Raw genomic sequence first — 57,671 nt, 5'->3', positions numbered from 1 at the left:
GGTGGATGATTTAGTTAAGAACACACGAAGCGTCAAATGGCCTCTTTACGGCTGTTGTTCTCTTTGTAATTAACCGTGCTCTTATTGCACGGTTTTTTTGTTTTTCGGCACCTGTTCTCATTTCGGGGCCTTAGGACGATAGAGGGCATCAGTATAAAAAGAAGGGCAAGGACTGCCATAGTGGCATTCTTTGCCCTTCTTTGCGTTATGGAGAATTAAGTCCAAACCAATAGAGATTTGAAGGAGGATTTGCTGTGAATTTACAAAGTCTAAACACGCTGGAATACGAAATCATTAAAACAGAGCTTGGGCGCCACGCAGTATCTTATGTAGGAAAAAAAGCTGTAGAAGAGCTTATGCCAATGACCTATTTGCCGACGATTCAAAGAGCAATGGAGGAAACTTCTGAAGCTAAAGAACTGCTGGAACGAGGATCGAGTGTACCCATTCCTTCACTAGAAGGCATTGAGTGGATCATGTCATTAATGGGGACTGGATATTTGTACAGTGAGCAAGATTTCACTGCGGTTGCTACATTTCTTAAGAGCTGTAGTCAACTGCGCAAATATATGGCCTCTAAAGAACAGAGCGCTCCGCGGATTGCTGCATATGCATCCTCGTTGATGGAGTTAAATCACGTGAGGGAGGCTATTGATCGTTGTATCCGTTTTGGTGCGATTGATGATGGAGCAAGCAAGGGGTTAGAGCGAGTTCGAAAACGGATTGTAGTGGCTAAAGAACGTCTTCATAAAAAAATCGACGGAATTATGTCACGCCATCAATCGATTTTGCAGGAGAATATTTATAGTCAGCGAGGTGGCCGTTACGTTATCCCCGTAAAACGGGAATATCATAAACAAATAAAAGGATCGGTGCTTGATCAATCCACAAGTGGACAGACGGTGTTTATTGAACCAGACGAGATCGCTGCTCTCCAAATTGAACTTGATTTACTTTTGGGTGAAGAGGCGCGAGAAGAAGCCGTAATCCTCAGCATGCTGACTAGCTTGGTAGAACAGGAACAGGCTGCCCTGCACCTTAATATTGAGGCTACGGGCACGTATGATTTTATTTTTGCTAAAGCTAAATATGCACGAACGCTGGGGGCATCTTCTGTTACGCTGAATGCGAAAGGCTTTCTAAAGATGAATGGAGGCAGGCATCCCATGCTGAAGGGGATGATTCCGATCAATCTGGAGGTAGGTAAGGGGTATAAATCCCTCATCATTACAGGCCCAAATACAGGTGGTAAAACTGTGGTCCTTAAGACACTAGGGCTGCTGACGATCATGGCTCAATCAGGGCTGTTGATTCCGGTCGAGGAGGGCAGCGAATTCACTATTTTTACGGATGTAATCAGTGTAATTGGCGACGGACAAAGTCTGGCACAATCCCTCAGCACATTCTCGGCGCAAATGAAGAGTATTGAGGGAATGCTGAGAGATGCATCTAAGGGGGTGCTGCTGCTCATTGACGAGCTGGCGGCTGGTACGGATCCCGGGGAGGGCATTGCGCTCTCTATCGCGATTCTGGAAGAGCTGAGCCGTAAAGGGGCGAATATTATTGTTACTACACATTTTAATGAGCTAAAAGCCTTTGCAGCCGCAACGACGGGCTTTCAAAATGCGCGAATGGAATTTGATAAAGAAACGCTACAGCCGTTGTATCGATTGACGATTGGAGAAGCGGGGGAAAGTTACGCTCTGCAGATCGCTAAAAAGCTGGGGATACAGGATAACGTTATTAAGAGATCATGGGAAATCGTAGAGGCGCAGCAACAAAGGCTACAGAAAGGCAGCGGAGAGGCATGGGGAAGTTTTTTCAGCAAAGATGGAGAACAGGAATATGCTGCACTTCCAGTAGAGGAATATGGCAACGCAGAAGAAAAGGCTGCTCCATCTGACCGCAGCAAGGAGAAGTTGATTCAATTTGAAATTGGAGATGCAGTTGTGGTAACGTCACTCGGCCGGACAGGGATCGTTTATGAGAAGAGAGATCATTTAGGAATGGTTGGGGTGATGATCCAGAAGCAAAAAATGAAAATTAACCATAAGCGGTTGAAGCCCTATCTTTCAAAAGAAGAGCTATACCCGGAGGAATATGACTTTGATATTATTTTTGAGAGTAAGGATACACGTAAAAAGCGTAAGTTGATGCAGCGTAAACATGTTGAGGGTTTAACGATTACACACAGAGATGAAGAATAGATTCAATGAAGATCTGTCCACGAGACAGGTCTTTTTTATAGATATAACGAAATAAGTGAATTTCAAGCAGGAGTAAAGGCCTAGGGCTTAGAAGTTATTGTAACCACCATAAAACTTTGTTACAGTAAAAATATTTATGTTCCATAACTTAAATGTAGATATACGTTCAACTAGAGAAGGGAAGAAACACATGAATAATAAGAAAATATGCAGGTTGTTGTTAACGCTGCTCGTGATGGCAACTCTATTGTCAGCATGTAGTAGAACAACTTCTAGCAGTAATCCATTATCTTCGCGCCATAATATAGTAGACGATAAGCCACAAGCTGGTGGAGTAGTTACCTACGGATTCTCTTCACCATTTACGGGTTTGTTTGAGCCTGCTTTTTATGAAGGTGAAGATGATTTTCATGTGCTGGAATTTATTACTGAGCCGATGTTTCAGGTAAATGATGAACTAGTGACGGTTCCTAATATCGCCTCTTGGCAGGAATCTGATGATCATAAAGTATTTACCTTTAAAATTAAACCGGGAATCCGTTGGCATAACGGTGATGAATTAACGGTAGAGGATTGGAAATTCGCAATTGAAACTATTGCTAGTCCAGATTATACGGGCTCGCATTATTATAGTGTTGAAATGATTCAGGGTGCAGAGGCCTATCATGAGGGAGAAGCGAAGGGCATATCCGGATTGAAGGTTATAGATCCTTATACTTTGAAAATAACTGTAACTGCTGCACGGGTAAACACCATCGATAGTCTGTGGCCCTATCCGATGAATAAAAAATACTATACTGGAATTGCTGTTAAAGATATGCCTGAAAGTGACCAGATGCGAAAATCTCCTATAGGTATTGGCCCTTTTGAGGTTGAACATATTCAGCCTGGCCAGAGGGTAGAAATGAAACGTTTTGATCAATATTACAAGGGCAAAGCGCTATTGGATGGGATAGTGTATAAGGCATTTGACGATAAGGAAGTGGCTGAACGCTTTCAAACAGGAGAGATTGACATAGAGTCAGCCCCTCGGGATGCTTATGATGATCTAAAAGAACTGGATAACATTAACATCCTGCAAACTGCTGAGCTAGGCTATGAATATATAGGTTTTAAATTCGGGCATTGGGATACGGAAACCGAGACCATCGTAATGGATAACCCTAAATTTGAAGACAAAAGATTACGGCAAGCTATGTATTATGCTTTAGATCGTGAAGGGATCATCAAAGCATATTCCCACGGTCTAGCTGAGGCTGTAGAGACTCCAATATCTAGCACTAGCTGGGCGAAGATCCCTGATACTGAGATTAATGCTTATCTATATAATCCTACAAAGGCCAAGGAACTGCTGGATGCTGCTGGGTTCTTGGATCTAGACGGTGATGGATTACGGGAAGACCCAAAGGGCCAGAAGCTGATGATCCATTTTGATTCTATGCTAGGCAGTCAAACAGCAGAGCTACGTACTAATGCCATTTTAAGAAATTGGCGTGATGTTGGACTCGATGTACAGCTGAACGGTGGAGCCTTAAAGGAATTCCATGCTTTCTACGATGCAGTGGAAGCCGATGATCCGTCTATCGAACTATTTTACGGAGTATGGGGGTTAGCGAGTGATCCCGATCCAACAGGTCTATGGAGAGAAAATGATCTATGGAACTATCCCCGTTGGTCTTCCGAGCGGAATGAAGAGCTGATTCGTGAAGGCGTAAGTATGAAGGCATACGATATGGATTATCGTAAAGAAATATACTATGAGTGGCAGAAGCTGGTTAATGAAGAGGTGCCTATGATCTTTTTTGCCGAACGAAAAGCGATAGTTCCAGTAAATAAGCGCCTACAGGGCGTTCGCGTGAATTCAATGAGTACGATTATTGACCCTTATAAATGGTGGATTAAGGAAGAGGACGAAAAATAAAATAATAATTTTTTGTGAAAAGTGAAATCAAATTGTAGTTTCATTCGTCATATATAGTATGGAGGATGACGACGATGAAGAGACGGATAGTAGTGGGGGCAATTGCAGCTGTATTAGTCGTTGTCTTAATTGCGGTATGGAGGCCAACTGGGCTTGGTTTTAAACCGAATATTGACGCGGAATCAGCAGTGCTTCTAGATATGGATACCGGAGATATATGGGTGGATATTAATGGTGATGTACCCATGCCACCGGCCAGTGTATCTAAATTAATGACAGAAATGATTGTGCTGGATCAAATCTCCTCTGGAATGATTAGATGGGAGGATAGGGTCCCAATTAGTGCCTATGCAAGTAAAATGGGCGGCACAAGTCTCTCATTGAAGCGGGGAGAATTCTATACTATAAGAGAATTATTCGAAGGAGTCACTATTTATTCTGCCAACGATGCTACTGTTGCATTGGCTGAGTATATGGCTGGTTCAGAAGCCTCTTTTGTGCTCATGATGAACGACAAGGCACATAGTCTAGGCTTATCTTCTCGTACAATATTTACTAATGCAACCGGCCTATCAGGTAAGGATCTTGGTTTCACTGATCCGAATATGCATATCAGCGGTGAGACTATGATGACAGCTCGTGATACCGCTAAATTGGCTGCCGCACTAATCTATCATCATCCGGATATTCTCAATATTTCCAGCCGTACACAAATGCATTTGAAGAATAAGGGGCTATATGTAAGTAATAGCAATTTCATGTTGCCAGCTATGGGTGGCATTTACGCTTATGAGGGTACAGATGGTTTAAAGACTGGACATAATAACCGGGCAGGATACTGTATTGCAGGCTCGGCTCAGCGGGATGGGCATAGGCTTATTGCAGTCGTTATGGGGGCAAAGACTTATGAGAGCCGATTTGAAGGGGCAGCAAAATTATTTGATTACGGATTTTTCCGTGGTTTACAATCCGGAGATCGGGTTAAACATATGATGAATCCGCTCAGAATTAGGAACTAAAGTCGGAGCGCCATACCAGTATTTATTACTTGGTTTGGTGCTTTTTCCCTATTCATGTCGTTATTTGTGGTTTCTTTTTATCCATTTAGTGATTACAATAGAAATATTGTTTTAGTCCACATTATTTTAGAACCGCAAAAAACTTTTTTTTCTATAATTTTGAATGACCTGAATTTCTTGAAAGGGGGGACAATAAGATAATGGAATAAGGGTCAGTTGATCGCCGTGAGAAATAAAGTCATGACTGCCTGATAAAGATTCAGGAAGCATTATATATATGGCAAGCAATTATTCTACAATAAAGAAGGAATCAAAAATGAAGGAATCAAAGATGAAAAAAATAAAGAAAAGATATATCGCCCTCATTGTTCTTGTTGTTATTATAGCGGGAGGCTTTCTGTTTCGTAATTCCCTGGCTGTATTAGCCTTTGACCTCTTTTTGTCTGATCGGGTTGAAACTAAGCTAAAGGAAGAATCTTACCAGCCGCTTAAGGATGATAATAAGGTTAAGCCAGAACCGGTTGTGTACAAGAGCGATCCGTTCTCAATTATGCTCTTAGGTACCGATCAACGTGATAATGAAACGGCACGTTCAGATACCATGATGTACGCTGTTGTTCGGCCTGAGGACTATAAGATCCTGCTCATTTCTATTCCGCGTGATACGTATACGGAAATTATAGGTCATAAGGATAATAAAAAGGATAAGATTACACATGCCTATGCTTTTGGGGGGCAACAGATGGCCAAGGATTCTCTAGAAGCTCTGCTTGGTCATGATATTCAATATTATGCGACAATAAATTTCCAAGGACTCAAGGATGCTGTAGATGCTATTGGAGGCGTTCCGCTGCCGATTAAGAAAGACATTGTGAACAAGGGTAAGGATCATGAAAAGTTTACAATTGAAGCTGGAAAGTCGCTTTATAACGGACAAGAAGCACTGAACTATACGCGTTATCGTGAGGATAGTGACTTTAATCGTACCAAACGCCAACAGGTTTTTATTGATGTTGTAGCGAATAAAATGTTATCGATCAGTCAAATTGGCAACATTCCGAAGTTGCTGGATATTATGGGAGATAATTTCAAAACCGATATAGAGCCTTCGATGATCATTAGTCTAGCCAAAAAATTCATGGGCGGAAAAGGCATGGATATCTCAAGCTTCACAGTTATGGGTGAAGGTAAACGTATGGATGGTGTTTACTATGATATCGTTGATGAAGAGGATTTGAGTGAAGCTAAGGCGATGATCGACAACTGGATGAGTGCAGCAACACCTGTAGATCAACTAATTGAGCCGGGAAAAGCAAGCAATGCACTGGAGCCTAAATCAACAGCAGTTACGCAATAATTCTAAAGTGGAGTTCAAACTCATATAATTAATTGCAGCAGCCATTCACATTCTTATGGCTGCTGCTTACTGTCTTCATGCTATAATGTATTGGAACGATTATTAAGCTGCCACGTATTAATAATTTTGCATGGTAGTAAAAGGAAGTTAAAGAACCGTAATTCCTTCGGAACTCTTTGAGGAGGATCAAGAGATGAATATTGCATTTTTTTTACTTCCGAAACAGGAAGTCGCTTGCGTAACGATCGATTCAACGCTACGCCAAACGTTGGAGAGGATGGAGTATCACCGTTATACTGCTGTCCCTATTCTGAACCGAAATGGAGAATACGCTGGTACGGTTACAGAGGGTGATCTGCTCTGGTATATGAAGGAATCCGAGGGCAAGGTTACTTTCGAGAACGCTTCAAAATTCTTGCTTAAAGATTTGCCGTTGAGGATGAATAACAGACCTGTCTCGATTGATGCGGATATGGAAGATCTGATTAATTTGGCTAAGGTACAGAACTTTGTTCCTGTAGTCGATGATATGAACCGGTTTATTGGCATCGTTCGCCGGAGTCAAGTCATAGAATATTGTGAGAAATTTGTATCAAAACAATCTCAAGAGTCATTATAGCCCAATTTATTCGCGGTAATAGAAGCAATCGGAACAAGGCCTGTATTTCCGGCGATAACGGAAAGCAGGTCTTTTTTAAAAATGTAAGAAGTACTAGTTCATCCCTTGTTGAAGCATACTTAAGGTGCGTGGGGCGCCCTTGTGTGACACGGAATTTTTTATGCTATAATGGAGAATAAAGCTTTTTGCCGGAGGTAGAGAGACGTGTCCAATGTGCCGAAGGATCTGGATGTCGCTAAACGCGCCAAGGTAATTGAATGGTTAAAAACAGAAGTGATTGACCAAGTTTCACGGTTATTTAAAGCGTTATGGGAAGGCAGTACTACCCGTGTGGGCGACAGCCTGGCTAGTTTGATTATGAGCTCTTATATTTTGGGCCGCAGACTAGGGATTCCCTATCGTCAATTAGATGACTTGCTACTCGAGAAGCTCAGAAAGCATAAGCAGGAAGGGCATCAACTGGAAGAATGGTATCAAGATATATCTGCTTTAGAAGAACATATGCGTAAGAGGTGAATACTGTTGAAATTTCGCTGGTCATCTGTGGCTTGGAGCGTAGTATATTTACTTTTGCTGCTTAGTTTAACGACTCCACTGCTCATCATCACTACCCTATTTATGATTGTTCCGGCAGTAGTGTTATTCACTACGCTGAACACCAAACAATTCGTTATACACGTATTGCCGGTGTTGCTGATTGTTGGTCTGATTACACCTATTTATGTGCTGATCGCGGCGTATTTCTTAATACCTGCTCTGGTAATGGGACGTTGGTATAAAAGACATGCTTCAGCAGTATCTACCGTGATTGCAGGTACGGTTACGATTCTTGGAGAATTCCTGTTACTTTTATTACTCGGTACGGCGTTATTTAACTTTGATTTGTCTAACTATGTGAACGATGTGCTGCAGATGGTTAACTCGCCTCTGTCTGATCTTGGTACTGCTAATCCACTGTTTACTGATCTTGGCTTTACGACTGAGGATGTAAACAAGCTAAGTCATATGACGGTTCAAATGATCCCAATGACTCTAATCGTAAGCTCTTTTATGATAGCTGTCATTACGCATTCTATTGTTCGTCCGATTCTGAACAGTATGAATTATGCAGTGCCTAAGATGAAGCCTGCTCGTGAATGGAGACTTTCGAGATCGTTTATTTGGTATTATTTGATTGGTGTGGTTCTTCAGCTCTTCTTCTCAGGATCAGAGAATAATTACATCCTCATGATTTCTGCCAATCTACTGCCGTTGCTACGAATTGGCTTTATGATTCAGGCGATTGGATTTTTCTTCTTCCTGGCGCATGAACGCAAATGGAACAAGATGGTTGCCATTCTGCTAGCAATACCGGTCATTTTGCTGCCGCCGCTACGCATTATCGGTATTATTGATCTTGCTTTCCCACTGCGGGAGTATGTGACGAAATCGAAACGATAGGGTGAGAGTTCATGCCTAAATTTCTGCAAAGACGCTGGCACGGCTATCATACCGTATGGGCGTTCATGCTGCTGTTGGCCCTTATTATAATTGTTAGTATTTATAACTGGGCTCTTGGGGTCGTTAGCCTGTTTCTGGCAGGTACATTATGCTTCTATATGCTGAAGACGGAAATTTCGTTCCGCCGTAATCTGGTGGAATATATTAACGGATTAACTTTTCGTATTAAGCGAGTGGAGGGAGAAGCAGTGAGTATGCTGCCCCTCGGAATCATTCTGTTTAGCGAAGATCGAACAGTAGAATGGAATAACCGCTATGCTGGTGATATTTTTGCGCGCAAGTCTTTAGTTGGGGAACCGCTACTGGAATTGCTGCCGGATATGCAGTCTTTTTTTACGACGAATGTATCGGGAAAACGGGATGTTCACAAAGATGGCGTATTGCATGACACTCGCATTGAGCTCACTGTGGATGAACGATTTTATCAAGCTGTCATTATTCCAAGTGAACGTATTCTTTACATGTATGATATCACTGAGCTTGTGGTGCTACGTGAGCGTTATGAGGATGAGAAGCTGGCGATTGGCATAGTGATGATGGATAATCTAGATGAATCTGCTCAAGGAATGGATGATCAACAGCGTACTTCTCTGATCGCTAAGGTAGCGAGTGAGATCACCGAATGGAGTAAACAGTTTGATGTTTATCTGCGTCGTCTGTCGTCTGAGCGTTATCTAATGCTACTTAATCATCGTAGTCTGCAAGCACTGGAAGAAAGTCGATTCGTTATTCTCGATGAGATTAGGGAAATGACGGCCGACCTTAAAGTACCCATGACACTGAGTATTGGTATGGCATTTGGAGCGGACTCTGCAAGCGAGCTAGGTGCCTTAGCACAATCCAGTTTGGATATGGCGCTCGGCCGAGGTGGAGATCAGGCTGCTGTAAAAGCAGGTCAGAGGTTGTCTTTCTACGGTGGAAAGAGTAATGCTGCGGAGAAGCGTACACGAGTGCGGGCACGAGTCATTGCGCATGCGCTGCGTGATTTAATGCAGGAGAGCGACCGTGTGCTGATCCTCGGCCACCGCACACCAGATATCGATGCTGTTGGTGCTGCGATTGGCCTTCTGAGAGCCGCACAGATGTATAATGTAGAGGCTAGCATTGTGATGGAGACTCCTAATCCTTCCATAACGAACATGATGGAGCAGATTCGGAAAGATGATGAATTGTTTAAGTCGTTCATCACAACGGAGCAGTCTTTACAAGTGATGACGGAGCATACACTGCTTATTGTTGTAGATACCCATAAGGCATCTATGACAATGGAACCGCGGCTTGTGCAATATGCGAGTAGAATTGTGGTGGTGGATCATCACCGTAGAGGCGAAGAGTTCATCAACGATGCTGTACTTGTCTATTTAGAGCCTTATGCTTCATCAACCTGTGAGCTGGTGACAGAGTTGCTTCAATATATCCATGAGAAGGTAAAGATTAGTCCATTGGATGCTACAATGCTCTTAGCGGGAATTACTGTAGATACGAAGCACTTTGCACTGCATACAGGCTCACGTACATTTGAAGCTGCAGGGTTTCTGCGCCGAAATGGTGCGGATACCGTTCTTATTCAGCGTATGCTGAAGGAGGATTTACAGGAGTATATTTCAAAAGCCGAAATTATCAAACATGCGCGTATGATTTATGATCAAATCGCATTGGTCGTTACGGCACCAGGTATGAAGATTCCACAGCTACTTATCGCTCAGACTGCGGATACATTACTTGGGATGACGAACGTAGTCGCTTCATTTGTCATTAGTGAGCGACCAGACGGCCTGATAAGCATTAGTGCTCGATCACTTGGGCGTATGAATGTACAGGTCGTGATGGAAAAAATGGGTGGCGGTGGGCATCTATCGAACGCCGCGGTACAGCTAGAAGGAACATGTAAAGAAGCAGAAGCCAGACTGCTGCAAGTGCTGGCTGAAATCGAATCGAAAGAGGGTTTATTCGAATGAAGGTCATTTTCATAAAAGATGTTAAGGGTCAAGGTAAAAAAGGTCAGGTTAAAGAGGTATCCGAAGGTTATGCTTCGAACTTCCTATTACCACGTGGATTAGTTCGTCCGGCAACGGAAGGCAATGTGAAGACGCTTGAGAATCAAGCAGCTGCTGAACAACGCCGTAAAGATAACGAAAAAGAAGAAGCTCAGCAACTGGGCAAGAAGATAGATGAGCTTACTCTTACTATGAAAGCAAAAGCAGGTGAAGGCGGCCGTCTATTCGGCGCAATCACGAGCAAACAAATTGCTGAAACGCTAGCTTCCACTCAAAGCATTTCCATCGATAAGCGCAAGATTGAGCTAGGAGAGCCGATTCGTCATTTGGGAGTGTTTCAAGTAAGTATAAAACTACACACTGAAGTAAAGGCTACCCTTAAGGTTCAGGTAACGGAGGAGTAACATGGGTGGAGATCTCTTTTTCGATCGGGTTCCCCCGCAGAATCTTGAGGCGGAGCAAGCGGTAATTGGTGCTGTTCTGTTGCAGGATGAAGCGCTCATTACTGCAATGGAACGGGTGAATACCGAAGACTTCTACGATAAAGCGCATCAAATGATTTTTGAGGCGATGGTGCAGCTCGGAGAAGAGAGCCAGCCGATTGATCTTGTTACGCTTACTTCTAGACTGCAGGACAAGGGAGAGCTCGAAGATATTGGTGGTGTTAGCTACCTAGCTAAGCTGGCGCATGCTGTGCCTACTGCGGCTAACGTAGAATACTACGCGCAGATTATTGAAGAAAAGGCTATGTTACGGCGTTTGATTCGTACAGCGACGCAAATCGTAAGCGAGGGTTACACCGGCGGCGAAGATGTAGCCGATATGCTGAGTGATGCAGAACGGCGAATTCTTGAAATCTCTAACCGGCGCAGCGGCAGTGGATTTATCGCAATCCGCGATGTTTTGATGGAAGTATTTGATAAGGTTGAACTCCTCCATCAGAATAAAGATAAGGGCGGCATGTCAGGTATTCCAACGGGATTTGTGGATTTAGACCATATGACTAATGGATTCCAGCGCAATGATTTGATTATTGTTGCAGCCCGTCCTTCTGTAGGTAAGACAGCATTCGCGCTAAATATTGCTCAGAATGTGGCCGTACGTGCCAAAGAGACGGTTGCCATATTTAGTCTGGAAATGTCTGCGCCGCAGCTAGTACAGCGGATGATTTGTGCCGAAGCTAATCTGGATGCGAATACTATGCGTACCGGTGACTTCAAGAGTGATGATGATTGGTCGAAGCTGACTATGGGCATTCAGTCCCTGTCGGAGGCGGAGATTTATATCGATGATACAGCAGGGATTACTGTAACGGATATTCGTGCGAAATGCCGGAGGCTCAAGAAGGAAAAGGGCCTGGGGATGATCGTCATTGACTACTTGCAGCTCATTCAGGGCCGCGGTAAAGGCGGGGAAAACCGTCAACAGGAAGTATCGGATATATCCCGTACATTGAAGCAGATCGCTCGTGAATTGGACGTGCCGGTTATCGCCCTGTCGCAGCTTAGCCGGGGTGTGGAACAACGTCAGGATAAACGACCGATGATGAGTGACTTGCGTGAATCCGGTTCTATCGAGCAGGATGCCGACATTGTTGCGTTCTTGTATCGTGACGACTATTACAATCAGGACACTGAGAAGAAAAATATTATTGAAATTATTATAGCTAAACAGCGTAATGGTCCCGTTGGGACAGTAGAGCTTGTCTTCCTCAAAAACTTCAACAAGTTCGTTAACTACGAGCGAGCACATGCAGAACCATTTGCTGGGTAACCTGTCATGTATGATATCCGAACGATTGCACATTTCTTTGTGTAATCGTTCGTTTTATTTGACTTTGAAAAAAACGGCTGTTACACTGAGTATTGTCCTTTAGTGGGTAAATCCGCTTGGAGTCCGGAGGGCTACGTACATAAGAATGACGTACAGGGGGCCCATATTATGAAAAATAATGGTGCTTGCTAGCACCTACGGAGGAATGAACATGTCAACGGTAGTCGTCGTGGGAACACAATGGGGAGACGAAGGTAAAGGGAAAATCACTGACTTTCTAGCGGAAAGTGCAGATGTGGTTGCCCGTTATCAAGGGGGCAATAATGCCGGTCACACGATTCTGATTGACGGTGAGAAGTTTAAGCTCAGCTTAATCCCTTCTGGTGTATTTTATAAAGAAAAGACTTGTGTAATTGGTAACGGGATGGTTATTAATCCAGCTGCCTTGATCCAAGAAATTAATTATATTCACGAGAACGGCTTTGACACTAAAAACTTAGTGATCAGCGACCGGGCTCATGTTATTATGCCTTATCACATGGTACTGGATGCTCTGGAAGAAGACCGCAAGGGTCCGAACAAGATTGGTACAACACGCAAAGGCATCGGTCCATGTTACATGGATAAGGCTGCACGTAACGGTATCCGTATTGCTGACCTGATGGACGCTGAGGAATTCGAATTGAGACTTCGTCACTTGATGGAAGAGAAGAACCAAGTGATTACTCAAGTATATGGCGCGGAAGCTCTTGATGTTGAAGAGATTCTGACTCAGTACCTGGAATATGCGGAAGTGCTACGTAATTATGTGACAGATACGTCGGTCATTCTTAATGAAGCTATTGATGCAGACCGCAAAGTATTGTTTGAAGGCGCACAAGGGGTAATGCTTGATATCGATCAAGGTACGTATCCGTTTGTTACTTCTTCTAACCCTTCTGCAGGTGGCGTATGTATAGGATCTGGTGTTGGACCTTCTAAGATTAAACAGGTTATCGGGGTTGCTAAAGCCTACACTACTCGTGTTGGAGATGGCCCGTTCCCTACAGAACTGAACGATGCAACTGGTGATTATATCCGTGAAACAGGTCATGAATATGGAACAGTTACAGGACGTGCTCGCCGTGTAGGCTGGTTTGACAGTGTTGTTGTAAGTCACGCTCGTCGTGTAAGTGGAATCACAGGCTTGTCTCTTAACTCGCTGGATGTGCTGAGTGGACTTGAGACTGTGAAGATCTGCACAGGCTACAAATACCGTGGTGAAATAATCACGCATTACCCAGCTAGCCTTAAGATGCTTGCAGAGTGTGAAGCGGTATATGAGGAGCTTCCAGGTTGGAGCGAAGATATTACTTCTGCAAAAACATTGGATGATCTGCCAGCAAATACACGCAGATATGTTGAACGTGTATCTGAGCTTACAGGGATTCCGATCGCCATCTTCTCAGTAGGCCGTAACCGTGAGCAGACGAATCAAGTAATGCCAATTTATATCTAAATAAATTTAGTCATTTATAAGGGACCTCGCGAGAGGTCTCTTTTTTATGTTTACTTTTATGCGTATGTTTCCCGAAGCCGGTTCTAGTCAATACTGGGAGTATAGAAAAACATGGAAAAAATATACCAGATAGACTTGAACATAGGTGAGAGGAGAGAAGAAATGAAGATCGTGAAGCGTGCACTGGGAGTATGTCTAATTGTAGTACTCGCAAGTACACTTTCAATTCTAACTACGGGCGTGGTTGTAAATGCTTATATTCAGTCGGTTCTGGCGAGCTTCGATATTAAAGTGGATAGTCCAGGCCCAGGTTTAGGTGGGATGGTCAAGAGCATTATTGGCATGGATAGCCAATCGGACTCCAATAAAGCGAATAAAGAAGCGACGACAACAGGCAGCGCGGTAAACAAGGATAAAGATAACAGTAAGGATACACCTGAAAAAGGGGAGCCGGTGGAGGAAAAAGCACCCGAGGATGCTTTACCGGTTATGGGCCAAGCCTCAAATGAGTCTTCTACTAACGAAAGCCAGAGTGGAATTTCAGAGGACCAAAAATTGGTAATGACACCTGAGGCAATAGGTGACTTAAAAGATAATCTCCCTTCGGCGGAGAAGGTAAATATATTCAATATCTTGATGTCCAAACTACCGCAGGATGAGATGCAGAAAATCTCCACGGCGATGGAGGATGGTCTAACGGAGGATGAGGTTAAGGGGCTGCAACAAGTCATTGCCAAATATGTTGATCCCGATGAATACGAGAGTATAATGAAAATGCTTACACCAACTACAGAAACTCTACAGCAGCCATAGTAATTGTCAATTTCTAGACACAAGAAAAAGGCTAAATTTTCATATTTGCGCAAAAAACCCGCGTATTTCGTGGGTTTTTTTATGTGTACAAAGTTGAAATTTTTCGCTCAGCTATGGTACATTAGACAAGGATGTTCAAAGGGTTAATTTTTTGTAACCAATTGTAACCTTTTTGAGGGTCCATTAGAAGCAGGAAATTAGAACTAGGATAAGTGGAAATATTCATGGTCGTAATCTATATACTCGAGATCGTACAACTAGCTTGGCCGTTCATATCAGATGACAGAGCGGACTGAAAGGGAGAGTTTCATGAAGGGATTTAAGTTCATGCGCCGGATGGGGAAACTGCGGAATAGTGACACAGCAGAATCCGGAGCAGATGTTCAGCAGAGCCACAATTTCGATCACGACTCCACACACTTTCATCAAGAAAAAGGAACTCGTAGATTCCGGCGCTCTTGGATTTTGGGAGCTGTTGGTCTAGTACTTCTAACCACTGTGTTGATTGGTGCAGAGAAAAAGTATGTAGCAGCCAATACTGAAACCTTCTATCAAGTGTTGGTGAAGGGTAAGGAGATCGGGAAGCTTAACGATCAGGCACAGCTTAATCAGCTTTATGATAAGAAGCAACAGGAATATCAGGACAAGTATCCAGATTCAACGATGGTGCTTCAGACAGAAGGCATTACAATTAAACAGGAGAAAGCGTACAAGCCGGAAGTTGATAGTGAAGCAACGCTTAGTAAATTAGATGGTATGCTGAAGGCCTATGCTGTAGGCGTACAATTAATGGTAGATGGCAAAGCCGTTGGCATTGTTAAGGATCAAGAGACCGCAAATGCGGTGCTTGAAGGGGTAAAGAATCATTATGTTCCGCAAACTAAAGTAGCAACGGCTAGTAAGCTCACAAGAACAGCAGCCTCAAGTTCAAGTGCTGCGAAAGCAAAAGCTCCTAACCAAGTCGAGTCAGTCAAAATTAGTGAAGAAGTTGCTATTGTTCCAGTGAAGACAGATCCTAACAAAGTGTTGGATGTGAAGGAAGCGGTCAAAACTCTTACCGAGGGTAAAGAAGCACCACTTCTTTATACCGTTCAAGAGGGCGATACGATTTCTGGGATTGCCAAACGGTTTGAAATTACACAAAAAGAGATCTATAGTAACAACCCGGATGTGAAAGAGCTAACGTTGAAGATTGGAGATACACTGAAGCTGAAGGTACCACAGCCAGATGTTACAGTTGTTACTGTAGAGCAAGTGTCAGAGCAGGTGGTTACTGAGCCTGAAGTGATCGTGCGGAAAAGCGACCAGTTACCAGCAGGCAAAAGTAAGGTCGTTCGTCCAGGACAAACGGGCCTTAAAGAAATGCAGTATCGGTTAACAAAGAAAAACGGAATGGTCGTACAAGAAGAGTGGTTGGGTCAGACCGTTATTAAATCTTCTCTCCCTGAAGTGGTTTATCGGGGTACGAAGGTAGTTGGTGAAGGAACAGGCATGTTCAGTTGGCCAGTAAGCGGAGCAACCCTTACTAGTAGTTTCGGTGAGCGCTGGAGCCGTGCCCATAAGGGTCTAGATATGGTATCTGGCAACCGGAGCATTAAAGCCTCTGATGCCGGAACTGTAATCTTTGCTGGTGTGAAGAGTGGATATGGAAATGTGGTTATCGTGGATCACCGTAACGGATACGAAACCTATTATGGCCACTTAAACAGCATCTCCGTTTCTACGGGGCAGCGTTTGGAACAAGGCGCCAAAATTGGCGTAATGGGCAATACTGGACGCTCGACGGGAACACATCTGCATTTTGAGATTCGGAAGAATGGCACTGCGGTAAATCCAATGAAGTATTTGCGATAATTCATACTTTAACCTCAACTGCTCGATTAAACTCGAGCGGTTTTATTTTTTTTAATATAGGAATGACGATATAGCTGTTTCTTTTTGCTGGGGGAGCCGATTCCTTATTTCGTAGGATGTGACGGTAAGACAGGTATGTTAAAATAAAGGAATGATCTTTAAGTAGGGATAGGAAGGTGAAGCTGAGACATGCAGATGGGAACGATTCTGGTAGTAGACGATGAACAGCCTATTGCTGATATATTGAAGTTTAATCTAGAAAAAGAAGGCTACGAGGTTATTTGTGCTTTTGATGGTAACAGTGCAGTAGAATTGGCATTGTCCAAAAAGCCTGATCTTATGCTGCTTGATCTTATGCTGCCTGGTAAGGACGGGATGGATGTTTGTCGTGAGGTTCGTTCTGCACATTTGGACATTCCTATCATTATGCTTACTGCCAAAGACGGAGAGATTGATAAGGTGCTTGGTCTAGAGCTTGGTGCGGATGACTATGTGACCAAACCTTTTAGTACACGTGAGCTACTCGCCAGAGTGAAGGCCCAAATGCGGAGACAGCACAAACCGTCACCGCCGGGAATGGCGAATGAACCTGCAGAGACCAGACAGGGTATATACCATTTTGATCTATTTATTGATACAGATATGTATCTGGTTTATAAGGGTGGGGAGCCGCTTGATTTGACCCATCGTGAATATGAGCTGCTCTACTATATGATTAAACATGCGGGTAAGGTGATGACCCGGGAGCATTTACTGCAGGCTGTGTGGGGATTCGAGTATTTCGGCGATGTGCGGACCGTAGACGTGACGATCCGTCGTCTAAGAGAGAAAATTGAGGAGAATCCCAGCAAGCCGGAATATATTTATACTCGGCGCGGACTTGGCTATTTGATGCATAGCCCTAAAAGCGGAGGACTGTGATGAAGTGGTGGTCCTTTTTCCGGACAATTCAGGCCAAGCTTATTATTATTTATGTGCTGCTGATTCTGATAGCTATGCAGTTAATTGGAGTCTATTTTGTCAGCTCGATGAAGAACTCGTTAACGGATAACTTCACGAAGGATCTTAAAGCACGTGCGGAGATGCTGTCCATCCTGACTGCTGATAAATTCGGTAGTGAGGCTGGTACCGTTGACGAGGAAACGGCTGTAGAAAGTCTGCGTGGTATGGTTAATAATCTTTACATTAACGGGGCCGAGATTCAGGTGCTTGATGCCAGCGGCAAAATCATCACCACCTCCGTGCCCTCTCAGAATGACTATGTCGGACAGCGCAACACTCAGACCGTAGTCAATCGCGCCTTGCAGGGGATCAGCGATAATGAAGAATATATTATTGCTGATGATAATGTGCGAAAAAAGGTTGTGGCCAAGCCGGTACTTTCCGGTGACAAGGTAGTAGGTGCAATCTATATTGCTGCTGACATGAAAGATTTATATGCGACCATGGGCAGGATCAACAGTGTATTCATCTCTGGTTTGCTGTTAGCCTTGGGACTGACAGTTGTCCTATGTGTTATTCTTGCACACACCATTACGCAGCCGATTAAAGAAATGACTAGGCATGCAACAGCTGTTGCTGAGGGTCGGTTCAATCGAAAAATGCCCGTGCTCGGCAACGATGAAATTGGACAACTCAGTCAGGCATTCAATTATATGACCGGCAGATTGCGTGAGGCGCTCTCTCAGAATGAGGAAGAGAAAGAGAAGCTTACCTCTATTCTGACGAATATGAGTGACGGTGTGGTAGCCACGGATGAGAATGGTGTAGTCATTCTTATGAACCTTCGAGCAGCACTTATGCTGGGAACAGAAGGTCCGTTGCCGGAAGGTGCCCCACTGGATAAATTGCTAGGTCTTGATTATGAGCAGAGTGGTTCCTTGGCTAAAGGAAATGCCCAGTCTGCAATGCTTCATCTGACACATATGGGTGGAGAAGATTCTAATATCGTGAGAGTTACGTTTACTCCGATTCATCGCCGTGAAGGTGGGATTGCCGGTACTATTGCCGTGCTGCAAGATGTAACTGAGCAAGAGAACCTGGAGGAATCACGCCGAGAGTTCGTCGCGAACGTTTCGCATGAGCTAAGAACACCACTTACAACGATTAAGAGCTATGTGGAGGCACTTGATGATGGAGCGCTTGAGGATCCGCAGTTAGCGGTTCGTTTTGTTGGGGTTATTCGTAACGAAACCGAGCGTATGATTCGTCTGGTTACGGATCTACTGCATCTGTCGCGTCTGGATTCCAAGGAGGCACTTCTCAGAATTCAGCAGACGGATATTACTGAAATGCTAGAGGATGTAGCAGACCGCTTTTCTTTTCAGATTCGGCAGAAGCGGATCGACATTAGTACAAGGGTCCGTAGGGATGTAAGCACAGCATGGCTCGATCGTGATCAAATCGATCAGGTCTTGGGGAATTTGGTCTCCAATGCATTAAAATATACGCCAGAAGGCGGTACGATTGAATTGGAAGCCTTGAAAAGTGAGGATGGAATGCTCTCCATTTCTGTACGGGATTCCGGGATTGGTATTCCGAAGAAAGACATCGAGCGGATCTTTGAACGTTTTTATCGGGTGGATAAGGCGCGTTCACGGAATATGGGAGGCACCGGACTTGGCCTTTCCATTGCCCGGGAAATTGTGAAAGCCCATGGAGGCTCTATTTCCCTGCAATCCGAGCTTAATGAAGGCTCTAAGGTAACCTTTACACTACCTCTGAATGCGCAAAGGGGGAGTGAGGCATGAAGGAGAGATTGAAGTCATGGATTCTAGCCTTGCTCGTGCTGGGAAGTCTTGTTGAGAGTTACTATTTGATTTATCGCTTGCCTGGTGCAGACTCAGCGGTACTCTCCGAGAATCTATATGTGAAGACAGACAATATGGGACCGGAGGAAAAGGTTGAGAACCTGCTGTACCCTGATAAAATGATCATCCATATGGGCGATAACAAACATACGCTTTTTTATCCAGACTCAACGTTCTATAGCTTGATTATGAATCGGTTAAAAGGGCGTGGATTTGAAAGCTTCCAGCGGCACTCGGTACAGGATTATGATTGGGATAAGATTCGAAATGAGAATCCGGGGATTGAGCTTTCGTTCGGATCCGGCATTCCGGTAACGTTACTTCAGCGGGTTATGCAGCTGTCACCTGATTCCCTATTTGAAGGAGAAAGCATTGATCGCATTTGGATCTATAACATTAAGAATGACTCCAAAGCGCATGCCATTTTCTTCAGTACGAGAGGCGACATTATATATGAAGCGGCAAAAGCGGATTTAACTGTGCAAGACGTGCAGCAGCATGTGGATTTCGGCAAGAACTGGACGCCTTACAAGTCCGTAGATGGTGATTATTATGTGCCAGACAGCAAGATTTCTCTGGTTCAGGTTGAGATGCCTTCAGGCATGTATACCATAGAACAAATGCAGAACAATCTTTTCTTCGATGTTGGAAGCACTAGATATATTCGCGAGAAAAATGGCTCGGAGATTTATACGGATAGCAAACGGAGTCTTCAGGTCGATAAGGAACGGAATTGGATGAGCTATAGCGATCCTGCCGCACTTCCAGCCGGAGACAGTACACCTGCCAAGGATGCGCTTGAAGCTGTAGAATTTGTGAACCAACATGGTGGATGGAATGGAACCTATCGTCTTGAAGCCACCGAGGAGGGGAGACAGGAGAGAAAGGTCTCTTTTCAACAATATTATGGTTCCTATCCATATGGCTCCTATCCGATCATGAGTAACTCGCAGCTGCAGTATGGTGTAATTAATCTGGAATTGCAGCAAGGCACCGTATCCTCTTATGAACGCTCGTTAATCTATATTGATGAGAGTAAGGCAGAGAAGAAAATCGTAGAGCTATCTGGAGGCGTGGAGCTAGAGAATCAATTGTCTGCGGTTAGCAAAACTTCGGCAGTGAAGGATTTAACGCCTGCGTATGTACCTGTAGTGAAAGAAGAGAAGCTGCAACTACTTCCAGTCTGGAAGGTTACGCTTATTGACGGCAGCGTTCTTACATTAAATTAATGTACAAGTTGTTCATATAACATTTAGGAGGTAAGGGTATGGATTGGGGAAGAGCCAAAAATGTACTAATTTGCGCCTTTTTAGGTCTAAATCTGCTGCTATGTTATCAGCTGTGGATTGATTTGCGCGATCAGGTTAGTGCCAATCTCGATTTCACTTCCCTGTCCGAAGAAACCCAGGCGGTCATGGAGCAGAAAGGGATTCGAGTGTTGTGTCCCATTCCGGCTTCTACCCCGCAGCTTCCTAATATAACTTATCGATATTCTGCTGAAGAGCAGAATGAACCACCCATTAAATTAGATGTTCCTATAGACAGCAAACTGATCTATTCTTCCTTCACCGACCTTAGCAAGGCGCTTGAGAGTCAAATACCGGATATCGCAAATTATCGTTTTGATTCTCAAGAAAGTGAAGTTGGGAAGTTCGTGCTTCACCCGCTAGTTCAGAATCAGTGGTCGCTATTCCGAGTTAGGTTAGAGTTGATTAATAGTGATCAGAAGATTGTAGCTTTCCGCTCACCTAAGATTGAGATAGGGGCAAGCAGTAGCGATAAGGAACAGAAGGTACTGCCGGCATCGCAAGCGCTTAGCAGTTTGATTGAAAAATATTTTCCGGCAGACTCCGTAGTAAAGGAGATTGAGCTTGGTTATTATGGTGAGTTGTTCAACTCCGAAAGTCAGGTAGCGTCGCCAATGTGGCGGTTCATGCTGGAGAACGGCAATGCCTATTATGTGGATGCTATAAGTGCGGACATCATCAGTCCGAAGACAACAGATTAGAAGGAGTAAGGAAAATGGGGATTTCATTTACAGTACTGTCCAGTGGTTCTACCGGAAATGTAACGGTGGTTCGGAACGGGGAGACAACACTTATGATTGACGCGGGACTAAGTGCCAAGCGGATCGATGAGCTGTTGGCCATGCGCGAGCTAACGGGTAATGATATAGACGGGATTCTAGTCACACACGAGCATTCCGATCATATTAAAGGACTCGGGGCAATGGCCCGTAAATACGATCTTCCGATTTATGCGAACACCAATACCTGGGGAGCCATTGGAAAAGGCATTGGAAAAATACCCGACTATAACCGAATCATTATGGAGTCGGGACATCATAGGGATTTTGGTAGTCTGCGTGTTGAATCGTTTGCAATTTCTCATGATGCGGCGGAGCCGGTGGGTTACAATTTTTATGATGGAAAAGAAAAACTGTGTGTAGCTACAGATCTGGGGTATGTTAGCGACAAGGTAAGAGATGCGATTTCAGAGGCGGACGTATTAGTGCTGGAGGCGAATCATGATATTGAAATGCTGAGGATGGGACGTTATCCGTGGAATACGAAACGACGTATACTTGGCGACATGGGTCACCTTTCTAATGAAGCAGCCGGAGCAGCACTAAGTGAAATTCTCACAGGACGGACTAAACGTACCTATTTAGCGCATTTAAGCCGGGATCATAATATGATGGATTTGGCTAAAATGTCGGTACGTTGCGCAATGGAGGATCGGGGCTGTTTCTTTAAAGATAGTGAGTTTAAGCTTTGCGATACGTATTATGACCAACCTACGCCATGGGATAAGTTGAGCCAGTTGTCATAAGCTGATCAAGCTCAGCAGTCTTTCGTTCTAATTCTTGGCGGGAGATCAGGCCTTTATCGATCATCAATTCGATCATAGCACTGAAGGAAAGGGTCATATGGTAGTGTTCATCCTTCAAATCGCCAAGCTTACCGATAAACTCCACCAGATCCATACTTGTGGAAAAAGAATTCATAATTATACCTCCTTATATAGTAAAAACAGAACTGGAGTTGTAAAAAATTCGCAGGCTTTTTACCTCAGGAAAATCACGAATTGAGGGTTGCCTGTGATACAATTATAGACGTGATAAGCAAACTCTAAATTTATGGAATCTTTCTATTAGTGTAGTCTTTTAAGTTGCAAAATATTCCTAGTAGAGAAGATATATTGAAAGATTCTAAAATTCTTTCGATTAACTGAAACTATTGTGTGGTTAATGGATAAAGTGAAACTTTTTAGTGATTGTTGGAGTCTAAAGGATGCAGAGGTATATGCTTGGAACGTGATTGCTAGAGGTTCAGGTTTTAGATACTGTGAACGGTTGGCAATAGAAGGGGGAGATTTTCGGTGGGATTGTTTGATGACGATTTCTATTCAACTAAAGTATCACGGTCCAGAGGGGATGAAGCATCAAAGGGATCATTTGCTAACCGCAAGCATTCTGTGCGAAGATCGCGCAAGGGCTTATCCACTTGGCAAATATCCGCCGTCTGCTCCTTAATCAGTGCTGTGGTGGCAGTGTTTTTATTCAGTATGCTTACTGGACAAATGAGTCACGAAACTGCCCCGAAGTCGGTAGTAACAACTGGGGAGGTTGCCCCAAGCAGAGATCCGTTTGACCGTATCATTCAAGCCGCTGCTACGGTTCGTCCTGCAGTAGTAAGTATTATCAATCATAAAGAAGATAATAAAGAATTGAACATTCTGGATGAGTCAGCATTAGGCTCTGGAGTGATTTATAAAAAGGTAGATAATAAAGCATTTATCATTACTAATAACCATGTCATCGAAGACTCTAGCAATCTTGAAGTCGTAACAGTAGATGGCGAGACACGTAAAGCTACACTTGTTGGAACGGATAAAGTGAGTGACATCGCGGTGCTTTCGATTGATGCCAAGGGTATCAATACAATCGCAGAGCTCGGGGATTCCTCGAAGCTTCGTCTAGGTGAAACGGTCATTGCCATCGGAAACCCGTTGGGACTTGGTGACACATTGACTTCAGGTATTGTCAGCTATACTGAACGGAAGGTTCCCGTATCCTTGAATCAGGACGGCGTATATGATTGGGAGCAAGAGGTCATTCAGACCGATGCAGCAATTAATGAAGGCAATAGCGGCGGGGCGCTTGTGGATCTGGATGGTAAAGTCATCGGTATTAACACGATGAAAATCTCCGATGCAGGTGTAGAAGGGCTGGGTTTTGCTATTCCAGCTAACCATGTGATAGATACCGCTAATGAACTGGCTGAGAAAGGGCGGATTGCCCGTTCCTACTTAGGCGTATATTCGGTAGATTTAAACAATCCTTACATTCCTCTCGCAGAGGACCAACGCAAGGAACTGAACCTACCGAACAATGTTAAGGATGGGGTTGTCGTTCTGGATGCTGTTGGACCTGCACAAGAAGCGGGAATACAGTTCAATGATGTAATTACGAAATTTAATGATGAACCGATTACATCCACGCTCTCCCTTCGCAAGTATTTATATAATCAGACGAAGATTGGTGAGGATCTGAAGATTACCTATTATCGAAATGGGAAAGTCAATCAGACTACAGTAAAACTTCTTGAAAAACCAGAGGAATAATATGCTGGAAGTCGGCATATAATGATATAGCAGTAATGACAAGTAGAGCGGACTACCCCTTCGGTTGAGAAGGTAGAGCTTCCTGAAATAGCGATACTCTGTATCGCTATCGGGGATCTATTTCTTCTAAAGTTTTGATAAATATGGCAATTATAAGCTGATTTAATCAATTTTGGGCTGACTGGCAACCCTTACATTGGAAGGTAATACTTATTAGGGTAGAAACGGATATATACGGATGCCAGCTTGCCTTTGCTAATCAGGTGTGGTAATATGATATCAATCATACATTTAGTCCCTAATTTTCGCATTGAAAAGGGCTGTTATATTCGGTAATACAACCTTTTTCAATGTGTGAATTTTTTCTTTGTTTGAAGATAAAAAGAACATATTAATTTAAATTTGTGGAGGTAACACACATGCAAACAGGTACAGTTAAATGGTTCAACGCAGAAAAAGGATTCGGATTTATCGAAGTTGAAGGCGGAAGCGACGTATTCGTTCACTTCAGCGCAATCACTGGCGACGGCTTCAAAACTTTGGACGAAGGCCAACGCGTTGAATTCAACGTTGTTCAAGGCAACCGTGGACCACAAGCCGAAAACGTTGTAAAACTGTAATAATAGAAGAAACCGTCCCAGCTTGTGAAAGTTGGGACGGTCTTTTTATATCTAGTTAGTCACTATTGACTTACAGGATGGGAGGAACGGCAATGAACTACCGGAAGAAACCTTTGGAAGAAATACCGGAAGAAAATACCGCGATTTGGGCGTGTACCAATGATGGATGCAACGGATGGATGAGGGATAATTTCGCATTTGAACATGCGCCTTCTTGCCGTCTATGTGACTCTCCAATGGTTCGCAGCACGAAGATGCTACCACAATTGCTTAATTCGAATGGCGATCTCAAATCGCTGAAGAAGGGTATTTCCATTACCTAACCAATGCCTTTATGAGTCAAGCTTGTTATAGAACAGTGAACAACTTCAAGACGGTCAAACCGTCTTATTTTTTTTGCTTTTTTTAAGGTAAATTGTGATTTTTGTCACAAATCATTTGAATTTCACCGTTAAAAGCACCCCTTTGTGTGACATTTATCACAAAAGTGCGTCTAAATTTTTGACACAATATAGTTAACGAAAAGGGGAGAAGGAAGGGAAAAATATGGATACAGTAATGCTGTCGCGTATACAATTTGCGTCGACGACAATATTCCACTATTTCTTTGTACCGGTATCAATCGGACTAGCGCTCTTGATTGCGATCATGGAGACCATGTACGTTAGAAAAGGCAATGAAGAGTACAAAAGGATGGCACAGTTCTGGGGAAAGCTGTTTCTCATCAACTTTGCAGTAGGGGTAGTTACAGGTATTTTGCAGGAATTTCAGTTCGGGATGAACTGGTCTGATTATTCACGTTTTGTGGGTGATGTATTCGGGGCTCCACTTGCAGTCGAAGCATTGGCAGCTTTTTTTCTGGAGTCTACTTTTATTGGCATCTGGATATTCGGCTGGGACAAAGTGTCCAAAAGAGTGCACTTGTTATCCATCTGGCTAGTAGCTTTCGGTACGATGTTATCCGCTTTCTGGATTCTAGCAGCGAACTCCTTTATGCAGCATCCTGTGGGATTTGAGATAAATAATGGACGGGCAGAAATGAATGATTTCTTCGCGCTCATTACGAACGGACAATTGCTGGTTGAATTCCCGCACACGGTTCTTGCTGCGTATGCAACAGGCGCCTTCCTCGTAACGGGTATTAGTGCGTATAAGATATTGAAGAAACAAGATGTATCTTTCTTTAAGAAATCTTTTCAAATTGCAGCAATCGTAGGTATCATTTCTTCTATTGGTGTAGCCGTGGCAGGCCATGCGCAAGCACAGTATTTGGTTGAGACTCAACCTATGAAGATGGCGGCTTCTGAAGGACTGTGGGGTAAGAGTGGTGACCCAGCACCTTGGACCGTATGGGCTAACATTGATCCTGACAAGCAGGAAAGTTCTGGAGAATTTCAAATTCCGTATATGCTAAGCTTCCTTTCATACAGTAAATTTTCCGGTGAAGTTAAAGGTATGCTTGAGCTGCAAGCTGAGTATGAGCAAACCTATGGCCCCGGTGACTATATCCCGCCAGTACGTACGACGTTCTGGAGTTTCCGGATCATGGTTCTAGCAGGAACGTTAATGATCGTAATGGGTATGTACGCAATGTATTTAATGTGGCGCAAAAAGATGGACCGTCCAAACACTTGGTTTATGCGGTTTATGTTATGGGGAATACTGCTTCCTCCAATCGCGAATACAGCAGGTTGGGTCATGACCGAATTCGGGCGTCAGCCATGGACGGTATTCGGATTGATGACAACGGAAGACAGTGTGTCGCCTAACATTACAAGTGGTCAGGTTCTATTCTCTGTTATTTCTTTTACAGCGATTTACGCCATTCTCGGATTAGTTCTAATTGGTTTGTTTATGAAAGTGATTAAAAAAGGTCCTTATGCGATGGATAACGATCACGGGGATTCGCATGATCCATATAACGAGGAGGGCGCCCAATGATGTCTCTTAATGAATTGTGGTTTGTGCTCATTGCAGTTCTGTTTATAGGGTTCTTCTTCCTGGAGGGTTTCGATTTCGGCGTAGGGATGGAAACACAAATTCTCGCTAAGAATGACACTGAGCGCCGGATTCTGATTAACTCGATCGGACCCTTCTGGGATGGAAACGAGGTATGGTTAATTACTGCTGCGGGTGCAATGTTTGCGGCTTTCCCTGAGTGGTATGCAACGTTGTTTAGCGGATTTTACATTCCCTTTGTCTTTGCTTTATTAGCTTTGATTGCACGTGGTGTTGCTTTTGAATTTAGAGGTAAACGGGATTCCGTAGCTTGGAAAAAAACTTGGGATGTTTGTATCTTTTTCGGCAGCTTCCTCCCACCTTTCCTCCTTGCTGTGGTGTTCGCCAGCTTCATCAAAGGTTTGCCAATTGATGGGGATATGCAAATGTACGCAGGTTTTACAGATATCGTAAATGTGTATACCGTAGTAGCTGGTGTGACTGTTGTCCTTCTTTGTTTGGTACATGGTCTCATGTTCACAACGTTGCGTACAGTGGGTGATCTACAGGCTCGCGCTCGAAAAATGGCGCAAAGATTGCTTTTGCCACTTGGGGCTCTATTGCTCGCTTTCGTGGTAATGACTTATTATATGACTGATATTTTCGAACAACGTGGTTTAGTTCTTATGATTATAGTAGCGCTGGGAATTATCGCGTTCATATTATCGGGTTATTTCATGACGAAGAAGAAGGATGGCTATGCTTTTGGAATGACAGGAGCGGTAATAGCATTGTCCGTAACTTCTATCTTTGTAGGATTGTTCCCACGTGTTATGATTAGTTCAATCGATCAAGCCTTTAATTTGACAATTACCAATGCGGCTTCGGGACATTACTCTTTAAAGGTAATGACGATTGTGGCACTGACCATCCTTCCATTCGTATTGGGATATCAAATTTGGAGTTACTTTGTCTTTCATAAACGCGTTCACGAGAAGGAGCATCTTGAATACTAATGGATAAAAATTTGCTTGGGTATAAAGGAGTTAAGCCGGTATTTCTGATCGTTGGCCTCCTTACCCTGGTGCAAAGCATGTCCATACTTCTGCTGGCCAAATGGCTGGCAGAAGTCATCTCTGCGCTATTTGCAGGAGAACCTCTGAAGGAACAATGGGCTACTTCGCTATTGTTCCTTCTTGCATTTCTAGTGCGCCATGCTTGCGCCATGCTGATGAGCCGTATCTCTTACCGCTTTGCGGAAGCAACAGGCAGCAACATGCGGAGGGAAATGATGGATAAGCTCTTCCAGCTTGGACCCAGAATGGTGGGCGGGCGTGGAACCGGGGATCTTGTCACACTTGTGCTGGAAGGCGTAACAAAGTTCCGCACATATTTAGAAGCGATTATCCCTAGAATGGTAGGGATGTCAATTACACCGATTTTGGTGCTTATTTATATCTACAAGATGGATACCGCGAGTGGGATAATTCTAACGATCACTATGCCGATTATTATTGTTTTTATGATCTTGATCGGGATGACGGCTCGCAAGCAGATGGACCGTCAGCTGAAATCTTATCGTACCTTATCTAATCATTTCGTAGACTCCCTCCGTGGGCTAGAAACGCTGAAATTTCTGGGCCGCAGTCGTAGTCATAGCACGAGTATTGCCACCGTCAGCGATCGGTATCGCTCGGCGACGATGCGTACACTGCGAGTAGCCTTTTTGTCTTCGTTCGCGCTGGACTTCTTTACGATGTTATCCGTTGCTTCCGTCGCGGTAAGTCTCGGCCTGCGTCTGGTCAACGATCAGATGACACTGGTTACGGGCTTAACCATTCTGATCTTGGCACCGGAATATTTTTTGCCTGTACGATTGGTAGGTTCGGATTTCCATGCTACTCTCGATGGTAAGGAAGCCGCTGAGGCAATGAAGAGCATTATAGATCAGGATGAAGTGAAAGCTGAAGTAGTAGGTTCTAATGGTGACCAAGCATTGAGATCAGCATCGGAAACACCAGAAGAGATATTCACTTGGCATAAAAATAGCATACTTACATTAAATGATGTCAGTGTGAAATACGAGGAAGCTGGTCTTTCTTCGCTGGAAGCGGTGAACCTGCAATTTAAAGGAGCAAGCAAAATTGGGATTATCGGAGAGAGTGGGGCCGGTAAATCTACACTAGTCGATATCTTGGGTGGTTTCTTACACCCTACTTCAGGAAGTATCACAGTAAACGGTACAACGGTTAGCGCATTAACGGATGAGGCTTGGCGAAAGCAGACCTCGTATATCCCGCAGCGCCCTTATATTTTTAGTGGTACATTGGCTGATAATATTCGCTTCTATTACCCTGAAGCTTCTATGGAAGCTGTGGCTGCAGCTGTGAAAGCTACTGGATTATCAGAGCTGGCGGCAACCCTTCCGAATGGCTTGGATGAGATGATCGGCGGCGGAGGTCGTTCGTTCAGTGGCGGGCAGGAGCAGCGGGTTGCGCTGGCTCGAGCTTTACTCAGCAGTCGTCCGATTATGTTATTGGATGAGCCGACGGCACATCTGGATATTGAGACGGAATATGAGCTGAAGGAGACGATGGTGCCTCTTTTTGAAGGAAAGCTGGTCTTTCTGGCTACACATCGCCTGCACTGGATGCTTGATATGGACATTATTGTAGTAATGAAACAAGGAAAAGTGGCAGAAATCGGTACCCATCAGGAATTGCTTGCCCACAAGGGTGCGTATTATGAGTTGATTGGGTCGCAATTGGAGGGAATCCATTGAAACGTGAAGGATGGTTTGCTCCGTATGTATCGTCGTATTTTTGGCGTTTTGTGCTTATTATCGTGCTTGGGGCGTTGACGATTTTTACAGCCTCATCATTAATGTATACTTCAGGATTTCTGATCTCAAAAGCGTCTACACCCGTCGAAAATATTCTAATGATTTATGTACCGATTGTAGGTGTGCGTACGTTCGGAACGAGTCGGGCTGTCATTCATTATGTAGAACGTTTAGTTGGGCATGACACGATTTTGCGAATTCTATCTAAGATGCGTGTGCGTCTGTACAATATTTTGGAGCCACAGGCTTTGTTCCTGTCGTCACGCTTCCGCACTGGGGATATTCTCGGGATGCTTGCGGATGACATTGAATATTTGCAAAATGTATATCTGCGCACCGTTTTTCCAAGCATTATTGCTTTGCTGATTTATGGAGCAGCTGTGATTGCACTGGGTACTTTTGATATCGCCTTTGCGCTATTGATGGCTCTGTATATATTGGTGTTAGTAGTGGTGTTGCCGTTCTTATCTCTATTGTTCACACAGAAGCGCCAACGTGAAGTGAAAGTAGAGCGTAATCGTCTCTATCAAAAGCTGACTGACGCCGTACTTGGTATGGGTGACTGGGTCATTAGTGGACGACAAAGCCAGTTCGTAGACACTTATGAAGCAGATGAGAGAAAAGTAGCCAAAACCGATGCAGCGCTGCGCAGCTGGGCACGTATTCGTACGTTCATTGGGCAAGCGGTAATTGGGATTGGCGTGCTTTCTATGCTGTATTGGGCCGCTGGAGAGTTTGCAGATGGTGCTATTGCGGGTACATTGATTGCGGCGTTCGTACTGGTTGTTTTTCCTGTAGCAGATGCCTTTCTGCCGGTGTCTGAAGCAGTGGAGAAAATTCCGCAATACCGTAACTCCTTAGAGCGATTGTCTGGTGTAAATGGAACTGAGCAGAACATCGTCTCTGAAAAAGCAACTGTAGTCGATGCTCTACCTCAGGCCATGAAGAGTGCTCACATCAAGCTCGAAAATGTAGGTTACCACTATGGTTCAGAGGCTAACTGGTCGGTTCGCGATCTCAGCCTCGATATTCCACAAGGTAAAAAGATTGCGATCATCGGCCGAAGTGGTGCGGGTAAATCGACGTTATTAAAGGCTATTCAAGGTGTTATTGAACCTTCTCACGGCTCGGTTACGATTAATGGAATCGCTGCAGATGCCTATGGCGAGCATATTCCTTCTATTATAGCGGTGCTTAATCAGAGTCCACATTTATTCGATACTACAGTAGCTAACAATATTCGTATGGGTGATCCGAAGGCTTCCGAACAAGCCATTAAAGAAGCTGGCGCCTTAGCCAAAATGGATACGTTGATCTCCTCGTTGCCAGATGGATATGATACCTTTGTCCGTGAAGCAGGGCAACGATTCTCTGGTGGAGAGCGTCAGCGGATAGCGTTAGCTCGTATTTTGCTGCAAAATACCCCTGTTGTCATACTCGACGAACCGACTGTAGGGTTGGACCCGCGGACGGAACGTGATCTTTTGAAGACAATGTTCGAAGCCATGAAGGGTAAGTCACTAATTTGGGTAACGCATCATTTGGTCGGTGCGGAGCAGATGGATGAAGTGATTTTTATGGAAAATGGCTCGGTAGAAATGCGTGGAACCCATGCAGAGCTGATGAAAAAAGAACCACGTTACCGCAGATTGTATGAGCTGGATCGTCCGGTGGAGTTTCTAGGGTAGGATGGAGAGTTTAAAATAATATTTATAGATAATAGAGAGAGAGAAGTGATGAGATTCCTTTTGCCCTTCGGGGTGGGAGGAATCTTATTTTGGTGAAGGGCAAGAATATAGACAATGGATGAACAGATCGCTGGAATGGATAGATAGGAGTTCCATTTTCGTGGGAAGTATGGTAGAACAATAGAAGGAGTATTAGGCCGTAGCGGCACAGAAAGGGATGCTTGGTTGAATGTATGTAGTATGTAAAGAACATGTAGAATTAGCTATTGATTTGTTTGTGGACGAGTATGAAGATGCACCAGATGTAGTGGATTTGAAGGAAACGGAATTCTCTGACTGGGACCCGCCGGCAAAGTGCACCCAATGTGAGAAGAACGCTGAATATTTGGTGGTCTAAAGGACCTTTAGACTTATAAAAAAACACCTTGCAGTCCCGGAAATGGGCCGCAAGGTGTTTTTGCGTGGAATAATTATAGGTGCATTGGAGGATTAATCTTATGCATCTGCTGCATCTGCTATATTGGTCAGGGAGCTACCTCGGTTGTTCTTGCGGTAGACAATGGCTGAGATGATGGCAAGCATTGCTGCAATAGAGAGTCCCCAGTAGATGTTTGAGTAAGCGGCCCGGAGCGGCAGCCCACGCTGCCATTCCAATGCACTTGCGGCCATAGCTACGCTGAAGGCACCACTAAAGAATTGCAGTAGCTGGAACAGTCCCATCCCCGAGCCGATTTGTGAGGAAGGCAGAATCCGTGAGATTTCATTGGATACACTACTGGACAATGTCGTGAAGGCAAGACTCATAATCATATAGATAAGCATAACGGCAATCCAGGACCGCCCAGCGAAGAATGCGAAGAGGACGGTAGCAGTCAACACAAGCAGTGGAGCGAAACGCAATATCCCCGCATTGCCATAACGGTCGATGATTCGTCCGACGGAGCGGGAAACGAAAATGGCGAGCAGCGAACCCGGAAAGATCACAAGCCCGGCATGACTTGCACTGAAGCCAAAGCGATGAGTCAAAATCTGTGGCAGCAGGAACAAGGTGGCGAAGCTGCACAGATAGGAGGCGATTCCGACCACCGCCAGTACGAGATATGAGCGGTTACGGAAAAGCGCGGGCATTACAAATGGGTCGGGCGTGCTGCGGATGCGGCCAACAAATAAAGCGATGGCGACAAGTCCGGCGACCAAGGCCACCCACAGCCCACTAGTCAGGAACAGCAGCAGACCGGTGGTGCCGACGCCCAAGAGCAGCCCACCAAGCACATCAAAGGAGCCTCGGGTGGGCACCTCTTTAGGCAACAGGATAAGGAACAACGGCACGAGAAGCAAAATAGCTGCCGTTACAGCGAACAACCAGATCCAGCCGAGATATTCGACGATGGCTCCGCCCGCGACCGGACCAAGGCCTAGGCCGAGTGAAACGGCTGACATAATCGTCGCCATCGCTTTACCGCGACGGGCTTGCGGGACATAGCGGGTAAACAGAACAAGAGATAAGGACATTACTGCGCCCGCGCCCGACGCCTGTAGAATGCGCACGATAAGCAGAAAGATAAAGTTGGTGCTGAAGAAGCCGGCCACAGCCGCAAAGCCTAGCGTCAACAAGCCTATCACCAGCAGGCGGCGGATCGGCAGAAAATCAGAGAGCCGGCTGTACGTGATTGAGGCAATCGAAAACATAATGGAATACCCGGTAACTATCCAAGAAGCAGATGCAGCTGTAATGCCGAAGGCTTCGGTTACATCAGGCAGTGCCAGATTGAACATGGCTGTATTCATAATGACGAGAACCACAGCGATGCTGAACAGCAGAGTCAGCAGGCCTTCCCGTGGAAGAGTCGCTTCCGGAGCGGAGGCTTCATGATCCGCATTCGCGGAAAGGTTATTTACAGAAGTCATGTGCGAAGCACTCCTTTTTTATTGTTTAATAGTTCGATTACTTACGAACAATTGAAATATAGCATGCGTTGATATAAAATGCAATTAGGTAATTTTTTTCGCATTAAAAGTAGGACAAAGGGGATAATCATCCATGAAAATACTATTTCATCCGGACCGCAAGGACATTCAGCTTGCTTCCGTATTGTATGCGCTGAGCGATCCGATTCGCCTCCATATCGTATCGGATATTCATAGAAATGGAGAACAGGCTTGCAACGGCTTCAACGTTCCGATTGCCAAATCCACCATGTCTCACCATGCACGTACGCTACGCGAGTCAGGGGTTGTGTTTACGCGGGTGCAAGGAACCCAGCGCATACTGTCGCTACGGACAGAGGATCTGAGCGCACGGTTCCCAGGTTTGCTGGATTCTATATTGAGTGCTTACGAAGCTGGGGAAAAGCCGGATTTTGCAATGGAGGAGCGGGAGGAGAGTAAGTAGGGGATGGATTGTCTGAAGAATAGGACATTTAAGGAATGCGAAAGATTAGGAAGGTACTTACTAAAACTACAAGGGACGCCCAGTGCGCGTCCTTTTGCTATTTCAACAGAGGACTATAACAGGAGGCACTTATGCTTATTCAAATTATTGGCGTAGGAAAATTGAAGGAAAAGTACTTGATTAATGGCATCGCGGAGTATGCTAAACGGCTGACACCGTACCTGAAATTTCAGGTGATTGAGGTGGCAGATGAAAAAGCACCCGACTCTCTAAGCGAAGCAGAGGTCGGTATTGTTAAGGCGCGCGAGGGGGAGCGCATCCTCGCGCACATAAAGAGCGAGGCGCATGTCATTGCGCTCGCGATTGACGGCAAGCTGTGGAGCTCGGAAGAGCTTGCCGCAGAAATTGACCGGCTCGGCACCTACGGGACGAGCCATGTCGTGTTCGTCATCGGAGGGAGCCATGGGCTCTCCGATGAGGTCATGCGCCGCGCGCAGCAGCGCATGAGCTTCGGGCGCATGACGCTGCCCCATCAGCTCATGCGCCTGGTGCTGGTGGAGCAGATTTATCGCGCGGTGAAGATCAATCGGGGGGAACCGTATCATAAGTAGGGCGAAAAGTTGAGTTGAAGGTTGAAGCTTTAATGCTAAATATATCAGGAATAGTTCTCCATCATTTGATATAAATAATTTCGAAAGTCTTCAACATAGGTTTTGGGCTCTACAACTTTTAGATGAGTGCCGAAGCTTGCTAAAAGTTGAAATCCCATACGATTTTGTGGGACATAAATGGTTGCTAATAAAAATCCAGAACTATGGTCTTCAATACTTCTTCGACCATACCTTTCGATGATTTGATCTTTTATGCTAGGCGATATCCAGGCCTTAATCGTGACGAATTCAGGTAGATAATTTGCTTCGTGTACTTGCTCTGACCAATCGTCTCTAGGATGAAACGCGCGTTCATCCATAGTAATATGATCGATCCGAGATAACTTGAAAGTTCGATATCCCTGTCGATGTAAACAGAATCCTTTCAAGTACCAACTCGATTCGCTAAAATGCAGCTCATAGGGCTCGACCATTCTATTCGTTACAGCCCCGTCCTTATCTGTATAATCAAACGAAACCAGCCTCTTTTTTGAAATGGATTCTTGATATGTCTTTAAGGTTTCAAGAATCTCGGACCGACCTTCCCAATCATAAAACGACAGTTGAATGGAACGATTTAGAGACAATGGACTAACCATTGCCTCTATTTTTTTTATCGTTCTTTCAACTTCTTCAGTACGGAGGATTTGTTCCAATCCGCCGAGCGCAGTTAATATATTCTGTAAATCGGAGCTGCTTAAAAGGCGTTTATCAACCTTGTATTCATCCATTATGCCGTAGCCCCCTTTGACCCCATTGACAGAGTAGATCGGGATGTTCGATAAGCTCAATGTTTCCATATCGCGAAGGATCGTTCTTTTGGAGACATTGAATAGTTGTGAGAATTCCGTTGTAGAAACAACCTCTTTTTTCAGCAATATCATGATAATCGAAATGAGTCTCTCCACTTTGTCCATAATTGCCCTCTTTTTTTACATGATTTCAGAAAGGTGACACCTAGATGTCACCTTTTATTCATTATACTACAAGTATCACAAGAAGGAGGTTTTAATTCAATGTTTAATCCAACCGATTTTCCCAAGCCCACCCTTATTTCAGCCAACGGTGTGGAACTCGAAGTGTTTGAAGCAGGCCGAGAAAACGCAGGAAAACCTATTGTACTCTGCCACGGCTGGCCAGAGCATGCCTTTTCTTGGCGCCATCAGATGGACGCACTTGCCGCAGCGGGCTACCATGTCATCGTCCCCAACCAGCGGGGTTACGGCAACTCATCCCGTCCGACCGAAGTAACAGACTATGACATTGAACACTTGTCGGGTGATCTCATCGCGCTTCTCGATCACTATGGATACGAGGACGCTACCTTTGTCGGTCATGACTGGGGTGCATTCGTCGTTTGGGGACTGACCTTGTTGCATCCAAACCGCGTCAATAAAGTGATAAATCTGAGCTTGCCTTACCAAGAGCGCGGAGAAAAACCCTGGATCGAGTTCATGGAAGAAATACTTGGCGGCGATTTCTATTTCGTCCACTTCAATCGACAGCCAGGCGTCGCGGACGCCGTATTCGAAGACAATACATACAGGTTCCTTCGCAACCTGTACCGGAAGAACGAGCCTCTCAGAGCACCTGAGCCAGGTATGGCGTTGATCAATCTCGCCAGAGCAGAAACACCGCTCGGTGAGCCCGTATTGAGCGAAAGCGAGCTGGCCGTTTACGTCTCCGCTTTTGAAACATCAGGGTTCACGGGCAGCATAAATTGGTACAGGAACCTTGACCGCAACTGGCGCTTATTGGCGAAAGTGAACCCAATCATCCAGCAGCCGACCCTCATGATCTACGGCGACCGGGATGTGGTTGCGAAGTCTGAAAACCTGACAAAGTTCGTGCCCAATGTGGAAGTGGTCAATCTGGATTGCGGTCATTGGATCCAGGAAGAAAAGCCGGAAGAAACAAACCAAGCGATTTTAAAATGGCTGGAACAATGGGAGATGTAGTTTTTTTCAACAACCAAGAAGAGTTTAACGATTGGTTAGAAGAACATCATGCTGAAGCTAGTGAAATTTGGGTGGGCTATTTTGGGATAAGTACAGGGCGTGCAAGCCTTACTTGGTCTGCATCAGTAGATGTCGCTCTTTGTTTTGGGTGGATTGACGGTATACGAAAAACCATTGATAAACAAAGCTATAAGATTCGCTTTACTCCGCGCAAAGTAAATAGTGTATGGAGTGCTGTGAACGTAAAGAAGATAAAAGCACTAATACAGTTTGGAAAGATGAGACCAGAAGGAATGCACGTCTTTAACAACAGAACCGATGCACAAGGCTATTCCTCTGAACAAAGAAACGTGGAACTTGCCAAAGAATATGAAGAACAAATCAAGGCAAATCAAACAGCCTGGCTATTCTTCACTAATTTATCACCATCCTATAAAAGAGATTCTATCTGGTGGGTAATGAGCGCCAAGAAAGAAGAAACACGATTAAGAAGGCTTGGAATATTGATCGCTTCATCTGAAGAAGGGCTAAAATTTCAACATTGCAAAAAATATATTACAGAATAAGGAAATATAAATAACAAAAGAATCGTTAAAAGGATTTTTGGTACTGCATAAATCTGGGTCTATTGTTTCCCTGATCTTTAGTAGAGAGGAGCTACTGTATTTCTCAATCAATTAGGGTTTAATTCTCATCAAAAGTCAGAACGTTTTTAATGCGAGGCATAAATCAAATCGCTAAATGAAGAAGGGATGAAACAGCTCATCCAAAATCGCAACCCCCTTCATTTTTATGGTACAGCCGACCCTCATGATCTATGGTGACCGGGATACGGTCCAGAGGTCTGAAAACCTGACAAAGTTCGTGCCTAATGCGGAAGTGGTCAATCTGGATTGCGGTCATTGGATCCAGCAAGAAAAGCCGGAAGAAACAAACCAAGCGATTTTGAGATGGCTGGAAGAACAGAATGATGCTGAATAGAGTCGCTTAGCAAGCAAAACTTAGAAAAACAATAAGGACACCCAAACAGGCAATGTCATTAAGTTAAGCTCAAAGGTAAGAACGGGAATAAAAATGGAATTCAAAACGGCATGGGAAAGCCCCATGCTGATCGCTGTCAATACGAGTCCTGAATGAACTTCATTAACAATCTCTTGAATTTCAAGTACTGTCCATGGAGATGTCTCGTCCACGCTCAATGCATAATCAACATAGGTTAAGTTCGACGGAGTAACACCTGTTACTCCAGTAGTGTCAAATATTGAGTGGTCAGGCGCATCGCCAGCTTGCTGAACGTAGTAAGCATTAATCGTATCCAACGCGGCTTGTGGAGACATTGGTGCAGGTGTTTGTGCAGGTGTCTGCGTTCTATAGATGTTACGCTGAACCTTATCATAAGTGGGAAAAATTTTAGTCATAAAAAAACCCGCTCGAAAAGCAACACTTCGAGCGGGTTTTCTTTCGGGTCATTTCGTCATATCAAGGACGATTCGACCATTGATTTTGCCTTCTAACATAAGATCGTAGATCTCATTAATATCTTCTAGTTTACGTGTCTCAATAATGGTTTTTATTTTTCCTTCTGCAGCGAATTGTAATGTTTCTTGTAAATCTTTGCGAGTGCCGACAATCGAACCGACTACCTTTGTACCGTTTAATACCGTATCAAAGATCGGGACATCCATGGATTCAGGAGGCAGCCCAACCATGACGCAGGTACCGCCGCGACGAATGGCCCGGTAGGCTTGGTCGAATGCTTTTTTCGCAACCGCCGTACAAACGACACCATGTACTCCACCGATTTCTTTTTGAATCCAGTCTGCGGCATCTTCTTTTAATGCGTTTACGGTTTTGTCTGCGCCAAGCTGTTTGGCAAGCTCCATCTTTTCATCCGACGTGTCGATGGCCACTACGTTCATTCCCATCACCTTTGCATATTGTACACCAAGATGACCCAATCCTCCGACGCCGAAAATGGCTACCCATTCACCTGGCTTTACACCTGATACTTTCAAAGCTTTGTAGGTCGTAACGCCAGCGCAAAATAAAGGTGCCGCTTCGATGAAGCTTAGATTATCAGGAACCTTCACTACATAATCGGCAGCTGCCACACAATATTCTGCATATCCACCATCTACGGAATATCCAGAATTTTGCTGATCGAGACAAAGAGTTTCTCTTCCTGTAAGACAATACTCACAATGACCGCAGGCTGAGTACAGCCATGGGATTCCTACTCGGTCTCCTACCTTTAAGTGTGTAACTCCTTCACCTATTTCTTCAATAATCCCAACGCCTTCATGTCCGGGAATAAGAGGGAGTTTCGGTTTGACGGGCCAATCGCCATGAGCAGCATGCAAATCAGTATGACACACTCCGCACGCATGAATATGGACAAGGATTTCTTTGTGTCCGGGTTTTGGTTTAGGTACGTCTTGTAGCTCTAACTTTTCTTTGAATTTCTTTACTACAGCGGCTTTCATTAGCATACTCCTTTAGTTTTTTGCTTTTCAAAAAGTAGTATGTTCATGAGGCTAACTTTAAATTCTTGAGACTTTTATCACTGATTAACACTCACATCACAAGTAATATGTTAGAATATCAGAACAGCTTTACTGCGTTACCGCTTTATCAACTTCATAATTCACGAGCTATGATGGCTAAGGATTACACTTTAGCTGGAGCAGCTTCTGGAGAGACTGCGGAAATTCCGCGGCGCCGAAGGGTTCACAATCTCAGGCAAAAGGACAGAAGAGTACTGAATATGTATTTGTCATGCTGATCGCTATCAGCAGGGCGAATATTATTTGATATTCTTACGATCTGGGAGATTGGATGACATCCAATCTCTCTTTTTTTATTCCAATTTATTGTACTCACAAGGGGGAACTAGGTATGGCACAACCAGAATTAAAGAGAGAGCTGGCCAATCGGCATGTTCAACTTATTGCTATTGGCGGCACCATTGGTACAGGATTATTCTTGGGATCAGGCAAGGCGATAGAGAAGGCAGGCCCATCCATCATGATCACGTATTTAATCGTGGGTATTGCTGTGTTTTTTGTGATGAGAGCACTGGGAGAACTCCTATTATCTAAAGCGGGCTATCAATCGTTTACGGATATTGCTGAAGACTACCTTGGATCACGGGTCGCATTCATTACCGGTTGGACCTATTGGTTTTGCTGGATCATGACGGCTATGGCTGATGTCATTGCTGTTGGCGTATATGTACAGTACTGGTTTGATATCCCGCAGTGGGTTCCTGCCATCGCCTGTCTAGTCGTGTTATTAGGACTTAATCTATTAACTGTAAAGAGCTTTGGGGAACTCGAATTTTGGTTTGCTTTAATTAAGGTAATTACGATTCTCGCCTTGATTGGTCTTGGGGTCATTTTACTGATCATTGGGTTTAAGACGGATGCAGGATCGGTGACGGTACGAAACCTATGGGAGCATGGGGGATTTTTTCCGAACGGCATATCAGGCTTCTTATTTTCTTTTCAAATGGTTGTATTTGCTTACGTGGGTGTGGAATTGGTCGGGGTGTCGGCAGCGGAAACAGCGGATCCGGAGAAAAATATCCCATCGGCGATTAATAAAATTCCTTTACGGATTCTATTCTTCTATGTTGGTGCGCTTTTCGTCCTGCTATGCATTAACCCTTGGACGGAGCTCAGTCCGGCAGAGAGTCCTTTTGTAAAAACCTTTACTTTAGTAGGGATTCCAATTGCCGCAGGGATTATTAATTTTGTCGTATTAACTTCAGCCGCTTCCGCTTGTAATAGTGGGATGTTCTCGACCAGCCGAATTCTCTATAATTTGAGTAGAAATAACCAAGCGGCACCTCATTTGGGCAAACTGAATAAAAACCATGTTCCAGGTAACTCGTTATTCATTTCTACAATTGTTATATCTGTGGGTGCACTTTTGAGTAAACTTATTCCGGAGCAGGCTTTTGGAATCGTGACAACGATTAGCGCCATTTGTTTTATATGGGTGTGGGGCATTGTTCTTATCTGCCATATTAAGTATAAGAAAACCCGGCCAGACTTACAGGCGAAATCCAAATTTAAAGCACCGTTCACACCGGCTATTAATTATATTGTCTTAACCTTGTTCGCTGGAATACTGATCATCATGCTGTTCGCTGGAGAGACACGCCCGGCTTTATTGTGTACTCCATTATGGTTTGTTTTATTATTCATCCTGTATTCAATTAGAAGCAAAAAGGGGAAAAGTAATCAAGCTTGAGTGAGGTCAACATCAACTAGCGGTATGCCTAGTGTTAACTGCAACTTGGGGTTGCGGGGCTGCAACTAAAGCGTTCTTTACTTCTGCATACGATTAATCCAATATAGGCTTAAGAATTGCAGAAAGGTAGTTGCTGCTATGATCTTTGGGGAGAAGTTAAAAGCGGAAAGAAATAAAAAAAGTTGGTCACAAGAAGAACTGGCCGAGAAGCTGTTTGTAAGCCGACAGTCGGTTTCGAAATGGGAGAATGGTCAAAACTACCCAAGCATTGAAATCATTATTAAAATAAGCGATCTTTTTGGGGTAACTATCGATGAGTTACTAAGAAGTGACGAGGAGTTGACCAAAAAGGTGATAGAAGAAGGGAAGAAATTAGCTCACCCGAAATTAAAGTTTGTATTTGATGTCTTCGTAATAGCAGGCATTGTGCTGTTAGTGATTAAACTCTGTGTTCTCTTTCTGAACAAAGTAACGGCGCTAGGGATTACCTTGAATGGCGGGTCATTCTTTTGGAACTTCGGTTCTTTGATTTTAATGGTTGTCGGGGGAATCGGCTCCAGCATTCTGAAAGAAAAATATAAACAAGAGTAAGCCGGTGAGCCGGGAATAGCTATTAATAATGTAAAAGGACAGCTGATCGCTGTCCTTTTTACATTCCACGTTATAAGGTTATTCCTTGTTAACTAGGTTTGCTTTCTTTTCAAACATGATCTTGCTCTTCATCGGCATAAATAATGTTATAACAAACGCGGCGACGGATAAAATCATCATAAAGTAATAGGCGTCACTTGCCCCAAGAATGGATGCAAGGGATTTAAGGATCTCAGGAGTAGTAGAGGGATTGCTCTGCATCACTGTGGCCGCATGACTTGTTGCCTGCACAGTATAAATCGTAATTACGACAGCAGTTCCGATGGCTCCGGCAATTTGGCGAACGGTATTGTTCACTGCTGTACCATGGGTGCCGAGTTGTTTGGGCAGTGCATTTAATCCAGCCGTATTGAGTGGCATAGTAATGAAGCTTAATCCAATTCGCAAGCCAATGGTACGAATCATTAGATACATATACGTGGTCGATTCAGATAGATCAGTTACCGCCCACATAGATGGAATAATAAAGAGTAAACCAATGATGAACAGTGGCTTGGCACCAAAACGGTCATATAATTTACCGGTGACGGGTGACATGAACGCATTTACGAGTGCCCCCGGCAACAAGAGTAGCCCCGCATCAAATGCTGTAAAACCACGGCCATTCTGCAGATAAATAGGCAATAAAATCATATCTGCGTACATCATCATCGTGATTAATACGTTAATAAGAGAAGTCATCGTAAAAACTTTATTTTTGAAGACAGACAGGTTCAGCAGTGGATCATCAGACTTGATTTGTCGAAGACAGAATACGGCCGTAACAGCGATCCCGATCCCTAAGGTCAGAATTACTATTACATCGTCCCAGCCTTTACTGCCTGCACTACTGAAGCCGTATAAAATTAAGCCAAATCCAACGGTTGATAAAAGAACACTTACTACATCAAGCTTAGACTTAGACGTCTCGGATACATTCACTAAATACTTGAATGCCAACGCTATAACAATGATGACGAGTGGAATGAGGCCGATAAATAACCAGCGCCAAGAGTGATATTCAACAATAAATCCTGCGAGCGTTGGCCCAATAGCAGGAGCAAATATCATCGCCAGTCCAAGCAGTCCCATAGCACTGCCGCGTTTTTCAACAGGGAAAATAGCGAGCACAACGCTCATCATGAGCGGCATTATAATACCGGCACCTGCAGCTTGGATCATCCGTCCGACTAAGAGTAGACTAAAGCTCGGCGCTGCTGCACAAATGATTGAGCCAATTAATAAAAATGACATGGCACTTAGAAATAATTGACGTGTTGTAAAACGTTTCATTAAATAGGCTGTAATCGGAATCAATATCCCGTTGACCAGCATAAAACCCGTTGAAATCCATTGTACAGTTGTTGCCGTGACATCAAATACATCCATCAGACTACTTAAGGCGACATTTAAAAGTGTCTGATTGAGTGTAGATAAGAAACAACCAAAAATTAGAATGGTTAGTAGGATTCCTTTATTTATTTTCTTAATATCTTCTTGCATGGTGCAGGCCTCTCTTCATTGCTTTTTCGACATAGTGTCGATAAAATAAATCATATCAGCATTTAAACGGTATTCCTATTTGCAATTTTATTGAAAATGTCGACTAATCGACAGAATGGGTAAATTAGTTGATGAAATACTATATAAACGATAATAGAGGGATGAAATGTCCGAACATAAAAGAGTTGATCCACGAGCCATTCGCTCAAAAAAGATGCTGAAAAATGCTGTTTTTTCATTATTGGCCGAGAATGTGGAGATTTCTCAATTGACTGTCCAAAAAATCGCCAACCGTGCTGAGCTGAATCGTGCAACGTTTTATTTGCATTATGAGGATATTAACGATTTATTGCGCCAGATCGTACATGAAATCTTTGATGACCTGTCCATGAAGGTTGAACCGTTATTACAAGTGAAGAGCAGTATCGAGCAGGAGCAGTTGGTCACATTTTTAAGTTATTTTTATGAATACCGGCAAATCTTTGCTGTATTGGTAGAGCACAAAGGCTTCAAAAACCAATTAACCAACCTATTAAAAAATACGATCGAAAAGCGAAGAAACGTGAGAAACATAGATTCCACTAAGGAGGTTGTCTCCCTTGATATTATTGCAGCATCACTATTAGGGATTATTATGTGGTGGATTAAGGATGGCAGCCAATATAGTGCGGAATACATAGCGGGGCAAATTACTTTGATGTATAAAAGAAGGTATGTAACCGGTTAGGTTCAAGGTGAGAGTTCAATCGGGATTAGAATTAAAGAAGATCCATCAGGTTATCTGCGCCATCCACAATGGAACGCCTTGTTTTGAATATAGAATGATACGGTATCTCGATGGAGACTTTTTTTTCTGTGCAGGGAATGTGCGAGTTCTTTTAAATCCATGATTTTGTCGTTGACCAGTTGAGAGGAGGACCTGCGCTACAAAAGAAGAGGACAAGGAAAGGAATTTTAATTTAAAAAAGAACCCTAAACTTTTGGTTTTAGGGTTCCAATTATGAACTAACAACGTAATTTATTTCGTCGTTTTTCGTCCTACTAATACCCAGTACAGAGATAAACTGAAAAGGGTAATGAATACGAGAATGAATAGGATATTACTAAACATCGAAGCATCCGAATTGCTCGTAATTCCTAAGAAGCTTCTTCGCATGGCGGAATGGTCCATCATAGCTGCTGTATAGGCAATTCCGATTGACATCGCGACATTCAGTGTTAAATTGAAAAATCCGACGGCTGTACCTGTTTTTTCTTTTTCAATCGTACGAATACAAGAATCAAGTATCGGTGCATACATGAATGCAAATGAGCTAGAGAATAACACCATGGAGATCACAAATACAACAACCGAAGTTTGTATAAAGAATGCGCCTAATAATAAGCTTACCACTATACAAGACATCGCGATTGTAATGCATTGCTTGCTTCCTAAGAACTTCGCGAATTTTCCAGAAAGAGCCCCGACTAGAGTGGCTCCTATATAGCCTGGAATCAATAATAGTGAAATGGTATCTAGCTTCAGACCATAAATCTTTTCAAGCAAGAATGGAAATAAGAAAATATATGCTAACTGCACAGAGTAAATCACAAAAGCAACGCCAAGCAATGAGATAAACTGTTTATTTTTAAAGAATGATATTCCAATAAACGCTTTGGAGTTCTTACTAATATAAGTAAGGAATAATGTAATTGCAACAACAAACAAGAGAAGGTACATCCAATTGAAATCGGTAATATACAGTAGTAGGGATGCTGAAATGGTTCCCACTAGAAATAATCCTAATACATCAACATGACTGTTTTTCGCTTCTTCCTTAGGAAGATATTTTAAAATAAATGGAAGGGTGAGAAGTGTTACTAAAGAAACTAAAAACAGCATTGTCCAATGGAAATACGTAGAAATATAGCCTCCAGTTAATGCACCAATAAGCTGTGAAAGAGCAAAACTGCTTGTACTTAATCCCAAAAATTTCTTTTGTTCATTTGCAGGTAAATGTTTGGTTACAAATATAACATATAATGTTTCAGCTGATGCTAAACCTGCCGTTTGGATCAATCGTGAGATAACAACGAGTAAAAACGAATGTTGGAAAACATATCCCATGACTGAACCGACACATATTAAAATGATACCAGCGGTAAAAAGTTTTCTGAAACTAATGGAATCCGCCAAAGCTGCGTAAACAACCGCCCCAATCCCAATCACAAGGCCAGCTAGGGTTGCTTGCCAGCTGACTGTTGTCGCTGAAATGTTAAAATCTTTTGCCATATCAACAGAAACAATCTTAAACGAATTATCAATAATCAAGCATAGTAGAAATAATAGCAAGGTAATAGGTACTGCTTTCTTAAAATTATATTCCTGGGGTTTCTTCATGCACACATCTGCAGTTGTAGTAGACATAGGTATATTCTTCTCCTTTGTTGTTTGCTTCTAATGATGTTGAATAAGGTAGCGCTTCCATGAATAACCCCAAAATAATTACCCTTTGATTGCGATTTCATAGTCATTCATGATAACTTTTCTGATCATACAACATTGTATAGTTGTCTAACAACTTGTATATTATTTAACAATGAGAATATTACCACACCTTTATCTCACTGACAACCTTTTAAAATTTGTCTTTTTTATTACAGAAAGGGGTTTTCCTGAAAGTTGGTTTTCTTACGAATGAGTCAGTCTCGTCTTCATTCTAATGCTTCTAAAATTAAAAAAATGGCAAGCCTCCGGTTTATTGGAGGCTTGCCATTTGACGTTTTCGTTCCATTGTGGCTTGCTTTAAAAGATAATGGGCAGCGCATGCCCTTCATTCGGTTATTTAGATGTTTTAATCCTAATTTGACTAAATTGTATGGGTATATAGTATTTGTTATAAACAACAGGATACTTATCGCTGATATATACACTTTCTAAAATTAAATCACATTCCTCTCCGTAGGAAAGTTGGTATTTTAATGACGGAGTATTGACAGAATCAGAACGTTTAATTTCAATGGTGGAGGAATTAGCTAGTTCATATACCTTCTCCTCCAACATGTCCAGTACTTGCTTTTCGTTTTGTAAGTCAAGATTTAATTGAGAAACGGCTTCGATTGGCATCATCGTAAAAGCAAAAGCTACGATCTTATCGTTACTTTTATACCAGCGTTCCAACGCAACAACTGCAGTCATTTCTCGATTTAATACTTGTATGGCATAGTCCGTTATTAGGTCAATTCGGAAAATAAGTTCGATATCATCTATGTTTCCCGTATAGCATTTATATAGAGGATTCCCCAACTTCTCCAAGCCATCCATACTTTCATTCTGATGAAATTTGGTAATGAAATTTCCCTTGCCCTGGATATTTTTAACCAAGCCATCTTCCTTCAAAAGTGCCAAAGCATGTCTCAATGTCATTCTGCTTACACCTAGTTTTTTGGCCAATTCGGGTTCTGTTGGAAGCTGGCTGTCGGGAGGAAATATTCCTTCCATGATTAATTTATACAATTGGTCATACACAATGACGGATAGTGGTTTTTTTTGTTTATTGAGTTCATGAAGTTTATTGATCATTGTCTTATACCCCTATGGTTTTTTATTCATGAGTTATAAATTCCATTTCTTCTCGTTCTTCTTTTCTTGAATCTATTGTAACTTACTTTTCTACGGAAATGTAGATACTAGACAATTACGTCGAATAGATTAGGTGTCATTCAATCATCATATTGATAAATTAATAGGATAATGTCTATTTTCCTTTGAAGTACTGGTAAAAATTCTGTAGGAACTTGTGTTAAAGTGAGTTTGTTAAAAATTTCACAAAGTAGAGAATTACGATTTTAATGAAGAAATGTAGAATGATTCTGGGGTAAACTGCGTTTTTAGATGATGAAAAATATGACCGTATTGGCATGAATTGTGGAAACTCATAGCGGTGGCTACACACGTAAGCTACATACGGAATATGGTAACCTGTTGCTTAATATTCCCAGAGATTGTAACTGTGAATTCAAGCAGAAAACCGTTGCTCCGTACAGCGTCCATCATTATGAGCATAGATAAAAGAGGCTGTCCCAAAAGCCGTAAAACGGCTGAGATACTTTTGTATCGTTGGTTGTGTGAAGGCTGCGACATGAGTGAAATTTAATTCAGGACTAGTGATATTCCGACAAAAAACCGATATATACAGTAGGGAAAGTCCTATCGTTTTACAAGAAGGAGGAGAAATGTATGAAAACTCAAAAACGTTTTAAAGGGGCGAAATGGTTAGGAAGTTTATTATTAAGTTTAAGCCTATTTACCTTTTCCAGTATTTCATTCGCTGAAGCAAACGTACCTAATGATATTGATGCTGGAATCGCAGGCCTAAATTATAATCGTAATGAAGTTTTGGCCATAAATGGTGATCGAATTAGTAGTTTTGTTCCCAAAGAAGGTACCCAGTCAAATGGAAAATTTATCGTGGTTGAACGGGATAAAAAATCACTCGCAACCTCACCCGTAGATATTTCCATTATTGATTCGATCACGAATCGCACGTATCCAGGTGTCATACAACTTGCAAATGAGGATTTTGCGAATAATCAGCCTAGTCTGGTTATGGCCGCGAGAAAACCATTAGATATTAGTATTGATCTACCTGGGTTGAAGAGTGAAAATACAATTGCGGTTCAAAATCCAAATTTCAGCAGTGTTTCTGGTGCCGTTGATCAGCTCGTGTCGACTTGGGTTGACAAATATTCAGACACACATACCCTGCCTGCAAGATTACAGTATGCAGAATCGATGGTGTACAGCAAAAATCAAATTGCCAGTGCACTTAATGTGAATGCACAATACCTTAACAACACGCTCGGAATCGACTTTAACGCAGTAGCAAGCGGCGAGAAAAAAGTGATGGTAGCTGCTTATAAGCAAATCTTTTATACCGTAAGCGCGACTCTTCCTAACAATCCATCGGACCTTTTTGATAGCAGTGTGACGTTTGCTGAATTAGTCCGTAAAGGGGTAAGTAATGAGGCTCCGCCACTGATGGTATCTAACGTAGCTTATGGCAGAACTATTTACGTCAAATTGGAGACAACTTCGAAGAGCAGTGATGTACAGACTGCATTTAAAGCATTGCTCAATAATCCTAACATACAAGCTAGTGGTAGTGGGCAGTACAAAAATATTTATGATGAAAGTTCATTTACAGCTGTTGTATTAGGCGGCGATGCACAAACACATAACCAAATCGTCACGAAAGACTTTAGTGTCATCCAAAATGTAATTAAGGACAATGCACAATTTAGCAGTAAAAATCCAGCATACCCCATTTCATATACTAGTGTCTTCTTGAAAGACAATTCCCTTGCGGCTGTTCACAACAATACGGAATATATAGAGACTAAAACGACAGAATATACTAAGGGTAAAATAACGCTTGATCACAGTGGTGCATATGTAGCTCAGTTTGACGTATCTTGGGATGAATTTACATTTGATGCAAATGGACTAGAAATCATTACACATAAAACATGGGAAGGAAATGGTCGAGATAAAACGGCGCATTTCTCGACAGAGATTCCACTTCCTCCTAATGCCAAGAATATCAAAATTTCCGCCAAAGAGTGTACAGGTCTTGCGTGGGATTGGTGGAGAACCGTGATTGATGAAACGAACGTTCCATTGTCCAGCAATATCAAAGTTTCGATTGGTGGTACGACGTTATATCCAACAGGTTCGATTAGTCAATAATGATTAATGATAGGGGTTGTCTCAAAAGCCATGAAAGTGGCCGAGGGACAGCCCCTATTTTGTGTGGAGCAGCCGAGGGGTGTGCTGAAGCGTGATATCAGTTCATGGCGTGTTTCCTCCACGATGTTTATAGATAAATCTGCGCTACATGGGCATATTTGTAGTCTTAATTAATCGCATAAGAGGTGCGCCGCCCCTTACTCCTGTACAATTTAGAAAATAGTAAAACTGAGGAGGGGTAGAGAGCGATTTTACATAGAAAGTCGTTGTATACCTGAACAGTGGTTACAAGCACTAGCGTCAGCCCAAAAAGCAACACTTTTCGAGCATGTTTCTTTCGGGTTACTTCGTCATGTCAAGGACGATTCGAGCATTGATTTTGCCTTTATATCTCAAAAGAAACCGGTCCGGCAGTCTCATAATCCACGATGACAAAAGCATCCTTGATGTGAATTTCAAAAACATCCAATGTGTCGCCAATAGCTGAGAGCGTCTCATCATATCCCGGAACTTTTTGGATAAACAGTTCCTTAATCTCATTAATGTTGTACTGGCTCTTATATACTACTGCATGATTGGAGCGCGCATGCGGCACGGAAGACCCGTTACTGGGGACAGTTGTGAAGGCAACATTGTTATTTTGAACAAACTCTATCACCTTCTGATTCTCCCTGTCTGTCGCAAAATAAAGGATCCCTGGCTTGTTGGCATCATAGCAGAAGTTGACTATTCTAACATTTGGTAAGCCTGCTACCGCTGTTGCCAGAGCAATTTCATGGGTCTTGCTTAATGTGTGGTAAAATTCGTTCTTGTAATCCATTTATAGTTCCTCCTTAACATTTGATAAACTTAGTATAGCAATGTATCGCTGACAGCTTTTATGTCAGTCATAGAACATAAATTTCAGGGGGATGAGTATGAAGCTAGAACGAATGATCGCTATCATTATGCTACTCTTGCAAAGAGAAAAGATGAGCGGGAGAGAGCTGGCCGAACTGTTCGAAGTTTCACTTAGAACCATTTATCGTGATATTGAAACCATTAATCAAGCAGGTATTCCGATTGTGACCAGCTCCGGTGTAGGAGGGGGCATTGGGATCATGAATGAGTATAAGATAGAAAAAGGTTTTTTTACCGTCAAGGACATAACCGCTCTACTGATGGGGCTTGGCTTTATATCCAATACATTATCCGGTGAGGAAACCACTGCTACCCTGGCCAAAGTAAAAAGCTTTATCCCGGAGGATAAACAGCATGAAATTACACTGAAAACCAACCAAATCTCTTTTGACTTATCCGCTTGGCTAGGTAGCAATGATCTACAAACCAAAGTTGAAGTGATTCGAACAGCCTTGGAGCATTGCACATACTGTCTTTTATGTACCTAAGCGCTAAAGGGGATAAGTTTATGCGGACCCTTGAACCTCATCGTCTGTTATTGAAAGAAAATCATTGGTATGTGCAGGGGTATTGTTTAAAGCGGCAGCAATTTCGAGTATTCAAGCTATCCCGCATATCGGAACTGGAGAGAATGGAAGATTGTTTTGTTATGCGTGAGATTCCTCTAGCATTTTCAGAGTTTACAGATACCATGTCCAGGAAAATGCAAAGAATAAAATTGCAGCTAGACCATTCTATCCTCGACAGGATGTTGGATTATTGCGGGGAAGAGAACATTACTCCCCTAGGCAACGGCAAATTCTATGCCTATCTTGATTTTATTGAAGATGATTATGGTTATGGAATCCTAATGAGCTTCGGCGATAAGTGCCAATGCATTGAACCTGAGTATGTGCGCAATGAAATGAAGAGACGGCTTAATGATTCATTAAGAGCATATTATTGAAATATAAAGAAATTAACACGATTAACGGTCCTGGTCCTAATTTAATTGGATTAAGGCCGTTTTATTATATCTTCAAGTAAAGATGGCTTAACCCTGAGCGAAGCGTTCGAGGGGGAGGTTTTTATATTATTTAAAGCGCTTACTTATGCGATGAGTATATTAAAAATGTAATCTTTAACATTTTACGACAATATTCACCTTACTTTTACATGGGAGGTATGATATATTCTGGTTGAAAATGGATAATAGGAAAAATGAAAGGAAGAATGAGTATGGAAGCGCTGGTGTGGACATCCAATGATAAGCTAGAGCTCTGCGAATGGGAAGAGCCACAGATTGTAACCCCGGATGAAGTTAAGATTCGGATTGAGATGACAGGCATTTGTGGAACAGATCTAGCGGTCATAACCGGTAAAGAGGAAGGAGTTCCAGGAATCATTCGCGGTCATGAGGCTGTGGGGACCGTAATTGAAATTGGCAGTAATGTTGACCGTGTTAAGGTGGGGGACCGAGTAGTTATCGATCCGAATCAAAGCTGCAATGAATGTTATTTTTGCTTGAAAGAACAGCCGCACTTATGTATAGGTTCCGATGGAAATGGGATGCCTATTGCTGGTTTGAATCGAAATGGGACATTCACTTTTTTTTTCTCAACTGTACAAACGTTTGCACACCTTTTACCTGATCATATGAGCTGGGAGACGGGGGTATTAATCGAGCCGCTTGCCTGTGTGCTGCACAATTTCAAAGAAGCTAATGTCACGGCTGACGATAAGGTGCTCATTCTTGGATCGGGTCCAATGGGGCTGTTAAGTCAAATGGTGAGTAAATCAAAAGCTGCGCTCACGGTAGCGACGGAAATTAATCCCTATCGGTTGGCATTTGCTAGAGAGATCTCGGATTTTGCTCTAACACCATCCCAATTAAATCAAGCTACCGTAGATAAAATCTGCGCGGGACATAAGTTTGATGTGATTATCGATACGGTGGGCACTCAGCTCGAAGTAGCGGAGGAATGGATTGAGCGAGGAGGGCGCATTGTTCCTTTTGGAATTAATTCGAAGTATCGGTACACCTTTTCCCCTACCAGATTCGTACAGCATGCAATCAAAATTATCGCAGCAGGCGAATACCGCTACATGTTCGAGGAAGCTTTGCGGTTTGCCGCTGAGACACCTGAACTGGAGAAACTGGTGACCAGAAAAGTTAAGCTCAATCAGCACGAGGCAGCAATAAACGAGTTGATCGGCTATGAATTGAACTCTTTGAAGGTGGTTGGGAGTGACACCGTAAAGACGGTTTTTGTTCCCTAAACGTAGAACTGCAATCAACGAGAGGTGGATCTGTTAATGGGCAAAGAAAGCAAATTTAGACTTGTTCAGGATTACTTGTCTACACACAAAGATAAAGACGTCGCGCCAATTTGGATTCCTGCTGTGTGGAATGAGTGCAAATATGAGCGTGTTCTTTTCGAAAAAGACGGTGAAATTTGTGTACATCCGTATGATTTTTTGACAGAGCATTTGAAGTATGTAGACAAGCTATCGTGGAGATATTCGCTCAAGGAACGCACGAATTTAGACGACAGCGCGATCTATTCTTCATTAATTCGTTATTCGACGGCTTGGGATTACAACCATGATGGAACAATTGAATCCGGCACTTTTTTAAGATTCCTTATTCTTCTGCCGCTGTTAAAAAAAATGGGCATCAATATTCTGTATATGCTTCCAGTGAACCAGTACAGCAAGTTGAATCTGAAAGGAGATATCGGGTCACCTTACGCTGTGCAATCGTTATTCCACTTGGATCAGAACCTACACGACAGCCTGCTGGATGGTATGGAGGAGTTTACGATCCACGATGAGCTCAGCGCTTTGGTAGAAGCTTGTCATTTGCTTGATATTAAGACTGTTGTTGATTTCATTCCCCGTGTAACGGCGAAAAACAGTGCGTTCATTACCGAACATCCTGAATGGGTGTATTGGATCAAAATGCAGGAATTAGAAGGCTTTGCACCGCCATCGATTCCTGAGCTTGGATTCTTTGAGGAGTGTACGCCTGACAAATTGGAGACGGTCTACCACAGCCAGGAAACCGCAGCATTTCTGCGGAAGTTCTCGCCGCCGCCCAATGAACTTCATCCAATCCTTTGGCAGCAGTTAAAAGAGAAGGCTGCTAAAACTGGAGATGAGCTATTAACTTTGGTGGAGCAAGAGATGGGGATAACGACTGCTCCCGCACATTCGGATTGGATTAACGATGTACAGCCGATTTGGACAGACATTACGTTCTTGCGCCTCTACAAGGACTTTTCTCCGCAAGTGAGACATCTTATAAGTTCGGATCAGGCACCATATGTTCTTTTTGATACGATTAAATGCAATGACTACCCGGGTGAGGAGCCGAATCTGGAGCTGTGGGATGTGCTGGAGGAGGCCGTACGGTTTAATCTCGAAAAGTATGGGATTGATGGCTTCCGCATCGATATCGGACATGTACTTCCTATTCCGCTGTTGACTCGTATTTTTGACACGATTAAAGAGTTGAATCCGAATGCAATCTTGATCAGCGAAGATTTGTTCAATCGTAATCACAAGAAGGCGGCGAGCACCGGCTACAACATTATGCTTGGCAGCGGATGGAATGTCATGACGCAAATCAATAAGGACAATCTCGTTTCATTCTTAGAGGAGCTGCCTGAGTTAAACATTCATGTGTTCGCCTGTGCAGAAACAGCAGATACGCCTCGGATCACGAGCCGTGGCGGTGTTGAGGTGGCTCGGATGATTGCGGTTTTTAATCAATTTCTTCCGAATGCAATTCCATACGTGACGACTGGCTATGAAATGAATGAGGAGCAGCCACTCAACTGTGGTCTTGGCGACAACACGAACGGAGAGGAGATTTCCCGCGCTTTTTTTAACGTCATGCAAATTAATTGGACTAATCCTGCACCGATGCTGCCGCTGCTGACGGAGCTGAGTGAATTCAAGAAAGATTGGCCTCAGCTAGTGAAGCCAGAAAACTTTTTCGTGGCTCAATCACCGGAAGGTACAGTTCTGTACGGGTATATGCATGGCGAACAGACGCTGCTCTGCTGCTTTAACTTGAGTGCTGATGCTTCCTGTCAAGTTGATTTGAAGGCTGCGGTACCTGGGCGGTACCCAATGACCGTGACGCTGGATAGTTCCTTAACGGGCAGCATCGCAGGTCAGACGTTAGACAGCTTACTGCTTGCACCAAATCAGGCTTTAGTGCTCGTAAACAATCATAGACAAGTTAGTTAAGGGAGAGAGGCAGCGATGGAAAAGAAGAACAAAGAAATTGTGTTATGGCATGAGTTTGACGGTCCGGGAGATACCTCGATTGAGGTGTTGGAGGGAATTTGCAAGCTGTATACAGAGCGCTTCGGCGTACAAATTACGCCACAAGTGATGAACATTACGGAGTTGACTGCGCGCCTGAACCAAATTAAGGACACCCATCAAGGTCCGCATCTGGCGATGGTTCCTGCGGATATGTCCTCCTATGTTGAGAATGGCCTTTACTCTGAGGTACCGGGCTGGCTATTTGATGATGCATTGACTGAAGGGGCACTTTCAACGATGCAACTGGATGGTGTTCAGTATGGTATCCCGGTATTACGGGGCAATCATTTGGTTGTGTATTACAATCCGGAGATTTACGCCAGTGCGCCGACGACATGGGAAGTGTTCGAAGAGGCAGCAGAGAGGTTGTCCGCTCAAGGCATCATACCGATTGGAGCAGATTTACAGCAGGGTTATTGGTTTATTCCGTTTCTTACAGCTTTCGGTGGTTGGCCTGTTCAGGATGGAAAGCCGAATATCGTAACCCCTGAAATGAAGCGAGCACTTGAGTTCATCCATGACAAGATGGATCAAGGCGTGCTCGTCAGTCTCGACGGTTCCACAGGACTGCTAGAGCAGTTTATTGACGGTAAGATTGGCGCCATTATTTGTGGAGAGTGGATTTATAACCATCTGGACAAGCAGATGAACAACAGGCTTGCGGTCTGCCAGCTTCCGGTCATAGAAGGCCAGCAATCGCTATCCATGTCTTCTTCTATCGGCTTGATTTACCCGAATCATTCGTTAACATCGGAGGAGCGGGAAGATATCTTGTCGTTCACGCATTTTATGCTGAGTGATGAGTGCCAAACCATGTGGACGCTGGGTGTACAGCGGATTCCAGCTCAGGAAGAGGTGCTGAACCGTCTAGCTGCCTCTGCTACGCCTAACAAAAAGATGATTATATCGCTGTTGGAGCACGCACGGCCGATGCCGACTTACCCCTTCATGATTCATGTATGGGAGGCGCTAAATGCGGGTCTAACCGAGCTGCCCTTAAGCAATTCTGAACAAGCATTGAAAAAAATTGAACAGACCATCCAAGCATTCTGGGGCGCATATAAAAGCTAAAAAGAGACGGGGAGAAGACAAATGAAAACAACGATATTCAGCCAAATTTCGATTGACGGTAAGCTCACTATGGGAGCTGGTAATTCGAGTAAGGAGCTTTTTTCTTTGTTTTCCAGTGAGGATATGGAATTCATTCATCTATTCCGGGGGAATGTGCAGGGCATTATGGTCGGCAAAAATACAATTCTTACGGACAATCCCTTTCTTACTAATCGGTATGAGGAGAACAAAAATCCAATCCGGATCATTCCGACGTCCACCTTGGATATTCCGCTGGATAGCAATGTGCTCTCGGATGAGGGGAGGACGATTATTGTCACAACCGAGAAAGGACGGGATGAATATAAAATCAAGCAGATCCGGGAAAGAGGGAAGGAGTGCCTCATCTGCGGTGAGGATAAAGTCGATTTCGTGGAGCTTGAACGTCAGTTGGAAGACAACTTCGGGATTACCAGCTTGATGGTCGAGGGCGGCGGCTTTTTGAACTGGCATATCTTCGATCAGGACATCGTCGATGAAATTATTCTGATGCAGCTTCCGATCATCATAGGCGGTTCCACGAACATTACTTTAGTGGATGGAGACGGATATCAGCAATTGTGCTTTGCGAAAAAGTTCAAGGTTGTAGAAATTCAGCCAAAAGATAATTATACGCTCATGCGCTACAAAAAAGTGATATAACCTCACACGAAGTCATAAACTGCGAATGGCTATGGACGCGGTAAAATCGAGAATATGGGGGTTGTGAATGATCCATGTCAGAGAAAGAGAACTTCTACAAAAGTGTGTATAAAATCGCTGTACCCGTTACGCTTCAAAGCTTACTGATGGCATTGCTCAATTTGACGGATCAGTTGATGGTCGGGCAGCTTGGAGATGTGGCGATTGCCTCGGTGGGGATGTCCACCAAAATATATGGGATCATCGCGGTTGTCTTGGCTGGTTTATCGACGGGTGTGTCTATTTATGCAGCCCAGTTTTGGGGGAACAAAGATTCCAAAAGCGTCTCCCAGGTGCTGGGCCTTGGACTGATCGTCGGCTTCGCGTTCTCGTTCTTATTTTCTGCGGCTGTCTTCATCGATTCACCGCTTTTTCTGAGCATGTTCACGACAGATGTGAATGTAATAGATAATGGGTATATTTTTCTGCAGATCATGTCGATCGGCTTTGTACCTGTCATGCTCACGATGATGTATTCCGCGATTTTGCGTAGTACGGGCCATGCCAAATGGCCGATGTATGTAAGCTTAATTGCTGTTGTTTTGAATATTATACTGAATTACGTACTTATTTACGGGAACTTCGGCGCTCCAGCGCTTGGTCTGAAGGGCGCAGCTATTGCAACCCTTATTTCCAGGGTAATAGAATGTTTGTTGATCATTGGTGCCGTGTACCGATATCGTTTACCAGGCGCTGTTGGGTTAAAGAACTTGTTCATCATTCCTAAACCGCTCATCCGCAAGTTTTTTGGAACGACGTATCCGCTGCTGCTGACTGAATTGATCTGGGTATTGGGTGAAACGGCATATGCGATCATCTATAGCCGCATGGGGACGATGGAGATGACGGCGATGACCATTACCTTCCCATTGCAAGGGCTTTGCATCGGCTTATTGTCCGGTCTGGCTAGTGCAGCTGGGGTTTTGGTTGGCAACCGTTTGGGCGCGAACGAAACGGATATCGCACTCGATCATGCGAAAAAGTTCATTCGTCTTGGCATTATCATCTCTCTAATTGTCGGGGTTATCATTGCGGCAGGCTCGAAGCTGTATGTCTCCGCATTCAATATCTCCGAGGATGCTAAACAGATGAGCATATATATCGTTATCGTATTCGCTGGATTTCTTTGGGCCAAAGTTTCCAATATGATTATAGCAGGCGGCATTCTAAACAGTGGGGGAGACAGCAAGTTCGTGTTCAGCATGGAATCGACCGCGACATGGCTGATAGGTGTCCCCTCCGGACTGTTGCTGTCATACGTCTGGAAGCAGCCAGTCTACCTTGTATATCTCGTCATATCACTTGAGGAGGTTGTCCGTTTTGGCTTCGGCTACGCCCGGATTTACTCCCGGAAGTGGATGAGAAATTTAGTTAACGATTTGGCTGAAAAAGCGATGTAAGGGCTGATTGGATCGCTCAAGGCTCCCGTGTATTTCCGCTTAAGGGAATGTCACGGGAGTCTTTTTATAACTAATGATATGATTGTCGTATGGGGTGGCTTTGAACGGGTGATAATTAATTAAACATGTCTAGTCAGAAAGGAACTGCTATGCAAGAAACTTCTAGAAACCATAGGTTCAATTATTTTTTTGAAATGATTCTCTACCTCATTTGCGGAGTATCAATTGTTTATTATGGCCTGAATGGAAATGATGATAAAACATTTCAAGCGGCCCTTATCATTCTAGTCCTGTTACTCTTTAAGGGCTTAATCACAAGGACCAACAGCGAACTGCCTCCCGCACTTCAATTTTCGGTGCTGGTCTTTATCACAATCACGATGATGCTCGCCAATTTATTCAATTTGTATGGTGTCATCCCTTATTTAGATAAGATTGAACATCTGCTGTCTGGAATTATTTTATTCTTCGTAGGACGATTCATCTTGATCAAGATGGCTAAGCGTAAAGGGCTGGGCGGTCTGCCTTCCAACATCATCATTTGGTTCGCGTTCCTGTTTGCTGTTGCAATGGCTGGAATGTGGGAGATTTATGAGTTTACGGTGGATCATCTCTTTGAGCTTCATTCGCAAAATGGTAGTTTGACCGACACGATGATGGATATGATTTGCGGAACATTGGGCGCTCTCGTCGCCTCCTTCTATTTATTCGTAGAAGTACGCAGAAAAACGTAGCTTTGATCAACGTTAATTTTCATGTTCACTAGGAGACTTCTTAGGAATTCTAATCTGAAAAATGGTTTCCGTCACGGCTTCGTCCAGCAAACGCACGCTGCCATGGTGCAATTCCGCGATTTCCTTGACGATCGAGAGCCCGATGCCAAGTCCCTCGCCTTTTCTTCCACCGTCGGCGCGGTAGAAACGCTCGAAGATACGCTCGCGATCCTCTCGTGCGATCCCTTTACCCCGGTTTTTGACCGTGAGAACCACTTCCTCTTGTTCCTCCGTCAATCCAATTCCCAGATAGTGTCCTTCTTCACCGTAACGAACGGCATTGTCCAGCAAGT

52 protein-coding genes, 1 pseudogene and 1 riboswitch (1 of these 54 only partly in view) are annotated in these 57,671 nt (G+C 43.6%); of the genes and pseudogenes, 43 read left to right on the top strand and 10 right to left on the bottom strand.

Annotated features, from left to right (window positions below; all coding sequences use genetic code 11):
• Positions 1 to 254 precede the first annotated feature (254 nt).
• From MKX41_RS24515 to MKX41_RS24430, 18 genes are all read left to right on the top strand, one after another.
• On the top strand, positions 255 to 2,207 hold the full coding sequence (locus MKX41_RS24515; protein WP_340973559.1) for an endonuclease MutS2: 1,953 nt from the start codon (positions 255 to 257) through the stop codon (positions 2,205 to 2,207).
• Positions 2,208 to 2,397: 190 nt separating this feature from the next.
• Complete coding sequence (opp4A, locus tag MKX41_RS24510) at positions 2,398 to 4,128, top strand: oligopeptide ABC transporter substrate-binding protein (protein WP_340973558.1); 1,731 nt, start codon at positions 2,398 to 2,400, stop codon at positions 4,126 to 4,128.
• 74 nt (positions 4,129 to 4,202) lie between these two features.
• Positions 4,203 to 5,147, top strand: coding sequence for a D-alanyl-D-alanine carboxypeptidase family protein (locus tag MKX41_RS24505; RefSeq protein ID WP_339244147.1), 945 nt, complete (start codon positions 4,203 to 4,205; stop codon positions 5,145 to 5,147).
• 316 nt (positions 5,148 to 5,463) lie between these two features.
• Positions 5,464 to 6,504 carry an LCP family protein gene (locus MKX41_RS24500; protein ID WP_179085792.1) on the top strand — a complete coding sequence of 347 codons (1,041 nt, stop codon included), beginning with the start codon at positions 5,464 to 5,466 and terminating at the stop codon, positions 6,502 to 6,504.
• Between the two features lie 193 nt (positions 6,505 to 6,697).
• Positions 6,698 to 7,123, top strand: a complete 426-nt coding sequence (locus MKX41_RS24495; protein ID WP_042193039.1) for a CBS domain-containing protein — start codon at positions 6,698 to 6,700, stop codon at positions 7,121 to 7,123.
• Between the two features lie 213 nt (positions 7,124 to 7,336).
• The gene (locus MKX41_RS24490) at positions 7,337 to 7,639 is read left to right on the top strand and encodes a MazG-like family protein (RefSeq protein ID WP_170880353.1); all 303 of its coding nucleotides are present in this window, start codon (positions 7,337 to 7,339) and stop codon (positions 7,637 to 7,639) included.
• A gap of 6 nt (positions 7,640 to 7,645) precedes the next feature.
• Positions 7,646 to 8,563 carry a DUF2232 domain-containing protein gene (locus MKX41_RS24485; RefSeq protein WP_042193038.1) on the top strand — a complete coding sequence of 306 codons (918 nt, stop codon included), beginning with the start codon at positions 7,646 to 7,648 and terminating at the stop codon, positions 8,561 to 8,563.
• A gap of 11 nt (positions 8,564 to 8,574) precedes the next feature.
• Positions 8,575 to 10,581 (top strand): DHH family phosphoesterase, encoded by a 2,007-nt coding sequence (locus tag MKX41_RS24480; RefSeq protein ID WP_340973556.1) that lies wholly within the window; start codon positions 8,575 to 8,577, stop codon positions 10,579 to 10,581.
• Positions 10,578 to 11,024, top strand: a complete 447-nt coding sequence (rplI, locus tag MKX41_RS24475; protein ID WP_042193036.1) for a 50S ribosomal protein L9 — start codon at positions 10,578 to 10,580, stop codon at positions 11,022 to 11,024. The genes MKX41_RS24480 and rplI overlap by 4 nt, the downstream gene beginning before the upstream one ends.
• A 1-nt stretch (position 11,025) precedes the next feature.
• Positions 11,026 to 12,393, top strand: coding sequence for a replicative DNA helicase (dnaB, locus tag MKX41_RS24470; RefSeq protein WP_042131710.1), 1,368 nt, complete (start codon positions 11,026 to 11,028; stop codon positions 12,391 to 12,393).
• Positions 12,394 to 12,604: 211 nt separating this feature from the next.
• Positions 12,605 to 13,891 (top strand): adenylosuccinate synthase, encoded by a 1,287-nt coding sequence (locus tag MKX41_RS24465; RefSeq protein WP_076285057.1) that lies wholly within the window; start codon positions 12,605 to 12,607, stop codon positions 13,889 to 13,891.
• 162 nt (positions 13,892 to 14,053) lie between these two features.
• On the top strand, positions 14,054 to 14,704 hold the full coding sequence (locus MKX41_RS24460) for a hypothetical protein (RefSeq protein WP_340973551.1): 651 nt from the start codon (positions 14,054 to 14,056) through the stop codon (positions 14,702 to 14,704).
• 309 nt (positions 14,705 to 15,013) lie between these two features.
• Positions 15,014 to 16,558, top strand: coding sequence for a M23 family metallopeptidase (locus MKX41_RS24455; RefSeq protein WP_340973549.1), 1,545 nt, complete (start codon positions 15,014 to 15,016; stop codon positions 16,556 to 16,558).
• Between the two features lie 189 nt (positions 16,559 to 16,747).
• Positions 16,748 to 17,479: a response regulator YycF gene (gene yycF / locus MKX41_RS24450; protein WP_042193032.1), complete on the top strand. Its 732-nt coding sequence runs from the start codon at positions 16,748 to 16,750 to the stop codon at positions 17,477 to 17,479.
• Positions 17,479 to 19,308: a cell wall metabolism sensor histidine kinase WalK gene (gene walK, locus MKX41_RS24445; protein WP_042193031.1), complete on the top strand. Its 1,830-nt coding sequence runs from the start codon at positions 17,479 to 17,481 to the stop codon at positions 19,306 to 19,308. The genes yycF and walK overlap by 1 nt, the downstream gene beginning before the upstream one ends.
• A complete protein-coding gene (locus MKX41_RS24440; RefSeq protein WP_042193030.1) occupies positions 19,305 to 20,597 on the top strand; it encodes a YycH family regulatory protein in 1,293 nt (430 codons plus the stop codon). Before walK ends, MKX41_RS24440 begins: the two co-directional genes overlap by 4 nt.
• Positions 20,598 to 20,635: 38 nt before the next feature.
• Positions 20,636 to 21,376 (top strand): two-component system regulatory protein YycI, encoded by a 741-nt coding sequence (gene yycI, locus MKX41_RS24435; RefSeq protein WP_042193029.1) that lies wholly within the window; start codon positions 20,636 to 20,638, stop codon positions 21,374 to 21,376.
• 14 nt (positions 21,377 to 21,390) lie between these two features.
• Positions 21,391 to 22,200 (top strand): MBL fold metallo-hydrolase, encoded by an 810-nt coding sequence (locus MKX41_RS24430; protein WP_340973545.1) that lies wholly within the window; start codon positions 21,391 to 21,393, stop codon positions 22,198 to 22,200.
• Here MKX41_RS24430 and MKX41_RS24425 read toward each other — a convergent pair.
• Positions 22,166 to 22,375 (bottom strand): hypothetical protein, encoded by a 210-nt coding sequence (locus MKX41_RS24425; protein ID WP_340973543.1) that lies wholly within the window; start codon positions 22,373 to 22,375, stop codon positions 22,166 to 22,168. The two genes, MKX41_RS24430 and MKX41_RS24425, sit on opposite strands and share 35 nt — an antisense overlap.
• 374 nt (positions 22,376 to 22,749) lie before the next feature.
• Here MKX41_RS24425 and MKX41_RS24420 point away from each other — a divergent pair, with 374 nt between their 5' ends.
• From MKX41_RS24420 to MKX41_RS24385, 8 genes are all read left to right on the top strand, one after another.
• On the top strand, positions 22,750 to 23,994 hold the full coding sequence (locus MKX41_RS24420; protein WP_042193026.1) for a S1C family serine protease: 1,245 nt from the start codon (positions 22,750 to 22,752) through the stop codon (positions 23,992 to 23,994).
• 419 nt (positions 23,995 to 24,413) lie between these two features.
• Positions 24,414 to 24,614 (top strand): cold-shock protein, encoded by a 201-nt coding sequence (locus MKX41_RS24415; RefSeq protein ID WP_019914582.1) that lies wholly within the window; start codon positions 24,414 to 24,416, stop codon positions 24,612 to 24,614.
• A gap of 92 nt (positions 24,615 to 24,706) precedes the next feature.
• Positions 24,707 to 24,937, top strand: coding sequence for a cold-shock protein (locus MKX41_RS24410; RefSeq protein WP_042131698.1), 231 nt, complete (start codon positions 24,707 to 24,709; stop codon positions 24,935 to 24,937).
• A gap of 223 nt (positions 24,938 to 25,160) precedes the next feature.
• Complete coding sequence (locus tag MKX41_RS24405; protein WP_339799565.1) at positions 25,161 to 26,555, top strand: cytochrome ubiquinol oxidase subunit I; 1,395 nt, start codon at positions 25,161 to 25,163, stop codon at positions 26,553 to 26,555.
• Positions 26,552 to 27,568 carry a cytochrome d ubiquinol oxidase subunit II gene (gene cydB / locus MKX41_RS24400; protein WP_042193024.1) on the top strand — a complete coding sequence of 339 codons (1,017 nt, stop codon included), beginning with the start codon at positions 26,552 to 26,554 and terminating at the stop codon, positions 27,566 to 27,568. The genes MKX41_RS24405 and cydB overlap by 4 nt, the downstream gene beginning before the upstream one ends.
• Entirely contained in the window at positions 27,568 to 29,334 is a 1,767-nt protein-coding gene (gene cydD, locus MKX41_RS24395; RefSeq protein WP_340973540.1) for a thiol reductant ABC exporter subunit CydD, read from the top strand. Before cydB ends, cydD begins: the two co-directional genes overlap by 1 nt.
• Positions 29,331 to 31,082, top strand: coding sequence for a thiol reductant ABC exporter subunit CydC (cydC, locus tag MKX41_RS24390; protein WP_340973539.1), 1,752 nt, complete (start codon positions 29,331 to 29,333; stop codon positions 31,080 to 31,082). The genes cydD and cydC overlap by 4 nt, the downstream gene beginning before the upstream one ends.
• A gap of 229 nt (positions 31,083 to 31,311) precedes the next feature.
• Entirely contained in the window at positions 31,312 to 31,479 is a 168-nt protein-coding gene (locus tag MKX41_RS24385) for a CxxH/CxxC protein (protein ID WP_076120603.1), read from the top strand.
• Positions 31,480 to 31,577: 98 nt separating this feature from the next.
• Here MKX41_RS24385 and MKX41_RS24380 read toward each other — a convergent pair whose 3' ends face one another.
• Positions 31,578 to 32,990 (bottom strand): MFS transporter, encoded by a 1,413-nt coding sequence (locus tag MKX41_RS24380; RefSeq protein ID WP_340973538.1) that lies wholly within the window; start codon positions 32,988 to 32,990, stop codon positions 31,578 to 31,580.
• A gap of 133 nt (positions 32,991 to 33,123) precedes the next feature.
• Here MKX41_RS24380 and MKX41_RS24375 point away from each other — a divergent pair, with 133 nt between their 5' ends.
• Together MKX41_RS24375 and rlmH are read left to right on the top strand one after the other, a co-directional pair.
• Positions 33,124 to 33,474: an ArsR/SmtB family transcription factor gene (locus tag MKX41_RS24375; RefSeq protein WP_076285050.1), complete on the top strand. Its 351-nt coding sequence runs from the start codon at positions 33,124 to 33,126 to the stop codon at positions 33,472 to 33,474.
• 131 nt (positions 33,475 to 33,605) lie between these two features.
• On the top strand, positions 33,606 to 34,085 hold the full coding sequence (gene rlmH / locus MKX41_RS24370) for a 23S rRNA (pseudouridine(1915)-N(3))-methyltransferase RlmH (protein ID WP_042131690.1): 480 nt from the start codon (positions 33,606 to 33,608) through the stop codon (positions 34,083 to 34,085).
• A 44-nt stretch (positions 34,086 to 34,129) separates the two neighbouring features.
• On the opposite strand, the gene MKX41_RS24365 is transcribed toward rlmH, so the two are convergent.
• On the bottom strand, positions 34,130 to 35,041 hold the full coding sequence (locus MKX41_RS24365) for a helix-turn-helix transcriptional regulator (protein ID WP_340973537.1): 912 nt from the start codon (positions 35,039 to 35,041) through the stop codon (positions 34,130 to 34,132).
• Between the two features lie 99 nt (positions 35,042 to 35,140).
• Here MKX41_RS24365 and MKX41_RS24360 point away from each other — a divergent pair, with 99 nt between their 5' ends.
• Positions 35,141 to 36,082 (top strand): alpha/beta fold hydrolase, encoded by a 942-nt coding sequence (locus MKX41_RS24360; protein WP_076133036.1) that lies wholly within the window; start codon positions 35,141 to 35,143, stop codon positions 36,080 to 36,082.
• Positions 36,058 to 36,648: a YdeI/OmpD-associated family protein gene (locus tag MKX41_RS24355; protein ID WP_340973534.1), complete on the top strand. Its 591-nt coding sequence runs from the start codon at positions 36,058 to 36,060 to the stop codon at positions 36,646 to 36,648. The genes MKX41_RS24360 and MKX41_RS24355 overlap by 25 nt, the downstream gene beginning before the upstream one ends.
• A gap of 435 nt (positions 36,649 to 37,083) precedes the next feature.
• On the opposite strand, the gene MKX41_RS24350 is transcribed toward MKX41_RS24355, so the two are convergent.
• Both MKX41_RS24350 and adhP read right to left on the bottom strand, forming a co-directional pair.
• Complete coding sequence (locus tag MKX41_RS24350) at positions 37,084 to 37,500, bottom strand: hypothetical protein (RefSeq protein WP_340973531.1); 417 nt, start codon at positions 37,498 to 37,500, stop codon at positions 37,084 to 37,086.
• A gap of 48 nt (positions 37,501 to 37,548) precedes the next feature.
• Entirely contained in the window at positions 37,549 to 38,565 is a 1,017-nt protein-coding gene (gene adhP / locus MKX41_RS24345; protein WP_340973529.1) for an alcohol dehydrogenase AdhP, read from the bottom strand.
• 197 nt (positions 38,566 to 38,762) lie between these two features.
• Positions 38,763 to 38,843: riboswitch (glycine riboswitch) on the top strand.
• A gap of 134 nt (positions 38,844 to 38,977) precedes the next feature.
• Between adhP and MKX41_RS24340 the strand changes: the two genes are divergently transcribed.
• Positions 38,978 to 40,336 (top strand): amino acid permease, encoded by a 1,359-nt coding sequence (locus MKX41_RS24340; protein ID WP_340973528.1) that lies wholly within the window; start codon positions 38,978 to 38,980, stop codon positions 40,334 to 40,336.
• Between the two features lie 138 nt (positions 40,337 to 40,474).
• Complete coding sequence (locus MKX41_RS24335; RefSeq protein WP_076298088.1) at positions 40,475 to 40,927, top strand: helix-turn-helix domain-containing protein; 453 nt, start codon at positions 40,475 to 40,477, stop codon at positions 40,925 to 40,927.
• Positions 40,928 to 41,005: 78 nt separating this feature from the next.
• On the opposite strand, the gene MKX41_RS24330 is transcribed toward MKX41_RS24335, so the two are convergent.
• Positions 41,006 to 42,469, bottom strand: coding sequence for a DHA2 family efflux MFS transporter permease subunit (locus tag MKX41_RS24330; protein WP_340973527.1), 1,464 nt, complete (start codon positions 42,467 to 42,469; stop codon positions 41,006 to 41,008).
• 166 nt (positions 42,470 to 42,635) lie between these two features.
• On the opposite strand from MKX41_RS24330, the gene MKX41_RS24325 reads away from it, so the two are divergent.
• Positions 42,636 to 43,196 carry a TetR/AcrR family transcriptional regulator gene (locus tag MKX41_RS24325; RefSeq protein WP_340973526.1) on the top strand — a complete coding sequence of 187 codons (561 nt, stop codon included), beginning with the start codon at positions 42,636 to 42,638 and terminating at the stop codon, positions 43,194 to 43,196.
• 291 nt (positions 43,197 to 43,487) lie between these two features.
• On the opposite strand, the gene MKX41_RS24320 is transcribed toward MKX41_RS24325, so the two are convergent.
• Together MKX41_RS24320 and MKX41_RS24315 are read right to left on the bottom strand one after the other, a co-directional pair.
• Complete coding sequence (locus MKX41_RS24320; RefSeq protein WP_340973525.1) at positions 43,488 to 44,876, bottom strand: MFS transporter; 1,389 nt, start codon at positions 44,874 to 44,876, stop codon at positions 43,488 to 43,490.
• Positions 44,877 to 45,290: 414 nt separating this feature from the next.
• Positions 45,291 to 46,031: a GntR family transcriptional regulator gene (locus MKX41_RS24315; RefSeq protein ID WP_234534765.1), complete on the bottom strand. Its 741-nt coding sequence runs from the start codon at positions 46,029 to 46,031 to the stop codon at positions 45,291 to 45,293.
• 299 nt (positions 46,032 to 46,330) lie between these two features.
• Here MKX41_RS24315 and MKX41_RS24310 point away from each other — a divergent pair.
• Together MKX41_RS24310 and MKX41_RS24305 are read left to right on the top strand one after the other, a co-directional pair.
• A pseudogene (locus MKX41_RS24310) lies at positions 46,331 to 46,493 on the top strand (transposase); the annotation flags it as partial.
• Between the two features lie 195 nt (positions 46,494 to 46,688).
• Positions 46,689 to 48,197, top strand: a complete 1,509-nt coding sequence (locus MKX41_RS24305; RefSeq protein WP_340973523.1) for a thiol-activated cytolysin family protein — start codon at positions 46,689 to 46,691, stop codon at positions 48,195 to 48,197.
• A gap of 385 nt (positions 48,198 to 48,582) precedes the next feature.
• Here the strand turns inward: MKX41_RS24305 and MKX41_RS24300 are convergent, their stop codons facing one another.
• Positions 48,583 to 49,017 carry a pyridoxamine 5'-phosphate oxidase family protein gene (locus MKX41_RS24300; RefSeq protein WP_340973522.1) on the bottom strand — a complete coding sequence of 145 codons (435 nt, stop codon included), beginning with the start codon at positions 49,015 to 49,017 and terminating at the stop codon, positions 48,583 to 48,585.
• Positions 49,018 to 49,114: 97 nt separating this feature from the next.
• Here MKX41_RS24300 and MKX41_RS24295 point away from each other — a divergent pair, with 97 nt between their 5' ends.
• The 8 genes from MKX41_RS24295 to MKX41_RS24260 all read left to right on the top strand — a co-directional run bounded on the left by MKX41_RS24295 (position 49,115) and on the right by MKX41_RS24260 (position 57,339).
• A complete protein-coding gene (locus tag MKX41_RS24295) occupies positions 49,115 to 49,585 on the top strand; it encodes a helix-turn-helix transcriptional regulator (RefSeq protein WP_340973521.1) in 471 nt (156 codons plus the stop codon).
• 20 nt (positions 49,586 to 49,605) lie between these two features.
• Complete coding sequence (locus tag MKX41_RS24290) at positions 49,606 to 50,043, top strand: helix-turn-helix transcriptional regulator (protein ID WP_340973519.1); 438 nt, start codon at positions 49,606 to 49,608, stop codon at positions 50,041 to 50,043.
• 272 nt (positions 50,044 to 50,315) lie between these two features.
• Positions 50,316 to 51,356 (top strand): zinc-dependent alcohol dehydrogenase, encoded by a 1,041-nt coding sequence (locus tag MKX41_RS24285; RefSeq protein ID WP_340973518.1) that lies wholly within the window; start codon positions 50,316 to 50,318, stop codon positions 51,354 to 51,356.
• A 36-nt stretch (positions 51,357 to 51,392) separates the two neighbouring features.
• Entirely contained in the window at positions 51,393 to 53,333 is a 1,941-nt protein-coding gene (locus MKX41_RS24280; protein WP_340973517.1) for an alpha-amylase, read from the top strand.
• 15 nt (positions 53,334 to 53,348) lie between these two features.
• Complete coding sequence (locus MKX41_RS24275) at positions 53,349 to 54,485, top strand: sugar ABC transporter substrate-binding protein (RefSeq protein ID WP_076285030.1); 1,137 nt, start codon at positions 53,349 to 53,351, stop codon at positions 54,483 to 54,485.
• Between the two features lie 21 nt (positions 54,486 to 54,506).
• Positions 54,507 to 55,166, top strand: coding sequence for a dihydrofolate reductase family protein (locus MKX41_RS24270; RefSeq protein WP_076285029.1), 660 nt, complete (start codon positions 54,507 to 54,509; stop codon positions 55,164 to 55,166).
• A gap of 74 nt (positions 55,167 to 55,240) precedes the next feature.
• Entirely contained in the window at positions 55,241 to 56,605 is a 1,365-nt protein-coding gene (locus MKX41_RS24265; protein WP_076285028.1) for an MATE family efflux transporter, read from the top strand.
• A gap of 125 nt (positions 56,606 to 56,730) precedes the next feature.
• A complete protein-coding gene (locus MKX41_RS24260; protein WP_340973515.1) occupies positions 56,731 to 57,339 on the top strand; it encodes a hypothetical protein in 609 nt (202 codons plus the stop codon).
• A gap of 12 nt (positions 57,340 to 57,351) precedes the next feature.
• Here MKX41_RS24260 and MKX41_RS24255 read toward each other — a convergent pair whose 3' ends face one another.
• Positions 57,352 to 57,671 carry the final stretch of a HAMP domain-containing sensor histidine kinase gene (locus tag MKX41_RS24255; RefSeq protein WP_340973513.1) on the bottom strand. The gene runs 1,105 nt beyond the window's last position, so only the last 320 of its 1,425 coding nucleotides appear in the window; the start codon falls outside the window, past its right edge — the gene reads right to left on this strand; the stop codon is at positions 57,352 to 57,354.

Source organism: Paenibacillus sp. FSL R5-0475 (genome assembly GCF_038004585.1).
In the GTDB taxonomy this organism is placed as follows: Bacteria; Bacillota; Bacilli; order Paenibacillales; family Paenibacillaceae; genus Paenibacillus_AQ.
This window is presented reverse-complemented; position numbering and strand designations above follow the sequence as displayed.

What these genes read in the sequence shown, in the direction of transcription:
- opp4A (WP_340973558.1), top strand. Translation starts at nt 2,398, where the DNA reads ATGAATAATAAGAAAATATGCAGGTTGTTGTTAACGCTGCTCGTGATG.
- MKX41_RS24505 (WP_339244147.1), top strand. Translation starts at nt 4,203, where the DNA reads ATGAAGAGACGGATAGTAGTGGGGGCAATTGCAGCTGTATTAGTCGTT.
- MKX41_RS24500 (WP_179085792.1), top strand. Translation starts at nt 5,464, where the DNA reads ATGAAGGAATCAAAGATGAAAAAAATAAAGAAAAGATATATCGCCCTC.
- MKX41_RS24495 (WP_042193039.1), top strand. Translation starts at nt 6,698, where the DNA reads ATGAATATTGCATTTTTTTTACTTCCGAAACAGGAAGTCGCTTGCGTA.
- MKX41_RS24480 (WP_340973556.1), top strand. Translation starts at nt 8,575, where the DNA reads ATGCCTAAATTTCTGCAAAGACGCTGGCACGGCTATCATACCGTATGG.
- rplI (WP_042193036.1), top strand. Translation starts at nt 10,578, where the DNA reads ATGAAGGTCATTTTCATAAAAGATGTTAAGGGTCAAGGTAAAAAAGGT.
- dnaB (WP_042131710.1), top strand. Translation starts at nt 11,026, where the DNA reads ATGGGTGGAGATCTCTTTTTCGATCGGGTTCCCCCGCAGAATCTTGAG.
- MKX41_RS24465 (WP_076285057.1), top strand. Translation starts at nt 12,605, where the DNA reads ATGTCAACGGTAGTCGTCGTGGGAACACAATGGGGAGACGAAGGTAAA.
- MKX41_RS24460 (WP_340973551.1), top strand. Translation starts at nt 14,054, where the DNA reads ATGAAGATCGTGAAGCGTGCACTGGGAGTATGTCTAATTGTAGTACTC.
- MKX41_RS24455 (WP_340973549.1), top strand. Translation starts at nt 15,014, where the DNA reads ATGAAGGGATTTAAGTTCATGCGCCGGATGGGGAAACTGCGGAATAGT.
- yycF (WP_042193032.1), top strand. Translation starts at nt 16,748, where the DNA reads ATGCAGATGGGAACGATTCTGGTAGTAGACGATGAACAGCCTATTGCT.
- walK (WP_042193031.1), top strand. Translation starts at nt 17,479, where the DNA reads ATGAAGTGGTGGTCCTTTTTCCGGACAATTCAGGCCAAGCTTATTATT.
- MKX41_RS24440 (WP_042193030.1), top strand. Translation starts at nt 19,305, where the DNA reads ATGAAGGAGAGATTGAAGTCATGGATTCTAGCCTTGCTCGTGCTGGGA.
- yycI (WP_042193029.1), top strand. Translation starts at nt 20,636, where the DNA reads ATGGATTGGGGAAGAGCCAAAAATGTACTAATTTGCGCCTTTTTAGGT.
- MKX41_RS24430 (WP_340973545.1), top strand. Translation starts at nt 21,391, where the DNA reads ATGGGGATTTCATTTACAGTACTGTCCAGTGGTTCTACCGGAAATGTA.
- MKX41_RS24425 (WP_340973543.1), bottom strand. Translation starts at nt 22,375, where the DNA reads ATGAATTCTTTTTCCACAAGTATGGATCTGGTGGAGTTTATCGGTAAG.
- MKX41_RS24415 (WP_019914582.1), top strand. Translation starts at nt 24,414, where the DNA reads ATGCAAACAGGTACAGTTAAATGGTTCAACGCAGAAAAAGGATTCGGA.
- MKX41_RS24410 (WP_042131698.1), top strand. Translation starts at nt 24,707, where the DNA reads ATGAACTACCGGAAGAAACCTTTGGAAGAAATACCGGAAGAAAATACC.
- MKX41_RS24405 (WP_339799565.1), top strand. Translation starts at nt 25,161, where the DNA reads ATGGATACAGTAATGCTGTCGCGTATACAATTTGCGTCGACGACAATA.
- cydB (WP_042193024.1), top strand. Translation starts at nt 26,552, where the DNA reads ATGATGTCTCTTAATGAATTGTGGTTTGTGCTCATTGCAGTTCTGTTT.
- cydD (WP_340973540.1), top strand. Translation starts at nt 27,568, where the DNA reads ATGGATAAAAATTTGCTTGGGTATAAAGGAGTTAAGCCGGTATTTCTG.
- MKX41_RS24385 (WP_076120603.1), top strand. Translation starts at nt 31,312, where the DNA reads ATGTATGTAGTATGTAAAGAACATGTAGAATTAGCTATTGATTTGTTT.
- MKX41_RS24380 (WP_340973538.1), bottom strand. Translation starts at nt 32,990, where the DNA reads ATGACTTCTGTAAATAACCTTTCCGCGAATGCGGATCATGAAGCCTCC.
- MKX41_RS24375 (WP_076285050.1), top strand. Translation starts at nt 33,124, where the DNA reads ATGAAAATACTATTTCATCCGGACCGCAAGGACATTCAGCTTGCTTCC.
- rlmH (WP_042131690.1), top strand. Translation starts at nt 33,606, where the DNA reads ATGCTTATTCAAATTATTGGCGTAGGAAAATTGAAGGAAAAGTACTTG.
- MKX41_RS24365 (WP_340973537.1), bottom strand. Translation starts at nt 35,041, where the DNA reads ATGGACAAAGTGGAGAGACTCATTTCGATTATCATGATATTGCTGAAA.
- MKX41_RS24360 (WP_076133036.1), top strand. Translation starts at nt 35,141, where the DNA reads ATGTTTAATCCAACCGATTTTCCCAAGCCCACCCTTATTTCAGCCAAC.
- MKX41_RS24355 (WP_340973534.1), top strand. Translation starts at nt 36,058, where the DNA reads ATGGCTGGAACAATGGGAGATGTAGTTTTTTTCAACAACCAAGAAGAG.
- MKX41_RS24350 (WP_340973531.1), bottom strand. Translation starts at nt 37,500, where the DNA reads ATGACTAAAATTTTTCCCACTTATGATAAGGTTCAGCGTAACATCTAT.
- adhP (WP_340973529.1), bottom strand. Translation starts at nt 38,565, where the DNA reads ATGAAAGCCGCTGTAGTAAAGAAATTCAAAGAAAAGTTAGAGCTACAA.
- MKX41_RS24340 (WP_340973528.1), top strand. Translation starts at nt 38,978, where the DNA reads ATGGCACAACCAGAATTAAAGAGAGAGCTGGCCAATCGGCATGTTCAA.
- MKX41_RS24335 (WP_076298088.1), top strand. Translation starts at nt 40,475, where the DNA reads ATGATCTTTGGGGAGAAGTTAAAAGCGGAAAGAAATAAAAAAAGTTGG.
- MKX41_RS24330 (WP_340973527.1), bottom strand. Translation starts at nt 42,469, where the DNA reads ATGCAAGAAGATATTAAGAAAATAAATAAAGGAATCCTACTAACCATT.
- MKX41_RS24325 (WP_340973526.1), top strand. Translation starts at nt 42,636, where the DNA reads ATGTCCGAACATAAAAGAGTTGATCCACGAGCCATTCGCTCAAAAAAG.
- MKX41_RS24320 (WP_340973525.1), bottom strand. Translation starts at nt 44,876, where the DNA reads ATGTCTACTACAACTGCAGATGTGTGCATGAAGAAACCCCAGGAATAT.
- MKX41_RS24315 (WP_234534765.1), bottom strand. Translation starts at nt 46,031, where the DNA reads ATGATCAATAAACTTCATGAACTCAATAAACAAAAAAAACCACTATCC.
- MKX41_RS24305 (WP_340973523.1), top strand. Translation starts at nt 46,689, where the DNA reads ATGAAAACTCAAAAACGTTTTAAAGGGGCGAAATGGTTAGGAAGTTTA.
- MKX41_RS24300 (WP_340973522.1), bottom strand. Translation starts at nt 49,017, where the DNA reads ATGGATTACAAGAACGAATTTTACCACACATTAAGCAAGACCCATGAA.
- MKX41_RS24295 (WP_340973521.1), top strand. Translation starts at nt 49,115, where the DNA reads ATGAAGCTAGAACGAATGATCGCTATCATTATGCTACTCTTGCAAAGA.
- MKX41_RS24290 (WP_340973519.1), top strand. Translation starts at nt 49,606, where the DNA reads ATGCGGACCCTTGAACCTCATCGTCTGTTATTGAAAGAAAATCATTGG.
- MKX41_RS24285 (WP_340973518.1), top strand. Translation starts at nt 50,316, where the DNA reads ATGGAAGCGCTGGTGTGGACATCCAATGATAAGCTAGAGCTCTGCGAA.
- MKX41_RS24280 (WP_340973517.1), top strand. Translation starts at nt 51,393, where the DNA reads ATGGGCAAAGAAAGCAAATTTAGACTTGTTCAGGATTACTTGTCTACA.
- MKX41_RS24275 (WP_076285030.1), top strand. Translation starts at nt 53,349, where the DNA reads ATGGAAAAGAAGAACAAAGAAATTGTGTTATGGCATGAGTTTGACGGT.
- MKX41_RS24270 (WP_076285029.1), top strand. Translation starts at nt 54,507, where the DNA reads ATGAAAACAACGATATTCAGCCAAATTTCGATTGACGGTAAGCTCACT.
- MKX41_RS24265 (WP_076285028.1), top strand. Translation starts at nt 55,241, where the DNA reads ATGTCAGAGAAAGAGAACTTCTACAAAAGTGTGTATAAAATCGCTGTA.
- MKX41_RS24260 (WP_340973515.1), top strand. Translation starts at nt 56,731, where the DNA reads ATGTCTAGTCAGAAAGGAACTGCTATGCAAGAAACTTCTAGAAACCAT.